Source organism: Brevundimonas sp. AAP58 (genome assembly GCF_001295975.1).
Classification (GTDB): Bacteria; Pseudomonadota; Alphaproteobacteria; order Caulobacterales; family Caulobacteraceae; genus Brevundimonas.
Genome location: NZ_LJHU01000075.1, coordinates 1 through 55,676, shown reverse-complemented (window position 1 = coordinate 55,676; position 55,676 = coordinate 1). Strand labels below are relative to the sequence as shown.

Annotated in this window: 55 protein-coding genes and 1 pseudogene (1 of these 56 running past the window's edge); 22 read left to right on the top strand and 34 right to left on the bottom strand. The window is 67.0% G+C overall.

Annotated elements, in window-relative coordinates; genetic code table 11:
* The 6 genes from IP78_RS10640 to IP78_RS15780 all read left to right on the top strand — a co-directional run.
* Window positions 1-645, top strand: the 3' portion of a protein-coding gene (locus IP78_RS10640; RefSeq protein WP_231680988.1) for a M23 family metallopeptidase. It extends 306 nt beyond the left edge of the window; only the last 645 of its 951 coding nucleotides appear in the window; the start codon falls outside the window, past its left edge; the stop codon is at window positions 643-645.
* Between the two features lie 260 nt (window positions 646-905).
* Window positions 906-1,232 (top strand): preprotein translocase subunit YajC, encoded by a 327-nt coding sequence (gene yajC, locus IP78_RS10635; RefSeq protein WP_054111658.1) that lies wholly within the window; start codon window positions 906-908, stop codon window positions 1,230-1,232.
* A 30-nt stretch (window positions 1,233-1,262) separates the two neighbouring features.
* Window positions 1,263-2,864 carry a protein translocase subunit SecD gene (secD, locus tag IP78_RS10630; protein WP_054111657.1) on the top strand — a complete coding sequence of 534 codons (1,602 nt, stop codon included), beginning with the start codon at window positions 1,263-1,265 and terminating at the stop codon, window positions 2,862-2,864.
* On the top strand, window positions 2,861-3,823 hold the full coding sequence (gene secF / locus IP78_RS10625) for a protein translocase subunit SecF (RefSeq protein WP_054111656.1): 963 nt from the start codon (window positions 2,861-2,863) through the stop codon (window positions 3,821-3,823). The genes secD and secF overlap by 4 nt, the downstream gene beginning before the upstream one ends.
* A 197-nt stretch (window positions 3,824-4,020) precedes the next feature.
* Window positions 4,021-4,641: a hypothetical protein gene (locus tag IP78_RS10620; RefSeq protein WP_054111655.1), complete on the top strand. Its 621-nt coding sequence runs from the start codon at window positions 4,021-4,023 to the stop codon at window positions 4,639-4,641.
* Window positions 4,634-5,257 (top strand): squalene/phytoene synthase family protein, encoded by a 624-nt coding sequence (locus IP78_RS15780; RefSeq protein WP_054111654.1) that lies wholly within the window; start codon window positions 4,634-4,636, stop codon window positions 5,255-5,257. Before IP78_RS10620 ends, IP78_RS15780 begins: the two co-directional genes overlap by 8 nt.
* Here IP78_RS15780 and IP78_RS10610 read toward each other — a convergent pair.
* Both IP78_RS10610 and trmFO read right to left on the bottom strand, forming a co-directional pair.
* Entirely contained in the window at window positions 5,254-6,138 is an 885-nt protein-coding gene (locus IP78_RS10610) for an oxygenase MpaB family protein (RefSeq protein WP_054111653.1), read from the bottom strand. The genes IP78_RS15780 and IP78_RS10610 overlap by 4 nt on opposite strands.
* A 5-nt stretch (window positions 6,139-6,143) precedes the next feature.
* Window positions 6,144-7,529, bottom strand: a complete 1,386-nt coding sequence (gene trmFO, locus IP78_RS10605; protein WP_054111652.1) for a methylenetetrahydrofolate--tRNA-(uracil(54)-C(5))-methyltransferase (FADH(2)-oxidizing) TrmFO — start codon at window positions 7,527-7,529, stop codon at window positions 6,144-6,146.
* Between the two features lie 98 nt (window positions 7,530-7,627).
* Between trmFO and IP78_RS10600 the strand changes: the two genes are divergently transcribed.
* From IP78_RS10600 to IP78_RS10590, 3 genes are read left to right on the top strand one after another with little or no spacing between them, the layout of a single operon-like run.
* Window positions 7,628-8,437 (top strand): hypothetical protein, encoded by an 810-nt coding sequence (locus tag IP78_RS10600; protein WP_054111651.1) that lies wholly within the window; start codon window positions 7,628-7,630, stop codon window positions 8,435-8,437.
* Window positions 8,434-9,408 carry a hypothetical protein gene (locus IP78_RS10595; RefSeq protein WP_054111650.1) on the top strand — a complete coding sequence of 325 codons (975 nt, stop codon included), beginning with the start codon at window positions 8,434-8,436 and terminating at the stop codon, window positions 9,406-9,408. Before IP78_RS10600 ends, IP78_RS10595 begins: the two co-directional genes overlap by 4 nt.
* 29 nt (window positions 9,409-9,437) lie before the next feature.
* Window positions 9,438-10,331 carry a hypothetical protein gene (locus IP78_RS10590; RefSeq protein ID WP_054111649.1) on the top strand — a complete coding sequence of 298 codons (894 nt, stop codon included), beginning with the start codon at window positions 9,438-9,440 and terminating at the stop codon, window positions 10,329-10,331.
* Window positions 10,332-10,394: 63 nt separating this feature from the next.
* Here the strand turns inward: IP78_RS10590 and uvrA are convergent, their stop codons facing one another.
* The 6 genes from uvrA to IP78_RS10560 all read right to left on the bottom strand — a co-directional run bounded on the left by uvrA (window position 10,395) and on the right by IP78_RS10560 (window position 17,446).
* Window positions 10,395-13,328: an excinuclease ABC subunit UvrA gene (uvrA, locus tag IP78_RS10585; RefSeq protein ID WP_054111648.1), complete on the bottom strand. Its 2,934-nt coding sequence runs from the start codon at window positions 13,326-13,328 to the stop codon at window positions 10,395-10,397.
* A gap of 112 nt (window positions 13,329-13,440) precedes the next feature.
* Window positions 13,441-13,878 (bottom strand): hypothetical protein, encoded by a 438-nt coding sequence (locus IP78_RS10580; protein WP_054111647.1) that lies wholly within the window; start codon window positions 13,876-13,878, stop codon window positions 13,441-13,443.
* A gap of 50 nt (window positions 13,879-13,928) precedes the next feature.
* Window positions 13,929-15,518: an EAL domain-containing protein gene (locus tag IP78_RS10575; protein ID WP_231680987.1), complete on the bottom strand. Its 1,590-nt coding sequence runs from the start codon at window positions 15,516-15,518 to the stop codon at window positions 13,929-13,931.
* Between the two features lie 67 nt (window positions 15,519-15,585).
* Window positions 15,586-16,026, bottom strand: a complete 441-nt coding sequence (locus IP78_RS10570; protein ID WP_054111645.1) for a hypothetical protein — start codon at window positions 16,024-16,026, stop codon at window positions 15,586-15,588.
* Window positions 16,023-16,340, bottom strand: coding sequence for a rod-binding protein (locus IP78_RS10565; protein ID WP_054111644.1), 318 nt, complete (start codon window positions 16,338-16,340; stop codon window positions 16,023-16,025). Before IP78_RS10565 ends, IP78_RS10570 begins: the two co-directional genes overlap by 4 nt.
* Window positions 16,340-17,446 (bottom strand): flagellar basal body P-ring protein FlgI, encoded by a 1,107-nt coding sequence (locus IP78_RS10560; RefSeq protein WP_054111643.1) that lies wholly within the window; start codon window positions 17,444-17,446, stop codon window positions 16,340-16,342. Before IP78_RS10560 ends, IP78_RS10565 begins: the two co-directional genes overlap by 1 nt.
* A gap of 182 nt (window positions 17,447-17,628) precedes the next feature.
* Between IP78_RS10560 and IP78_RS10555 the strand changes: the two genes are divergently transcribed.
* Both IP78_RS10555 and dksA read left to right on the top strand, forming a co-directional pair.
* The gene (locus IP78_RS10555; RefSeq protein WP_054111642.1) at window positions 17,629-18,057 is read left to right on the top strand and encodes a flagellar assembly protein FliX; all 429 of its coding nucleotides are present in this window, start codon (window positions 17,629-17,631) and stop codon (window positions 18,055-18,057) included.
* Between the two features lie 179 nt (window positions 18,058-18,236).
* Complete coding sequence (gene dksA, locus IP78_RS10550; RefSeq protein WP_054111641.1) at window positions 18,237-18,671, top strand: RNA polymerase-binding protein DksA; 435 nt, start codon at window positions 18,237-18,239, stop codon at window positions 18,669-18,671.
* Between the two features lie 3 nt (window positions 18,672-18,674).
* Here dksA and IP78_RS10545 read toward each other — a convergent pair whose 3' ends face one another.
* The 13 genes from IP78_RS10545 to flgK all read right to left on the bottom strand — a co-directional run bounded on the left by IP78_RS10545 (window position 18,675) and on the right by flgK (window position 32,874).
* A complete protein-coding gene (locus IP78_RS10545) occupies window positions 18,675-19,433 on the bottom strand; it encodes an SDR family NAD(P)-dependent oxidoreductase (RefSeq protein ID WP_054111640.1) in 759 nt (252 codons plus the stop codon).
* Between the two features lie 39 nt (window positions 19,434-19,472).
* Entirely contained in the window at window positions 19,473-19,823 is a 351-nt protein-coding gene (locus IP78_RS10540) for a VOC family protein (protein ID WP_054111639.1), read from the bottom strand.
* 61 nt (window positions 19,824-19,884) lie between these two features.
* On the bottom strand, window positions 19,885-21,399 hold the full coding sequence (purF, locus tag IP78_RS10535) for an amidophosphoribosyltransferase (protein ID WP_054111638.1): 1,515 nt from the start codon (window positions 21,397-21,399) through the stop codon (window positions 19,885-19,887).
* A 28-nt stretch (window positions 21,400-21,427) separates the two neighbouring features.
* Window positions 21,428-22,024, bottom strand: a complete 597-nt coding sequence (locus IP78_RS10530) for a CvpA family protein (protein ID WP_054111637.1) — start codon at window positions 22,022-22,024, stop codon at window positions 21,428-21,430.
* 26 nt (window positions 22,025-22,050) lie between these two features.
* On the bottom strand, window positions 22,051-23,415 hold the full coding sequence (radA, locus tag IP78_RS10525; RefSeq protein WP_054111636.1) for a DNA repair protein RadA: 1,365 nt from the start codon (window positions 23,413-23,415) through the stop codon (window positions 22,051-22,053).
* Window positions 23,416-23,496: 81 nt separating this feature from the next.
* The gene (locus IP78_RS10520) at window positions 23,497-24,105 is read right to left on the bottom strand and encodes an ABC-type transport auxiliary lipoprotein family protein (RefSeq protein ID WP_231680986.1); all 609 of its coding nucleotides are present in this window, start codon (window positions 24,103-24,105) and stop codon (window positions 23,497-23,499) included.
* Window positions 24,102-25,040, bottom strand: coding sequence for an MlaD family protein (locus IP78_RS10515; RefSeq protein WP_054111635.1), 939 nt, complete (start codon window positions 25,038-25,040; stop codon window positions 24,102-24,104). The genes IP78_RS10520 and IP78_RS10515 overlap by 4 nt, the downstream gene beginning before the upstream one ends.
* A 10-nt stretch (window positions 25,041-25,050) precedes the next feature.
* Window positions 25,051-25,857, bottom strand: a complete 807-nt coding sequence (locus tag IP78_RS10510; protein ID WP_054111634.1) for an ABC transporter ATP-binding protein — start codon at window positions 25,855-25,857, stop codon at window positions 25,051-25,053.
* Complete coding sequence (locus IP78_RS10505; protein WP_054111633.1) at window positions 25,854-26,972, bottom strand: ABC transporter permease; 1,119 nt, start codon at window positions 26,970-26,972, stop codon at window positions 25,854-25,856. Before IP78_RS10505 ends, IP78_RS10510 begins: the two co-directional genes overlap by 4 nt.
* A gap of 106 nt (window positions 26,973-27,078) precedes the next feature.
* A complete protein-coding gene (locus IP78_RS10500; RefSeq protein WP_054111632.1) occupies window positions 27,079-28,524 on the bottom strand; it encodes a UdgX family uracil-DNA binding protein in 1,446 nt (481 codons plus the stop codon).
* Window position 28,525: 1 nt separating this feature from the next.
* On the bottom strand, window positions 28,526-29,767 hold the full coding sequence (locus IP78_RS10495; protein ID WP_054111631.1) for a putative DNA modification/repair radical SAM protein: 1,242 nt from the start codon (window positions 29,765-29,767) through the stop codon (window positions 28,526-28,528).
* A 57-nt stretch (window positions 29,768-29,824) separates the two neighbouring features.
* Window positions 29,825-30,754, bottom strand: a complete 930-nt coding sequence (locus IP78_RS10490) for a flagellin (RefSeq protein ID WP_054111630.1) — start codon at window positions 30,752-30,754, stop codon at window positions 29,825-29,827.
* Window positions 30,751-32,874 carry a flagellar hook-associated protein FlgK gene (gene flgK, locus IP78_RS10485; protein WP_054111629.1) on the bottom strand — a complete coding sequence of 708 codons (2,124 nt, stop codon included), beginning with the start codon at window positions 32,872-32,874 and terminating at the stop codon, window positions 30,751-30,753. The genes IP78_RS10490 and flgK overlap by 4 nt, the downstream gene beginning before the upstream one ends.
* Before the next feature lie 371 nt (window positions 32,875-33,245).
* Here flgK and IP78_RS15670 point away from each other — a divergent pair, with 371 nt between their 5' ends.
* The 5 genes from IP78_RS15670 (at window position 33,246) to IP78_RS10460 (ending at window position 38,239) form a co-directional block, all read left to right on the top strand.
* Window positions 33,246-34,784 carry a flagellar hook-length control protein FliK gene (locus IP78_RS15670; protein ID WP_231680985.1) on the top strand — a complete coding sequence of 513 codons (1,539 nt, stop codon included), beginning with the start codon at window positions 33,246-33,248 and terminating at the stop codon, window positions 34,782-34,784.
* 4 nt (window positions 34,785-34,788) lie between these two features.
* Complete coding sequence (locus tag IP78_RS10475; protein ID WP_054111628.1) at window positions 34,789-35,538, top strand: flagellar hook assembly protein FlgD; 750 nt, start codon at window positions 34,789-34,791, stop codon at window positions 35,536-35,538.
* A gap of 13 nt (window positions 35,539-35,551) precedes the next feature.
* The gene (locus IP78_RS10470) at window positions 35,552-36,991 is read left to right on the top strand and encodes a flagellar hook protein FlgE (RefSeq protein WP_054111627.1); all 1,440 of its coding nucleotides are present in this window, start codon (window positions 35,552-35,554) and stop codon (window positions 36,989-36,991) included.
* A 172-nt stretch (window positions 36,992-37,163) separates the two neighbouring features.
* Window positions 37,164-37,448 carry a DUF1153 domain-containing protein gene (locus IP78_RS10465; RefSeq protein ID WP_054111626.1) on the top strand — a complete coding sequence of 95 codons (285 nt, stop codon included), beginning with the start codon at window positions 37,164-37,166 and terminating at the stop codon, window positions 37,446-37,448.
* A 287-nt stretch (window positions 37,449-37,735) separates the two neighbouring features.
* Entirely contained in the window at window positions 37,736-38,239 is a 504-nt protein-coding gene (locus tag IP78_RS10460; RefSeq protein WP_054111625.1) for a helix-turn-helix domain-containing protein, read from the top strand.
* A 3-nt stretch (window positions 38,240-38,242) separates the two neighbouring features.
* On the opposite strand, the gene IP78_RS10455 is transcribed toward IP78_RS10460, so the two are convergent.
* The 13 genes from IP78_RS10455 to IP78_RS10395 form a co-directional block, all read right to left on the bottom strand.
* A complete protein-coding gene (locus IP78_RS10455) occupies window positions 38,243-38,893 on the bottom strand; it encodes a hypothetical protein (RefSeq protein WP_156320372.1) in 651 nt (216 codons plus the stop codon).
* Entirely contained in the window at window positions 38,890-39,522 is a 633-nt protein-coding gene (locus IP78_RS10450; protein WP_054111623.1) for a hypothetical protein, read from the bottom strand. Before IP78_RS10450 ends, IP78_RS10455 begins: the two co-directional genes overlap by 4 nt.
* Window positions 39,523-40,125: 603 nt before the next feature.
* Window positions 40,126-40,803, bottom strand: a complete 678-nt coding sequence (locus IP78_RS10445) for a hypothetical protein (RefSeq protein WP_156320371.1) — start codon at window positions 40,801-40,803, stop codon at window positions 40,126-40,128.
* On the bottom strand, window positions 40,800-41,360 hold the full coding sequence (locus IP78_RS10440) for a hypothetical protein (RefSeq protein ID WP_156320370.1): 561 nt from the start codon (window positions 41,358-41,360) through the stop codon (window positions 40,800-40,802). The genes IP78_RS10445 and IP78_RS10440 overlap by 4 nt, the downstream gene beginning before the upstream one ends.
* Before the next feature lie 1,372 nt (window positions 41,361-42,732).
* On the bottom strand, window positions 42,733-43,077 hold the full coding sequence (locus IP78_RS15295; RefSeq protein ID WP_156320369.1) for a hypothetical protein: 345 nt from the start codon (window positions 43,075-43,077) through the stop codon (window positions 42,733-42,735).
* A gap of 817 nt (window positions 43,078-43,894) precedes the next feature.
* A complete protein-coding gene (locus IP78_RS10430; RefSeq protein ID WP_054111619.1) occupies window positions 43,895-44,458 on the bottom strand; it encodes a hemerythrin domain-containing protein in 564 nt (187 codons plus the stop codon).
* Window positions 44,451-45,608 carry a tRNA 2-thiouridine(34) synthase MnmA gene (mnmA, locus tag IP78_RS10425; RefSeq protein WP_197272437.1) on the bottom strand — a complete coding sequence of 386 codons (1,158 nt, stop codon included), beginning with the start codon at window positions 45,606-45,608 and terminating at the stop codon, window positions 44,451-44,453. The genes IP78_RS10430 and mnmA overlap by 8 nt, the downstream gene beginning before the upstream one ends.
* Before the next feature lie 112 nt (window positions 45,609-45,720).
* Window positions 45,721-46,830 carry a hypothetical protein gene (locus tag IP78_RS10420; protein WP_156320368.1) on the bottom strand — a complete coding sequence of 370 codons (1,110 nt, stop codon included), beginning with the start codon at window positions 46,828-46,830 and terminating at the stop codon, window positions 45,721-45,723.
* A gap of 48 nt (window positions 46,831-46,878) precedes the next feature.
* The gene (locus IP78_RS10415) at window positions 46,879-47,538 is read right to left on the bottom strand and encodes a 3-oxoacid CoA-transferase subunit B (RefSeq protein WP_054111616.1); all 660 of its coding nucleotides are present in this window, start codon (window positions 47,536-47,538) and stop codon (window positions 46,879-46,881) included.
* Window positions 47,538-47,780: a hypothetical protein gene (locus IP78_RS10410; RefSeq protein WP_054111615.1), complete on the bottom strand. Its 243-nt coding sequence runs from the start codon at window positions 47,778-47,780 to the stop codon at window positions 47,538-47,540. Before IP78_RS10410 ends, IP78_RS10415 begins: the two co-directional genes overlap by 1 nt.
* Window positions 47,780-48,484: a CoA transferase subunit A gene (locus IP78_RS10405; protein ID WP_054111614.1), complete on the bottom strand. Its 705-nt coding sequence runs from the start codon at window positions 48,482-48,484 to the stop codon at window positions 47,780-47,782. Before IP78_RS10405 ends, IP78_RS10410 begins: the two co-directional genes overlap by 1 nt.
* A 191-nt stretch (window positions 48,485-48,675) precedes the next feature.
* Window positions 48,676-49,425, bottom strand: coding sequence for a DUF1365 domain-containing protein (locus tag IP78_RS10400; protein ID WP_054111613.1), 750 nt, complete (start codon window positions 49,423-49,425; stop codon window positions 48,676-48,678).
* Window positions 49,426-49,577: 152 nt separating this feature from the next.
* Complete coding sequence (locus tag IP78_RS10395; RefSeq protein WP_054111612.1) at window positions 49,578-50,942, bottom strand: NAD(P)/FAD-dependent oxidoreductase; 1,365 nt, start codon at window positions 50,940-50,942, stop codon at window positions 49,578-49,580.
* A 175-nt stretch (window positions 50,943-51,117) separates the two neighbouring features.
* Between IP78_RS10395 and IP78_RS10390 the strand changes: the two genes are divergently transcribed.
* From IP78_RS10390 to IP78_RS10365, 6 genes and pseudogenes are all read left to right on the top strand, one after another.
* Complete coding sequence (locus IP78_RS10390) at window positions 51,118-52,152, top strand: cyclopropane-fatty-acyl-phospholipid synthase family protein (protein ID WP_054111611.1); 1,035 nt, start codon at window positions 51,118-51,120, stop codon at window positions 52,150-52,152.
* Window positions 52,153-52,163: 11 nt separating this feature from the next.
* Window positions 52,164-52,577 (top strand): DUF2177 family protein, encoded by a 414-nt coding sequence (locus IP78_RS10385; RefSeq protein ID WP_054111610.1) that lies wholly within the window; start codon window positions 52,164-52,166, stop codon window positions 52,575-52,577.
* Window positions 52,578-52,711: 134 nt separating this feature from the next.
* On the top strand, window positions 52,712-53,563 hold the full coding sequence (locus IP78_RS15515; RefSeq protein WP_231680984.1) for a peptidase: 852 nt from the start codon (window positions 52,712-52,714) through the stop codon (window positions 53,561-53,563).
* A gap of 89 nt (window positions 53,564-53,652) precedes the next feature.
* Window positions 53,653-54,537, top strand: a complete 885-nt coding sequence (locus IP78_RS10375) for a DUF459 domain-containing protein (RefSeq protein ID WP_054111674.1) — start codon at window positions 53,653-53,655, stop codon at window positions 54,535-54,537.
* Window positions 54,534-55,331: a GDSL-type esterase/lipase family protein gene (locus IP78_RS10370; protein ID WP_054111608.1), complete on the top strand. Its 798-nt coding sequence runs from the start codon at window positions 54,534-54,536 to the stop codon at window positions 55,329-55,331. Before IP78_RS10375 ends, IP78_RS10370 begins: the two co-directional genes overlap by 4 nt.
* Window positions 55,332-55,676, top strand: a pseudogene (locus tag IP78_RS10365) (MBOAT family protein); the annotation flags it as partial.

The following is a 55,676-nucleotide window of genomic DNA, read 5'->3' as shown; positions in this document are numbered from 1 at the left end:
GTGCAGATCCTGATCGACTTGAACGGCCTGGGGCCAAGGGGCGCGATCACGGTGGGGCAGTCGATCATCCTGCCCGACAGCGCGGTCGATACAGGGACCGACCCCTACGCCACCGGGCCGACGCCAAGGGGCGTGCTGGTGCCCGAGAACGGGATCGCGCCGCCGCCGCCACCGCCTCCGTCGGGCAATCCGGCCACCCCGCCGCCCCCACGCCAGCCTGCGACGAGCGGACAGACCGGCGTGGCTGCGGCGGGCTCAGTCGCCCTGCAATGGCCGGTGCGCGGCGACATCGTGAGGCGTTTCGGGCCGGTGGGTCTGGGCGAGCGCAACAATGGCATCAATATCGGCGCGCCGGCAGGGGCCGCCGTCGTCGCGGCGGCGGACGGCGTGGTGGGGTATGTCGGGGACGACCTGCCCGGTCAGGGCCTGACGGTCCTGATCACTCATCGTGGCGGCTGGCGGACGGTCTATGGCCATCTTGGCTCGGCCACGGTGGAGGACAACCAGACCGTCCGGGCGGGCCAGCAGATCGGCACGGTCGGGCTCACGGCAGGGGATGGACGCCCTTCGATCCACTTCGAGACCCGGCGCATGCAGGGCGACGAGCCCGTGGCGATTGATCCGCTGACGGTGTTGCCGAGGTGATCGCGGCGTTTCCCTCCCGCTCGGGGGAGAGTGGTCGAAGCGGAGTGGAGAGCGGGTGGGGGCGGCCCGGCGAGCCAATCGCCGACATTGCGCGTGTTCAGCCTTGCCGCCTCCACCTGGCGCTGCGCGCCACCCTCCCCGTGCAGGGGAGGAAGAGTGACGCGCGCGTTGCATCTTCCCGCGCCCGGCCCTAGGTAACGCGCCTTGTTTTCGTGAGGGCGCCCGACTGTGAGGCTGGCCCGACTGTCGGGGAAGACACCATGACCACACCCGCTGATGGCGGCGTTCTCGCGCTGATCGTGCAGTTCCTGCCGTTCATCGCCATTTTCGTGCTGTTCTACTTCCTGCTGATCCGTCCGCAGCAGAAGCGGGCCAAGGAGCACGCGGCGCTGATCGCGGCGGTGAAGCGCGGCGACACCATCGTCCTGTCGTCGGGCCTCATCGGCAAGGTGACCCGCGTCGAGGACGCCGAGGTCAATGTCGAGATCGCGCCCTCGGTCAATGTGCGGGTGGTCAAGGCCATGATCGCCGAGGTCAGGAACCGCACCGCTATCGCCGCCAACGACTCCAAGCCCGCCAAGGGTTGATCGCCGCACGCTGAAACGAAAGCGCCGTCCATGGTTCAGCTGTCGCGCTGGAAGGTCATCATCGTCGTCCTGTCGGTCGTGTTCGGGGTGCTGTTCGCCCTGCCGAACATGCTCACGCCCGCGCAGCGCGAGGCCCTGCCCGGCTTCCTGCCCAAGGGGACACTGAACCTGGGTCTGGATCTGCGCGGCGGCTCGTATCTGCTGCTGGAGGTCGACACGGCCGAGATGCGGACCAAGCGCGTCTCGAACCTCGTGGAGGACGTGCGCGTCACCCTGCGCGAGGAGCGCATCGCCACGACGGCGATCGCGCGCGAAGAGCGCGGCGCCCTGGTCACCCTCGCGAACGCCGCCCAGCAGGACGCGGCCTTTGAGGCCCTGCAACAGGCGGCCGGCGCGCCGGGGGCGAACGGCCAGCCCGAGCGGACGGTGCAGCGCGTGGGGTCAGACCGGCTGCGGTTCGCCTTTACCGACGCGGTCTGGAACAGCATGGCGTCGCAGGCGGTGGACCAGTCCATCGAGGTCGTTCGCCGACGGATCGACTCGCTCGGCACGCGCGAGCCCTCGATCACCCGTCAGGGTGCCGAGCGCATCGTGGTCCAGGCTCCGGGCGAGAGCGATCCGGCCGCGCTGGAACGGGTCATCGGCCAGACCGCCCAGCTGACCTTCCAGATGGTCGATGTCGAGAACCAGACCCAGGCGATCCAGACCGGCCTGATCCCGCCGGATGCGGAGCTGCTGCAGGATGAGTTGGGTACACCCTATTTGGTGAAGCGCCGTATCCTGGTGTCGGGCGAGAACCTCACCCGCGCCAACGTCGGCGCCGACGAGAGTGGCCGGCCCGCCATCGACTTCCGCTTCGACGGCCAGGGCGCGCGGCGCTTCGGCGAGGCGACGGCGCAGAACATCGGACGACCGTTCGCCATCATCCTGGATGGACGGGTCATCTCGGCGCCGACCATCATCAGCCCCATCACCGGAGGGACCGGCCAGATCACGGGCAGCTTCACGATCGAGAGCGCGGCCGAGCTGGTCAATCTGCTCAACGGCGGGGCGCTGCCCGCCCCCCTGACGGTCGAGGAGCGGCGCACGGTGACCGCCGAGCTCGGAGCCGACGCCGTGGCGGCGGGCGCGCTTTCGACGGCGATCGCGTTTGTGATCATTATCGTCTTTATGTTCCTCGCCTATGGCTTCCTGTTTGGGGGCGTGTCGGTCCTGGGCCTGTTGCTGAACGGCCTGCTGATCATCGCGGCCATGTCGATGACCCAGGCGACCCTCACCTTGCCGGGCATCGCCGGTCTGATCCTGACCTTCGCCGTGGCGGTCGACGCCAACGTGCTGATCTATGAGCGGATGAGGGACGAGGCCCGGGCCGGTCGGTCCGTCATCGCCTCGATGGACGCGGGCTTCAACAAGGCCTGGGGCACCATCCTGGACGCCAACATCACGACCCTGGTCGCCGCCCTGATCATGTTCGTGTTCGGGGCCGGCCCCGTGCGCGGCTTCGCATGGACCCTGACCATTGGGGTGTTCACCTCGGTGTTCTCGGCCGTCCTGGTGGCGCAGGTGCTCCTGGCCTGGTGGCTGAAGACGCGCCGACCCAAGACCCTGCCGATCGCGGAGAGCGTGCGATGACCTGGTGGCCCCTCATCAAGATCGTTCCGATCAAGACGAGCCTGAAGTTCGTCAAGTTCGCCAAGTTCTTCGGTGCCCTGTCGGCCGTGCTCTGCATCGCCTCGGTGGTCAGTGTCTTCTACCCCGGCATGAACATGGGCATCGACTTCCGTGGCGGGGCGGCGATGGAGCTGACCACCTCGGATGGCCGGACGCTGGATCTCGAGCAGGTGCGCTCGGCCGTCGATGGTCTGGGCATGGGCGACGTGGGCGTGCAGGGGATCGACGACGACTCCAGCGCCATCCTGCGGTTCCAGATTCCGGACGGTCAGGTCCAGGCGGCGGTGGTCGAGCGGGTGCAGACCGCAGTGACCGCCGAGGTTGGCGACGTGACCTATTCCGGCGTCAGCGTGGTGGGCTCCAAGGTCTCCAGCGAGCTGTTCACCTCGGGCCTGCTGGCGCTGGGCGCGGCGGTCGCCTTGATGTTCGCCTACATCTGGTTCCGCTTCGAGCCGCAGTTCGGCTTCGGGGCCGTGGCGGGTCTGGTGCACGACGTCGTGCTGGTGTTCGGGCTGATCGTGCTGTTCCGGCTGGAGTTCAACCTGAACATGGTGGCCGCCATCCTGACAGTTATCGGCTATTCGATGAACGACACCGTCGTGGTGTTCGACCGCCTTCGCGAGAACCTGCGCAAGTACAAGACCATGCCGCTTCGGGACGTGATCGACCTGTCGATCAACGAGACCCTGAGCCGGACCATCATCACCGGGGTAACGGCGATCATGGTACTGGCGGCGCTGGCGGTGTTCGGCGGGGTGGCCCTGTTCGGTTTCTCGATCGCCCTGATGGCCGGCATCATCATCGGCACCTATTCCTCGGTCTATGTCGCCGCGCCGATCATCCTGCTTTGGGGTGTGAAGCGCGGGGAGTTCGCGGAAGAAGCCAAGGCGATCAAGTTGGGGATGGCGAGCCGGCCGTAGGGGGTGGACGCGGTTTCTCCCTCCCCTTCAGGGGAGGGTGGTCGGAGCGAAGCGGAGACCGGGTGGGGGCGGCCTGATCAACCGGACTCCGATATCGCCTGTGTGTCGCGCGGCCGCCCCCACCCGGCGCTGCGCGCCTGCCCTCCCCGTTCCGGGGAGGGAGATGTAGAGTGCGCCGCGACTCACGGGGGACCCACATGGCCGGACTGCTTTCGAACTTCAGGAACACCCTGATCCTCAGCCTGCTGCTGGCGGGGGTGATGATCTTCGCCTTCGGGCGCGTGTCGCCAGGCGGCTTCGACCTCAGCTTCTGGCAGGCGGTGGCACGCTGGAGCCATGTCGGCTTCGGCATCCTGTGGATCGGGCTGCTCTACTACTTCAACTTCGTGCAGATCCGGGTCATGCCGAGCATCCCTGGCGAGCTCAAGCCGGCGGTGTCGAAGTACATTGCGCCAGAGGCCCTGTTCTGGTTCCGCTGGTCGTCGCTGTTCACCGTGCTGGCGGGCCTGGCGATCCTGGCGCTGCGCGGGCATGGCTATGCGATGGAAGTGATGAGCTTCGGCCTGGCCGGAGGCGTGGTGCAGGGGGATCAGGGATACATGCTGCTGGGCGTCGGGGTGTGGCTGGCCATCGTCATGTTCCTGAACGTCTGGGGCATCATCTGGCCGAACCAGAAGCGGGCGCTGGGCATCGTCGTGGTCGACGACGACAGGAAGGCCAAGGCGGCGCGCGTGGCGATGCTTGGTAGCCGGACCAATCTGCTACTCAGCTTTCCTATGCTGACCAGCATGGCCATGTACCAGACCCTGTTTGGCTGATCTGGACGACCAGGTCCGCGCGGCCGATCCGGACCGCTGGCTGTCCAGCCGGTTCGTCGGCGACGCCGAGGCGCGGGCGGACCTGCTCGCGCTCTACGCCTTCGAGTCCGAGCTCCTGGCCATTCCGACGCGGGTGACCCAACCGCTGTTGGCCGAGATGCGCTACGCCTGGTGGCGCGAGCAGATGGACGGGGTGTTCGCGGGCGAACCGAGGAAGGGGCATCCCGTGCTGGAGGCCCTAACGACGGCGGTCGGGCGACGCGGGTTGAATCGGGGGCCGTTCGATGCCTTGATCGAGGCGCACATCGGACGGGTTCACGGCGAGCCGCACGATCTGGACGCCTTCTACGTCGGGCCGATGCAGGCCGGCGTGCGGGTTCTGGCGGGGCCGGGGCACGAGGCGGCCGTCGTCGAGGCTGGGCGGATGTGGGGGCTGGCGCAGACGGGGCGGCTTGAGGAGGCGCAGGCGATGCGGGCCGAGGCGAACCGGGCGCTGAAGGCGCTTCCGGCCGTGGCGTTTCCGGCGGTGGCGCATGGGGCGTTGATCGCGGTCTCGCCGACGGATCCGACGCGCGCGATGCGGCTGACGTGGGCGGTGGCGCGGGGCCGGGTCTAGCGTCGGGTCTCCGGCCAGACGGTGACCTCGGCCGGCCAGACGCGGCGATTGGGCGAGCCGTCGTAGACCCAGGCGAGGCCGCGGGCGAGCGCGCGGGCGCCGGCGTGGGTCGCGGGCGAGGCGGCGGGGAGACCGTGCATCTCGCGTGCCCAGCGGGGCAGGAGGTCGGCGCCGGCGGCCATGACGAGGGCGGCGGAGGCACGTTCGGCCTGTCCGCCGATCCTCTGTCGCATGACGAGGTCGGCGACCTCCCGCGTACGGGCGTCGGCGCGCAGTTCGCCGCGCATGGCATGGATGAGGGCGTCCGCGGAGAGCCGATCGGTCGGGACGGGATCGGCACCCAGGGCGCGGCCGATGCGGGACATCTCGGCGATGTAGGCGTCCTGGTCGGCGCGGCTCATGGCTGGATCGCCGTAGCGGACCCAGGCGTCGAGGAAGCTCGTGATCTCTGTCACATGGACCCAGGCGAGCAGGCGCGGGTCGCTGACGCGGTAGGGCGTGCCGTCGGGCAGGGTCCCGCCCAGCCTGTGATGGATGCGACGCACGCGATCGATGGCGGCCTGGCCATTATGGGCATGGTCGTAGGTGGTGACGGCGATGAACTTGGCGGTACGGCGCAGGCGGCCGTGCATGTCGGCGCGGAAGTCGGAGTGGTCCCAGACGCCGGCCAGCACCGCGGGATGCAGCATCTGCAGAAGCAGACCCGAGACGCCGCCGATCATCATGGTGACGATGTCGCCGTTGACCCGCCAGGCGACCGAGTCCGGCGGGAACAGGGCGTCGGCGCGTCGCAAGGCCGGGCGCTCGCCCCGTTCGACATCGTTGAACAGTTCGTTGATGCGGCGGCGGATGCGAGCCTTGACGAACTCGGATGGTCGCATGGCGATCAGGCGGCGCCCCGCCAGGCGTTCAGGCCGTCCAGCGCGCGGATGCTCATCAGACGTTTCTTCGCTCGGCCGCGGTCCTTGGGTGGGATGCGTTTGCCCTCGGCATCGACGCGTGGGGCCTCCAGAGGAGGCAGGAGTCCATAGTTGATGTTCATTGGGGAAAACTTCGCGCCCTCGAGGTGGCCGCCGGTGATGTGTTCCACCAGGGCGCCGATGGCGGTGTGCGCGGGCGGGGCGTCCAGCGGCTTGCCCAGGCGTTCGGCGGCGGCGAGACGGCCGGCGAGGAGGCCAGTTGCGGCGCTTTCGACGTAGCCCTCGACGCCGGTGACCTGGCCGGCGAAGCGCAGGCGCGGTTGAGGTTTCAGGCGAAGTTGGCGGTCCAACAGTTTGGGACTGTTGAGGTATGTGTTGCGGTGCAGGCCGCCCAGGCGGGCGAACTGTGCGTTCTGGAGGCCCGGGATCATGCGGAAGACCTCGGCCTGGGCGCCGTGCTTCAGCTTGGTCTGGAAGCCGACCATGTTGAACAGGGTACCGAGCGCATTGTCCTGACGCAGCTGGACGATGGCGTGGGGCTTGACCGTCGGGTCGCGCGGGTTGGTCAGGCCGACGGGCTTCATGGGGCCGTGGCGCAGGGTCTCGCGGCCGCGTTCGGCCATGACCTCGATGGGCAGGCAGCCGTCGAAATAGGGGACGTTCTCCCACTCCTTGAACTCGGCCTTGGGGCCGCTGAGCAGGGCGTCGATGAAGGCGTCGTAGGTGGGCTTGTCCATCGGGCAGTTGACGTAGGCGGCGGCGTCGCCGCCCGGGCCTTCCTTGTCGTAGCGCGACTGGCGCCAGGCGATGTCGAAGTCGATGGAGTCGGCATGGACGATGGGGGCGATGGCGTCGAAGAAGCTCAAGGATTCCTCGCCGGTCAGGGCCAGGATGGCGTCGGCCAGGGCGGGCGAGGTCAGGGGGCCGGTGGCGACGATGACGCTGTCCCAGTCCTCTGGCGGCAGGCCCGCGATCTCCTCGCGCACGACGGTGACGAGGGGGTGGGCGTGCAGGCGCTCGGTGACGGCTTTGGAGAAGCCTTCGCGGTCGACGGCGAGGGCACCGCCCGCGGGCACCTGATGAGCGTCGCCGCAGGCCATGATGATCGAGTCCAGCGCCCGCATCTCGGCATGCAGCAGGCCGACGGCGTTGTACTCCCAGTCGTCCGAGCGGAAGGAGTTGGAGCAGACGAGCTCGGCGAGACCATCCGTATGGTGGGCGTCAGTCGTGACGCCGGGGCGGCGCATCTCGTGCAGGATGACGGGGACGCCGGCCTGGGCGATCTGCCAGGCGGCCTCGGAGCCGGCGAGGCCGCCGCCGACGACGTGGATGGGAGAGGGGGAGGTGGACATGCGGCTTTCTAGCCACGCGCGGCCGGTTCGTCAGCCGCCGTCTGTCGGCGAAGGCGTCGCACGGCTATAAGGGCGGCCGTGCTCAAAGAGGGGGCTTGATGAGCCATCGGGATGTCGGAAGCCGAAGGCTGAAGCTGACGCGCGCGTTGGGCGACGCGGTGGCGGCGTTTCCGCGTCTGTGCCTTGGGGCGGCTGGATCGCTGATCCTGCTGGCGGCGGTCTGTCTGGCCCCGCTGTTCGTGGAGGCTTTGAGCGGCGCGGTCGCGGCGGCGGCGGGTGCGGCGGTGGTTCTGGGTGTCGTGGCGGTCGGTGCGTTGGCTCGTCTGTCGATCACGCGGGACCTGAAGGCGGCGCGTGATCTGGGGCTCGAGCCTGGGGGACTCCAGTTCAAGTGGCCGGAGCTTCGGCTGGTCGGGGCGGCGCTGCTGTGCCTGATCTTCCTGGCGATGATCGTCTCGGTACTGGGCGTGATCGTCCTGGCCATCGCGGGCGGGGCGGAGCTGAACGTCGAGGCGATCCGGGCGCAGGACTGGGCGGCGGTCGGGCCGCCGTGGCGGCTGGCGGTCGTGGGCACCGTGGTGGCGGGGGCGCTGATCATTCCGCTGGTGCTAGCGGTGCGGCTGTCGCTGTTCGCCCATGCGACGCTGGGGCGGCGGCAGATGGTCTCGCTGAACAGCATGGGCATCGCCTACGGCAGCTTCTGGCAGCTGCTGGCGGGGTTGATCGTCACGAGTGCGCCGAAAATCGCGCTGATCGCCCTGATCGGGGGCGGGGCGCTGACCGGGACGGCGGCGACGGTCGCTTGGGTCGTAGGGCTGGTGGGCGTGCAGCTGCCGCTGACCATGGCGTTCCTGGGCGCGGCCTATCGACAGCTTGAATACTGGACGCCGGAGGAGAGATCGGCATGAGACGCGGATTTTCCATCGGGGATGCGGTCGCTGCGCCGTTCCGGCTGGCGTTCGGCAAACCGTTGTCGACGATCGCCTGGGGACTGGTGCTGCTGATCCCGTCGGTCGTGGCGATCGCGGCGGTTGCGCCCCTGTTCGCCGAGGCCATGCAGACGGGCGACGCGGCCGTCTTGGCCTCCGAAGGCGATCTGGAAGACTTCGAGAGCTTCAGCCAGTTCATGGCTTTCCAGGCCTGGAGCGGACTGTCCAACATCCTGGGGCTGCTGGCGACGCTGCTGGTCACCACGGCTGTGATCCGGGCGGCGATGGCCGGCCGGCGGGGCGACGGGGCGGCGTTTCTTAGGTTCAGCCGGGACGAGTTTCATGTGGCCGTGATCGGCATCGCCATCGTCGTCGGGACGGTGATCGTCTGGATCGTGCTGGGGGTTCTGATCGCGGGTTTCGGTATCGCAGGGGGGGTCTCCGGCGGCGAGATGACGTGGTCGGCGTTGACGGCGGTGGCGATCGGTCTGATCGGCCTGTTCGCCACCCTGGTCCTCTGGGGCCGTCTGTCGCTGATCGCGCCTGCTGCGGTGATTACGAAGACCCTGGCCTTCGATGAGGGATGGAGGGCAGGGCGCGGTCAGACCGCCAAGCTGTTCCTGCTCATGCTGACGCTGTTCGCGGTGACCATCCTGATCGGGATGGTCGTGTTCGTTCTGATCCTGATCGCGGCCGTGGCGCTGGGGGCGGGCATGGCGCAGTTCGACGATCCGAGCGCCTGGGACGACGAGGCGATCAATGCCTGGGTTCTGGCGCAGATGGAGAACCCCTGGCCGATGCTGGGGGTTGGGGCGCTGATGCTGCCGGTGCTGGCCTGGATCAGCGGGTTTTCGCAGGCGCTGTGGACCGCGCCGTTCGCAGTGGCCGCGCAAGGCCTGGTTCCGCGACCCGAGCTCGCCGGGGCTGACGTCGAGACGGCGAACCCCTAGGGTCGCCGACAGCAGGGAGAGGATTCGCCATGAGCTTTTCAGCCACCGAGGCCGCGTTCGAGGGCTTTCGCATCGTGCGGCGGAACCCGCTGGCGATCCTGTTCTGGGGTCTGGCCTATGTGATCTTCTTCGTCGCCTTCTTCGCCCTGGTGGGCGGGCAGCTGGCCACGATCATCGCCCAGGCCGAGACCATGCAGGGCGGCGACCCCGATATCGCCGATCTGCAGGCACTGGGCATGAGCTATGCGACCCTGCTCGGTTTCGCTGTGCCTATGGGGCTGATCGTAGGCGCGGTGCTGAGCGCAGGCGTCGCGCGGGGCGTACTGTTCCCGTCGCAGAAGGCGTTCGGATACCTGCGGCTGGGCGGCGACGAGCTGCGGGTGATGGCGGTGAACATCATCCTCGGCATCGTCATGGGAGTGGGCTCCTTCGTGGTCTTCATGGTGGTGGCCTTTGCGGCCGGCGTAGTGGCGCAGGGCGATCAGGGGGCGGGCGTCCTGACCGGGGTGCTCCTGGGGCTCGGCGCGCTGGTCCTGCTGTGCTGGCTGGCGATCCGTCTGAGCCTGGCCGTGCCGATCACGGTGGCGGAGAAGCGGATCGCGCCGTTCGCCTCGTTCGCCGTGACCAAGGGCAAGGTCCTCCCGATCCTGGGCATGGCGATCATCGCCTTCATCATGTCGATCCTGGTCAGCCTGCTGGGGACGATCATCTCCTTGCCGATCATGATGATGACGGGCGGCGGGCTGGAGCAGCTGGCGACGATGGACGGGATGTCGACGGCGCAGATCGTCCAGGCCGCGGGGCCGGGGCTGCTGGCCTGGGGCGTGGTGAATGCGGTGGTGTCGGCGCTGCAGCTGGCGGTGCTGTATGCGCCGTTCTCGGCGGCCTATCGGGACATCAAGGGGTTGCCGCAGGAGGGGTGAGTCCTCGCACCCCTCCGTCATCCTCGGATGACGTCGGAGAGGATGACGGCCGTGGGGTGAGGATCAGGCGCTGACCTTCTTCCGCGCCGCTTTCGGCTTGGCCTCCGGCAAGGCCGCCACACGCGCCCGACGGCGCGCCTCGTGGCGGTCCAGCACCTCCTTGAGGTACTTGCCGGTCCAGCTGTTCTTGTTCTGCGCCACCTCTTCGGGCGTGCCCACGGCGACGATCTCGCCGCCGCCTTCGCCGCCTTCGGGGCCGAAGTCGAGCAGGTAGTCGGCGACCTTGATGACGTCGAGGTTGTGCTCGATGACGACGATGGTGTTGCCGCTCTCGACCAGCTCCTGGAGCACTTCCAGCAGCTTCCTCGTGTCCTCGAAGTGCAGGCCGGTGGTGGGTTCGTCCAGGATGTAGAGCGTCTTGCCGGTCGCCCGCTTGGACAGCTCCTTGGACAGCTTGACCCGCTGGGCCTCGCCGCCCGACAGGGTGGTGGCCGACTGGCCGACCTGGACGTAGCCCAGGCCGACGCGCTCCAGCGTCTTCATCTTGTCGCGGATGGAGGGCACGGCCGAGAAGAAGCGCGCGGCCTCCTCCACCGTCATGTCCAGCACGTCGGAGATCGACTTGCCCTTGAAGACGATCTCCAGCGTCTCGCGGTTGTAGCGCTTGCCCTTGCAGACGTCGCAGGTGACGTAGACGTCGGGCAGGAAGTGCATCTCGATCTTGATGACGCCGTCGCCCTGGCAGGCCTCGCAGCGGCCGCCCTTGACATTGAAGCTGAAGCGGCCGGGGCCGTAGCCGCGCGCCTTGGATTCCGGCAGGCCCGCGTACCAGTCGCGGATGGGGCCGAACGCGCCGGTGTAGGTGGCGGGGTTCGAGCGCGGCGTGCGGCCGATGGGCGACTGGTCGATGTCGATGACCTTGTCGAAATGCTCCAGCCCCTCGATGCGGTCGAAATGGGCCGGGGCGTCGGAGGCATTGTTCAGACGGCGCGCGGCGGCCTTGTACAGGGTCTCGATCGTGAAGGTCGACTTGCCGCCGCCGGACACCCCGGTGATGCAGGTGAACAGGCCGACGGGGATTTCGCCCGTGACGTTCTTCAGGTTGTTGCCGGTGGCGCCCGAGACCTTGAGCATCTTCTTGCGGTTGACCGGGCGGCGGCCCTCGGGCGGGAGCTCGATCTCGCGCTCTCCGGTCAGGTATTTGCCGGTCAGGGAGCGGGGGTTGGCCATGACCTGCTGGGGCGTGCCTTCGGCGCAGATCTCGCCGCCGTGGACGCCGGCGGCGGGGCCCATGTCGATGACGTAGTCGGCCGTCAGGATGGCTTCCTCGTCGTGCTCCACCACCAGAACGGTGTTGCCGAGGTCGCGCAGGCCCGACAGGGATTCCAGCAGGCGGGTGTTGTCGCGCTGGTGCAGGCCGATGGAGGGCTCGTCCAGCACATAGAGGACGCCGGTCAGGCCCGAGCCGATCTGCGACGCCAGGCGGATGCGCTGGCTCTCGCCGCCCGACAGGGTGCCGGAGCTCCGCGACAGATTGAGATAGTCCAGGCCGACGTTGTTGAGGAAGCGCAGGCGGTCGGTGATCTCCTTCAGGATGCGCCGGGCGATCTCCATCTGCTTTTCAGTGAGGCTGTCCTCCAGCGTCGAGAACCAGAGGTAGGCCTTGGAGATCGACAGGTTGGAGATGTCGGCGATGTCCTCGCCGCCGACCTTTACAGCTAGGGCTTCGGGCTTCAGGCGCTTGCCGCCGCAAGCCTCGCACGGGGTCTCGGACTGGAAGCGGCCCAGCTCCTCGCGCACCCAGGCGCTGTCGGTTTCGCGCCAGCGGCGGTCGAGGTTGGGAATGACGCCCTCGAAGGGCTTGGAGACCTCGTACTTCCGGGCGTTGTCGTCATAGACGAACTTGATCTTTTCCGAGCCCGTGCCGTGCAGGATGACCTGATGGGCCTTCTCCGGCAGGTCGCGCCAGGGCTTGTCCATCGAGAAGCCGTAGTGGAGCGCCAGCGCCTGCAGCGTCTGGGTGTAGAGGGGCGAGGGGCCGCGCGACCAGGGGGCGACGGCGCCCTTGTGCAGGGTCTTGTCGCGGTCGGGGATGACCAGGTCGGCGTCGAAGGCCAGCTTGACGCCCAGGCCGTCGCAGACCGGGCAGGCGCCGAACGGGTTGTTGAAGGAGAACAGCCGGGGCTCGATCTCGCTTATCGTGAAGCCGGAGACCGGGCAGGCGAACTTCTCGGAGAAGACGATGCGGCGGGGCTCCTCGCCCTCGGGAGTGGAGGCCCACTCCGCGGTGGCGATGCCGTCGGCCAGGTTCAGGGCGGTCTGGAGGCTGTCGGCGTAGCGGCTCTCTAGCCCCGCCTTGGTGACGAGGCGGTCCACCACGATGTCGATGTCGTGCTTGAACTTCTTGTCGAGCGCCGGCGTGTCCTCGATGGCGTAGAACTGGCCGTCGATCTTGAGCCGCTGGAAGCCCAGCCGCTGCCACTCCGCGATCTCCTTCCTGTACTCGCCCTTTCGGCCCCGGACGACGGGGGCCAGCAGCAGGATGCGTTCGCCGTCGGGAAGCGCCGACAGCTTGTCGACCATCTGGCTGATGGTTTGGCTCTCGATCGGCAGGCCGGTGGCGGGCGAATAGGGCACGCCGACGCGCGCCCAGAGCAGACGCATGTAGTCGTGGATCTCGGTGACCGTGCCGACGGTCGAGCGGGGGTTCTTGGACGTGGTCTTCTGCTCGATGGAGATGGCCGGCGACAGGCCCTCGATCAGGTCCACATCGGGCTTGCCCATCAGCTCCAGGAACTGGCGGGCGTAGGCCGACAGGCTCTCGACATAGCGGCGCTGGCCCTCGGCGTAGATGGTGTCGAAGGCGAGCGAGGATTTGCCCGAGCCGGACAGGCCGGTCATGACCACCAGCTTCTCGCGCGGGATATCGACGTCGACGCCCTTGAGATTGTGCTCGCGCGCGCCGCGCACGCGGATGAAGTTGTGCTTTTCGGTCATGCTGTCCGGAGAACGCGGGAGAGCCGGGCGAGGGGCCCGGCGCGACAACGCTATATGGGGATCAAGACCGGCGATTCAGCAAGAACAATGTGGGAACATTGAGACGCTGCTGTCAGTCTGCGGACTCTCGCAGGAACGGGCCCGCGTTCAGGCTGATGGAGCAACGGAAATCGGCCGTGCCGTCGGTGGAGCAGACGTCGACGCCGAACAGGTCACGCTCGACGCGATTGGTAGAGCGCCAGGTGCGCCCGTCGTGGACGAACTGGGAGCCTACAGCGGCGCTGCGCTCTGCCAGACCCTCGTAGAAGGCGCGGGCGGGGCGACCATCGCAGGTGAAGACGACCATGTCGGTGTCGTGGTTCTGGGCGTGGGCATAGGTCCCGGCGGCTACGGAGGCCGCGACGCAGTCGGCGTAGAGTCGGGCGCGCGGTGAGGGCGGCAGGGTCGCGATCGCCGAGTAGTCGCGCAGCCCGGCGGGTGCGTCGGGGCCTGTGGCGCAGGCCGACAGCGCGCTGAGGACGACAAGCGGAACGCTGATGTTGCGGATCATGGGATGACTCCGGCCCTGCGTGCGCAGCCTGTCACGAAATGGGCTGCCCGTCAGGCCCAGCCGACAACCTCGCCAAGGCGCCGCGTGGGCTCGGCGGAGGGTAGGGTGGTGCGCGGTTCGGCCTCGGCCTTGCCGAACAACCAGCCCTGACCGTGGTCGACGCCGAGGTTCAGCAGGATGTCGGCGACGGTCTGGGTCTCGATCATCTCGGCGATGGTCTCGACCTTGAGGTCGGCGCACATACCGACGAGGTGGGCGATCATCGTCTGACTGCGGGGATTGTCGTCCAGGTTCTGGACGAAGCGGCCGTCGATCTTGACCGCGTCCACCGACAGCGCGCGCAGATAGTCGTAGGAGGCCGCGCCGGCGCCGAAGTCGTCTATGCAGACCTTGATCCCGGCGGCGCGAAGCGCGCTGATGCGGCGGTTGGCGGCGTCGAGCTCGGCCAGCGCGGCGGACTCGGTCACCTCGACCATCAGGCGCTTGCGGTCCTCGGGGCGCGAGGCGGTCATGCGCAACAGGGCCTCGACGTAACGATCGTCGGCGAGAGAGGCGCCCGAGACGTTCACGGCGAACTTCATCAGGCCCGCGCCGGGGCGGCGCAGGCGGCCCAGGGCCTTCTCCGCCACGGCCAGGTCGAAGCCGTCGATGAGGGCCAGTTCCTCGGCCATGCGGATGGTGTTGGCGGGGCCAGAGGTCGCCTTGAAGCGGGCGAGCGCCTCGAAGTGGTGAACCGCGCCAGTGCTCAGGGTGACGATCGGCTGATAATGGAGCTCGAAGTCGCGGGTGCGGACGACGGCGCGGAAGGCGTCGGCTTCTCGCAGTGTGCGGGTAAGCGAGGCCTGAAAGCTCATCTCGGGCTTTTCCAGGCCGCCGTCGGCGAGGCAGCCCTCGACGGCGAAGCGCAGGGCGCGGAGAGCGTTCAATGGCTCGCCCCCGTGCTCGATGGCGGCCTCCGACGCGCGGGGCGACAGCTCTATGCCCTCACTGCGGCCCAGTTCGCGGACCTCGCCGACGAGGTCGGTCTGATCGACGCGGTCTTTCAGCATGGCGAAACGTTCGGCGCCAAGCCGGCCGGCGCTGGCCCCGTCCAGTGACGCGGACTGGATGGCGGCCTCGACGCGGGCGACCAAGCGCTCTCCGGCCTCGCCGGACGCGGCCGCAGCTTCCAGACCCTCCACGTCCACGAAGGCGACGGCAAGGGGCCGGGCGTCAGCGGGGTCGGTCAGGACCTGACGCGCGCGTTCCAGCAGGGCCACCGGTGTCAGAACCGGCGACGAGTCGACGTTCGAAACGCGATAGGGCGCGCCCTCGTACTGGATGGCGCAAGAGATGTTCGGCGCGAGGTCCGGCAACTGGAACAGGCGCGCGGTCGCCCGGCGTACGCGGTGCTCGCCGCAAACAAGGTGAATCTCGAGGGGCGTGGTCCGGCGGCCGGGCGAAAGATCGGCGAGGGCGGCGCGCAGGGCCTCGGCAGATGCATCGGTCAAGATGCCCGGCAGGCTCAGGCCGATCAGTCGCTCGCTTGGAAGATCCGCGTGCGGACCCGAGCCGAGGGCGAAGACGACGCCGCCCTGGGCGTTCAGTTCGATCAGGAGGTCGGCCGAGGCGAAGGCGAGGCCGAGCAGACGGGTACGCATTGGCATGGGCTGAACCTTGCCATCGAACCCTTAAACTTCACCGCAGAGGCGCGGTTAACGCAGGCTGTCAGGCAGTGCGGTTGAGCGTGACCGCGCGGCTGTCGCCGGAATGGGCCTGGCCGGTGGCACCATAGCCAGTGCCGAGCGCGCGGGCGCTTGCGACCTCCTGGGCGATGGCGCGAACCAGGCCCTCGGAGACGCTGCGGGCGGCTTCGACCGTCCGGGCGTGGATGGCCAGCGCGGCCTCGAAGGCCTCGGTGGCGCGGATCAGGGCGGTGCGCTCGGTCGCGGGGGCACAGGCGATGAGGCCGGGGTTAGCCTTCACCTGGGCGGTCTCGCGGCGGTAGGCGTTGGCCAGTTCCTGGGTCTCGGCGAGACCGGCGGCGACCTCCTGGGGGCGGCGCGAGGCGAAGGCGTCGGTTTCCTTTTCCAGCCGGGCGGTCAGGCGGTCGGTCAGATCCGTCAGGCGTCGCAGATAGGCGGTCGCGGTGGTCGGGTCGGCGGTCATGCGGTGGCTCCGGCGGTCTGTTCAGACTGCATGCGGATCATCTCGGCCATGACGGTATCGGCCAGGCCGATGCCGCCGGCACGTACTGTCTGCTGGGCCATGGCGTCGATCAGAAAGCTGCGCCAGGTCGCCTCGGCCTCGCCGCCGCCGAACAGGCCGTTGGTGTCGAGGCCCTCGAACATGGGCTTGAGCATCTGGGACAGGAAGGAAGCCTCGAACTGCTCGGCAGTCTCGCGCATGCGACGGGCGTCGGCGCCGTTCGGCGCTGCCGGAGTGGCCTGGAGCAGGGCGGGGGAGACGGCGAGGTCGCTCATCAGATCACCTCGATGTCGGCCTGCAGCGCACCTGCCGCCTTGATGGCCTGGAGAATGGAGATCATGTCGCGGGGCGAGACGCCCAGCGCATTCAGACCCTCCACCAAGGTGGACAGCGAGGTCGAGCCGTTCACCAGACGGATCTCGCGGCCGAGTTCCTCTTCCACCGTCACGTCGGACTGGGGAACCACGGCAGTCTGGCCCTGGCTGAAGGGGGCGGGCTGGCTGACCTGGGGGCTCTCCTGGACCGAGATGGTCAGGTTGCCCTGGGCGATGGCGACGGTGGAGATGCGTACGTTTTCGCCCATCACGATGACGCCGTTGACCTCGTCGATGATGACGCGGGCGGGGGTGTCGACGGCGACGGGCATGTTCTCCACCCGGCTGATGAAGGCGGCCATTCCGAGCGCGGGGGGCGGGCGCAGGGCTACCACGGAGCCGTTCTCCGCCAAGGCCGTCGAGGGGTAGGTCGCGTTGATGGCGGCGGCGATGCGCTGGGCCGTGGTGAAGTCCGGATTGCGCAGGGTCAACCGGACCTCGGGCATGCTGTCGAGGTTGAAACCCGTCTCGCGCTCGACCGTGGCTCCCGAGGCGATGCGCCCGGCGGTCGGGACGCCGCGCGTGACCGAGGAGCCGGATGCGCCCGAACCCGATACTGAACCCGTCTGGATCGAGCCTTGCGCCACCGCATACACCTCGCCGTCCGCGCCCTGCAGGCTGGTGACCAGGAGGGTGCCGCCAAGCAGGCTTCGGGCGTCGCAAAGGCTGGAGACCGAGACATCGATGCGGGCACCCGGCGTGGCGAAGGGTGGCAACTCGGCCGTCACCATGATGGCGGCCAGGTTCTTGGAATTGGCGTTGGCGCCGCGGATGTTGACGCCCAGGCGCTCGGTCATGCCTTCCAGCGACTGGCGGGTGAAGGGACAGTTGCGAAGGCTGTCCCCCGTACCGTTCAGGCCAACGACAAGGCCGTAGCCAACCAGCTGGTTGGAGCGTACGCCCTCGATCGAGGCGATGTCCTTGATGCGCGACTGGGCCATCACCGGGCCAGCGAGCGCCAGCGATGCGGCGAGCGGGGCAAAGAGGACGGTGAGCAACTTCTGCATGGACGGTCTTTCGACAACGCGTTCGCAAGGCGCGATGCAGAAGGCATGCCGGATGAAATGTGGAGCAAGGACAATGCCTTGAGATATGCGCGCCTTCGCGTGTGGGCAAATCCTGCCGGGGCGTTAACCAAACGGTGACGGTCGCTCGCCGAAGGTGAGGTCATGGCTCGGAGCGCTCCGCGATGAAGATCACCGGCCCCTATGGTCCCGGCCCGACGGCCCCCGGCCGCCCGGCGCGAGCGGCGACGGGCGGGTTCGCCGTCTCCCAAGGGACGGGCACCGGATCAACAGCTCCGGCTCAGTCTGCGGCCACGGCGTCAGGCGTGTCCAACGTCTCCGCCCTGATGGCGCTCCAGGGCGTCGAGAGCGCGACCGAGCGGCGTCGGCGGGCGGTGCGCCGCGGCGGCGGCCTACTGGACCGGCTGGATGAGCTCAAGCTGGCGCTTCTGGCTGGGGAGAGCGGGGAGGCGTCGCTGGAGCGGCTGTCGCGGTCGCTGCGGGAGGAACGCCCGGAAGATCCCGATCCGGCCCTGACCGGCCTGCTGGATCAGATCGACCTGCGCGCCGCTGTCGAGCTGGCCAAGGCCGAGGTTCGCCGCAGCGCAGCATAAGCGCCAGTATTCCCGGAATTATCCCGGATCGACGAACCGGGTGATGAAGAAATGTCACGGTGATCGCGCAACCCAGGCATCGCCGCGATCACGGAATCGAGAACCGTGTTGCCGGGAATCTCGGACCTGCCTATACGCCGAACAACGCCACGGGGGGCGTTGTTCTGAGTGTGAGTGCGATGACCGCTTTAGCTTCGGTCCCATCGGACGAACCGGCCGGTTATCGGCCCACCGAGGACGAGCCGTTCATGAACGAACGGCAGCTGGCCTACTTCAAGTCCAAGCTGCTGGCGTGGAAGGACGAGATCCTTCGTGAGTCCAAAGGCACTGTCGTCAATCTGAAGGCTGAGACCGAGAACCATCCGGACCTGGTGGACCGGGCCTCATCCGAATCGGATCGAGCGCTTGAGCTGCGCACGCGCGACCGGCAGCGCAAGCTGATCTCCAAGATCGACGACGCGCTTCGCCGCATCGAGGACGGATCGTACGGTTACTGTGAGGACACCGGTGAGCCGATTGGCCTGGGCCGTCTGGAGGCCCGCCCGACCGCGACCCTGTCGGTCGAGGCCCAGGAGCGGCATGAACGCCGCGAGCGTGTCCACCGCGACGACTGATCGTCAGATAAGCGCTTCCGGCGGCAGCGCGGCCTTCCATTCCTTGAACGAGACGCGCTGCGGCGGCGTGCGGTCGCCGCGCGCCAGCTCGACGATCAGCGGGCCGATCTCGGACGGATGGGTCAGGGTTTCGGGGTCTTCGCCCGGGAAGGCCTGGGCGCGCATCTGGGTGCGCATCCGCCCTGGGTCCAGGACTGAGATGCGGATGTTGGTGGTCTCGATCTCGTCGGCCCAGGACAGCATCATGGCCTCGGCCCCCGCCTTGGTCGCGGCATAAAGGCCCCAGAAGGCCTTGGGCTCGCGCGCGAGGCTGGTGGTCAGGTGGATGACGCGGGCGGCGTCGGACTGGCGCAGCAGAGGCTCAAGCGAGCGGATCAGGCGATAGGTGGCCGTGAAGTTGGTCTTTTCGATCTTGGCAAAGCCGCGTGGGTCGATGTGGCTGACAGGGGTCAGGCCCTGTGCGCCCAGGGTCGCGGCCGCGTGGACCCAGATGTCGAGCTTGCCGAAGCGGCCGAAGATCGCGCCGCCCAGCCGGTCGATGCTGCCGCCGTCGACCAGATCAAAGGGCACCAGCGTCGCGTGCCGGCCGGTGGCGGCATAGACGGCGTCGTCCAGTTCCTCCAGAGCGCCTTGCGTGCGGCCCGTAGCGACGACGTGTGCACCGGCCAGCGCCAGCGCCAGCGCACTCTGGTACCCGATACCGCGCGAGGCACCGGTCACAAGCGCGATGCGGTCGTCGAGGGGGAGGGCGTCGTCGGTCATTCCGCCTGATAGCGCGTGCTGATCCGCTTCGCCATGCGGTCAGACGTAACTCGGCGCGGGCTGCCACAGGCTGAACGCCAGGCCCTGGTCATCCTGGACGGTGGCGGAGCGGCCCGACGGGCTGTCGGACGGCACGGCGCTGCGACCGCCGAGTTCGGTCACCCGAGCGCAGGCGGCGTCGATGTCGTTGACCTGGAAATAGAGGTTGGCGTGGCCGTGGGTTCGCTCGACCTTGGTGAAACCGAAGGCGGGGCTGGAGCCGGCGACGTGGGCGTAGGTCGCCGTGGAGGCCTCGGCGTCGAAGGTCCAGCGGAACAGCGCACCATAGAAGGCCTTTGCCTTGGCGACGTCGAGGGTTTCGAGGCTGAAGTAGCCGAGTTGGGTCTGCATCAGGTTCCTGTGGGCCGCGAGCTTGCCCGAAAACCGGCGACCACTTCTCGGGCTCGCGGCCTTAAGCGCTGACCAGCAGGGATAGTTGCTTGCTGGTCAGGTCGCGGCCGCCTTCCTCGATCTCGCGGTCGAGCAGGCGGGTGGGGTAATCGCCGGTGAAGTAGTGATCGGTGAACTGAGGGCTGGCGGGATCGCGGCGCTCCTCGCCCATCGCGCGATATAGGCCCTCCACCGAGAGGAAGCCGAGGCTGTCGACCTCGAGATACTCGCGCATCTCCTCCATGGACTTGTTGGCAGCGATTAGTTGCTCGCGCTCGGGCATGTCGATGCCATAGAAGTCGGGCCAGAGGATCGGCGGGCTGGCCGAGCGGAGATGGACTTCCTTGGCCCCCGTCGCGCGAACGGCGCGGACCAGTTTCACCGAGGTGGTGCCGCGTACGATGGAGTCGTCGATCAGCACGACGCGCTTGCCTTCGATGACCGAGCGATTGGGGCTGTGCTTCATGGCCACGCCCTTCTGGCGGGCACCCTGGCTGGGCTGGATGAAGGTGCGCCCCAGGTAATGGCTGCGGATGATGCCCATCTCATAGGGGATCCCGCTCTCCTGCGCATAACCCAGCGCGGCGGGTACGCCGGAGTCGGGCACCGGCACCACGACGTCGGCGTCGACCGCGTGTTCCTGGGCCAGGCCCTGGCCCATGCGTTTGCGCACCCCATAGACGGACTTGCCGTTCACGACGCTGTCGGGACGCGAGAAGTAGACGTATTCGAACAGGCAGGGGCGGGCGGCGCGGGCTGGGAAGGGCTTGAGCGAGCGGACGCCCTCATGGTCGATCACCACGACCTCACCATGCTCGACGTCACGCACGAAGGTGGCGCCAATGGTGTCGAGCGCGCAGGTCTCGGACGCGAAGATGTAGGCGTCGCCGAGCTGGCCCAGCACGAGCGGCCGGATGCCGAGCGGATCGCGCGCGCCGATCATCTTGGTGCGGGTCTGGGCGACGAGGGCGTATCCGCCCTCAATACGGGCAAGGGCGTCGATGAAGCGATCGACGATCTTGGCCTTCCGGCTGCGGGCGATCAGGTGGAGGATGACCTCGCTGTCCGATGTCGACTGGAAGATCGAGCCCTCGCCGACCAGCTGGTTCCGCAGAAAGTGGAAGTTGGTCAGGTTGCCATTGTGAGCGATGGCAATGCCGCCCTGGTCCAGATCTGCGAACATCGGCTGGATGTTGCGTAGGAACGACCCGCCGGCAGTCGAATAGCGGGTGTGGCCCACGGCTGCTGGTCCGGGCATGCGGGTCGGCAGGTCCGAGCCGCCGAAGGCTTCGCCCACATGGCCCATGTGGCGTTCGGTGTGGAAGCGGGCCGCCTTGACCGAGGCGATGCCGCAGGCTTCCTGCCCCCGGTGCTGAAGCGCATGCAGGCCCAGAGCGACGATGGAGGAGGCTTCGTCGTTGGGCGCGCCCCAGACGCCGCAGACGCCGCACTCCAGACGCGGGCGGTCGTCGTCGGCGTCGCGATGGTGCTCGCGGTGCACGACGGGAGAGGCGATGGCGTGGTCAAGGCTGATCATCGTGGGGGCTCCGATGACAGGCGAAACTCTATTGGGCGGCGGCAGGCGGCGACGTAGGCTCGGATTGCGGTTCAGGCAAGGCGGGATCGTCCGAAAAGCCTCTGCGAACGGACGAATCCACCACAGGGCTGATGGCGTCGGCACCCCGGCCGATGCCCGGGAGGATGATCTGGATGGCGCGGGCGGCCCCGGCGCTGATCGGCCGCAAGGCCGCTTCCGACAGCCAGCGCGGCGTGCGCTCGCCGGGCAAGGCGGCGACGATGACCAGATGGATGGCCCCCAGCAGCACGAGGGCCCGACCGGAGCCGACCAGAATGCCGAGGAACCGGTCGACGCCGCCCAGTGTAGGGTGGGCCTGAGCCTTCTTGGACAGGACCGAGCCGAAGAGGCGGATGCCGAAGTAGATCAGCAGGAACGACACGATGGCCGCGAAGATGGAGCCAGCCCAGTCGGGATCGATCATCGCTCTACCGATCGGCGCGGTCAGCGGCAGGGCGACCAGGGCGATGAAGGCCGCCAGAACGAAGCTGAGCAGGGTGATGATCTCGCGCGTGCCGCCGCGCACCCAGCCGGCCGCGGCCGAGGCGAGGATCACGAGCAAGGCGAAGGCGTCGAACCCGGTCATGCGTCAGCGGCTAAGGCCATGCCGCCCTAATACCTGTTCTGCGAGATTCGTTCGACGGCCTCGGTCAGACGGCTGACGGGTGTGACCGAAACACCGCCGCCCTTGACGGTCAGGGGCGGCGACAGGGCGCGGTCGAAGCCGAGCTTCTGCGCCTCGCGCAGGCGGGCCTCGGCGCGGCCGACGGCGCGGACCTCTCCGGACAAGCTGATCTCGCCGAAGACGATGCAGCCCTGGGGCAGGGGGGTGTCCGTGACGGAGGATATCAGCGCGGCGGCGGCGGCGAGGTCGGCGGCGGGCTCGTTGATGCGCAAGCCACCGGCGACGTTCAGATAGACGTCCTGATTGCCGAAGCCGACGCCGCAGCGGGCCTCCAGCACCGCCAGAACCATGGCGAGGCGCCCGGTGTCCCAGCCGATGACGGCGCGGCGGGGCGTGCCGTAGGCGGAGGGCGCGACCAGGGCCTGGACCTCGACCAGCACAGGGCGGCTGCCCTCGATGCCGGCGAAGACGGCCGAGCCGGGCGCGCGCTCCTTGGATTCGCCCAGGAACAGGGCCGAGGGGTTGGAGACCTCCGAGAGCCCTGCGTCACCCATCTCGAAGACGCCGATCTCGTCGGTGGCGCCGAAGCGGTTCTTGCCGGCGCGCAGGATGCGAAAGGGGTAGCCGCGCTCGCCCTCAAAGCTGAGGACGGCGTCGACCATGTGCTCGACCACGCGGGGGCCGGCGACCTGGCCGTCCTTGGTGACATGGCCGACCAGCACCAGCGCGGGGCCGCCGGCCTTGGCCAGCCGCACCAGTTCTCCGGCGCAGGCGCGGACCTGGGTGACCGAGCCCGGCCCGGCCTCGTGCGCGTCGGACCACAGGGTCTGGATGGAATCGATGATGACGATGTCGAACGTCTCGCGCTTCAGTGTGCCGAGGATTTCGCGCAGAGCCGTAGCGCTAGCCAGTTCAACGGGTGCGGAGGACAGGCCCATACGCTTGGCCCGGCTTCGGATCTGCTCGATCGCTTCCTCGCCGGAAATGTAGGCGACACGCTTGCCCGCGAGCGCCGCGCGGCCGGCCACGTCGAGCAGCAGGGTGGACTTGCCCACGCCGGGGTCGCCGCTGAGCAGGATCGCCGAGCCCGGCACCACGCCGCCGCCGCAGACGCGGTCGAACTCGGTCACGCCGGTGACGATCCGTGGTGGCTCCGGCGTTTCTGATTGCAGCGACTCGAAGGCTAGGCCCCGGCTGCGAGCCGTAGCAGCAGGCTTCAGCGCACCCGGTGGGGCTGACCGGCTCTCCTCGACGATGGTGTTCCACTGGCCGCATGCGCCGCACTGGCCGGACCACTTGCCGTGGACTGCCCCGCAGGACTGACAGACATAGATCGCGCCGTCTCGAGCCATGACGTGGGCTTAGCGCAGTCGCGCGGGCGAGGGCAGAGGGCGTGTGGAGCCCTACGTCCGGGATTGACGTAGGCTTCGACGTTACGCTCCTCCGGCGTTGGCCTCGGTCCAGGTGACCAGGCGGGTGTTGAACTCGCGCGACGCAAGGTCGAAGGCCTGGGCGATGGCGGAGACGCGGTTCTCGCCGGCGGACTCGCTGACCGAGATCACCTCCTCGGCTACGACCGTCCGATCGGGGAAGCGCAGAAGGCGGGCGCGGGCGCTGATCGTCACCACGGGCACGGCACCTTCGTAGTCGTAGCGCGCCTCGAAGGTGCGGACGTCGATGTCCAGCACCCGGGTGGCGGGCGTCAGTTCGCGCTGGCCGATCAGGCGCACCGCGCGGGCCTGGTCGCCAAAGGCGCTCTCGATGCTCTGGGACATCAGTTGCTGGGCCGGCGAGACCCACCGAGCTCGTGCGATATAGGCGGCTTCCAGTCCCGTGACGCCCAGAATGCGGTCGCCACGCGAAGCCGAGGGGAACTCGACGTTCCTGAGGCGCACCTGCACCGGGTTGGCGACAGTGACCGCCGAGGCCGTCGAGCCGCCACTCTCGCCGAAGCGATACAGCTGGACCGGATCGGGGCTGGACAGCAGGGCGCAACCCGAGAGGCCGAGGGCTGTTGCCGCGAGAACGAGCGAACGGATCACGGCTGGACCTCCAGTTCCTGGGACGCCGGGCGGCTGATGAAGTCTCTGGGGCTGGCCCGGACGTCGTCGACCAGACCGCGCAGTGACTGCGTCGCCTCCTCGAGCCCCTGGATAGCCTCTAGAAGCTGAGGAACGCCCGTAGTGGCAACTTCGCCAACCGGACCCTCCAGCGCATTGGCGGTGCGATTGATCGAGGCCATTGCAGCGCGGGCGTCGGCGGTCGCGGCGTTGATGTTGGTGATGGCTTCCGCGCCATCCTCATTGATCAGCCGACGCGCGTCGGCCCCAAGGGCCTGATACTCGGCGATGGCGGCGTTGGCCGACTCCAGCGCCTTCTCCAGATCCTCGAGCATGCCCTTGCGCGCTTCCAGCTCGGTGGTCAGGGCCTCGATGTTTCTCAGGCTGGTCGAGAAGCTGCGGACGTTATCGTCCGACAGCACACGGTTGATGCGGTTCAGCGCATCCACCGTCTGGGCCAGCACCGTCCCGGAGCCGCTCAGCAGCTCGGCGATCGGCGATGGCTGGGACTGGATAACCGGCACAACGTTTTCAGCATACTGGCTCTTCAGCAGCGCTGAACTGTCGGTGCCCGCGGTGATCTGGATGTAGTTCAGACCGGTGATGCCCTGCGGCTCCAGCTGGGCCCGGCTGGTGACGCGCACCGGCGTGGTCGAGTCCAGCCGCACCCGCGCGATGACCTGGTCGCCCTGTTCAGGATCGAGGTTCAGATCAGTCACTTCGCCCACGCGGATACCGTTGAAGTGGACCTCCCCGCCCTCCGACAGGCCACGAACCGGGCCGTAGAAGACGATGTCGTAGAGGTCGTACTCGTCATTGAACTGCAGCCGGGCCAGCCAGATGGTGAACACCGCGAGCGCCGCCAGAAGGGCGACGGTGGCGATGCCGACGGCGGCGTAATGTGCATCTCGTTCCACGGCGCTCCCCTTATGCGGCCTTGGTGGCGGCGCGACCGCGCGGCCCCAGGAAGTATTCCTTGATCCACGGGTGGTCGGATGTCTCCAGCTCCTGCACCGTGGCCTTCTCGATCACTCGCTTGTCGGCCAGCACCGCGACCTTGTCGCAGATGGCATACAGGCTATCGAGGTCGTGGGTGATCATGAAGACGGTCAGGCCCAGATCGTCCGACAGCTTACGGATCAGCTCGTCGAACGCCGCCGCGCCGATGGGGTCGAGACCCGCCGTCGGCTCGTCGAGGAAGATCAGTTCCGGATCCAGCGACAGAGCGCGGGCCAGCCCGACACGCTTCTTCATCCCGCCGGACAGTTCGGCCGGCTTCTGGTGGTGGCTCTCGGGCTTCAGGCCGACCATGGCGATCTTCATTTCCGCCAGTTCGCGGATGGTGTCAGACGGAAGCCTGGTGTGCTCGACCATCGGTGCGGAAACGTTCTCCAGCACGGTTAGTGAACTGAACAGGGCACCTTGCTGGAACAACACGCCGGTGCGGCGCTCAATGTCGGCGGCCTGGGCTTCGGTCAGGTCGCCCCGGTCATGACCGAAGATGCGCACCGTCCCGCCTTCGGGCTCCTTCAGGCCGATGATCGAGTTGAGCAAGACGGTCTTGCCGGTGCCTGAGCCGCCGACAACGCCCAGAATCTCACCGCGCTTGACGTCAAGATCCAGGTCCCGGTGGATGACGTGTTCGCCAAACTGGCTCAGCAGGCCGCGAACCTCGATCAGGTTTTCCAGAGCGACGTCATTCGCGGCGGTCGCCGGGACGCGCGGCGTACTCACAGGTCCAACTCCAGGAAGATCAGGGCGAAGACGGCGTCCAGGGCGATGATGGCGAAGATGGCCTGAACCACGGCGGCGGTGACACGCTGGCCCAGGCTTTCGACATCGCCGGCGACCGCCATGCCCTGGCGGCATCCGATGGCGGCGATGACGATGGCGAACACCGGGGCTTTGATCATGCCGACCATCAGGTGCTGGCCCATCAGCGGGTCCTCGCTGACTCGCTGGATGAAAAAGGCCGGGCCGTAGTCCAGTTGGCTCCAGGTCACCAGCGCGCCGCCCAGGAACCCCGCCAGCATGCCAACGAAGGTCAGCAGCGGCATCATGACGAGCAACGCCGCCAGCCGCGGGATTACCAGTGCCTGAAATGGATTGACGCCCATGACCTGCATGGCGTCGACCTCCTGGTTCATCCGCATCGACCCGATTTCGGCGGCGAAAGAGGAGGCCGAGCGGCCCGCCAGCAGGATGGCGGTGATCAAGACCGCAAGTTCGCGCAGCACCGCCACGGCCACCAACTGAACTGTGAAGACGCCGGCCCCGAACTGCGTCAGGAGGTTGGCACCCAGGAAGGCGATCACCGCTCCGATGAAGAAGTTGGTCACGGCGATGATCGGCAGGGCGTCCAGACCCGCACGGTCTGCCTGGCTGACCCAGGCCGGCCAGCGGATCTCGCCCGGCCGACGCAAGGCATGGCCCGATGCGGCCATCAGCCGGCCGAGGAAAGCCATCGACAGCAGGAACTCGGCCGCCGCGTCATGAACGCCATGGCCGATCTTGGCGAAGAAGCGGGTCAGGGACTGCTTGGCCGGGGGAGGAGCGCCGGCCTGACGCTCCAGGGTCTCGACCATGGCGTAGATGCGCCCGGCTTCCGGTCGGGCGGCGAATGCGTCCTTCGGGATGGCGCAACCCGAGGCCTGAACCAGGGCAAGGGCACCCGCAGTGTCGAATCTTCCGAGATCGCTGACATCGAGCCGATCGACGGTGCGGCCCTCCAGCCCGTCGCCCAGACGGACGGCGGCCTTGCCCAGGGTCATGGTGGTCCAGTCACCGGATAGCCGCAGCACGGTTTCGCCGCCGCTCGCCTCCTCGATCTGGAATTCCGCCGTTCTCATCAGCCACCCTTAGCCGAGCGAATGCGAATCGCGAACGCCGCAGGTCGCGCTCGTCTCGCATGAAAGCGGGCGCGTCGTTCACCTGCAACAGGTGATGACTTACGGGTCAGAGGCTGGCCCGGACGCGCTTCAGGTCGGCGACGAACCGCTCCCTCTCTCGCGCTTTCGTCGCTTCGTCCGGCAGGCGCAGCAAATAAGACGGGTGAACCGTGATCGTGACGAGCGACCCGTCCGGTTGGGTCAGGGGCTGGCCGCGTTCTTGCGTTACGGCGACCGTACGGCCGAGGACGGCCAGCGACGCCGTCGCGCCCAGCGCCAGCGTCAGAACGGGCTTCACCAGCCGACGCTCCTGATCAAGCCACCAGCGGCAGGCGCTGATCTCACTTCCGACCGGCGTCTTGTGCAGGCGTCGCTTACCGCGCGGCTCGTGCTTGAAGTGCTTGACGGCGTTGGTGATGAAGACGTCGCCGCGGTCGATGCCTGCTTCCGCCAGCGCCGCGTCCAGCACCTGCCCCGCCGGTCCTACGAAGGGCCTGCCGGCCAGATCCTCCTGATCGCCGGGTTGCTCGCCCACGATCATCAGTTTGGCCTGCCTCGGACCTTCTCCGCAGACGCCCTGTGTCGCGTCGCGCCACAGCGGACAGCGGCGGCAGGCCTGAACGGCATGCTTAAGTTCGTCCAGGGTCGAGGCGACGAAGCCTTCCTCGAACGATCCGTCGCGCGCCGACCTGGCGATCGCCTTGGACAGACGTGCGTTGGGTTCCGTCGGGGTGGCCTGGATCATGGTCTCGGTGCGAGCGCGCGAGGCGGCCACCAGTTCCGGGATCAACTGGGCCTCGGGCAGGTTCTTCCAGTACCGCTTGGGCATTTCGCCCTGCATGGTTCTGGTCTTCAGCCGGGCCGGGTTGAAGGTGGAGGCGTAGTAGGTCTTCCAGAACTCCTCGACCTCGTCGTCCTGCGGGGCGTCCTCCAGTCGGGCACCCGGTCCGAACGTCAGGGCCTCACCGTCCCAGAAGCACGACCCGTCCGGCGTCAGGATCGACCAGCGCATGGTCGTGAAGCGCCGCACGAAGAAGCCGGACGTCTTCTCCAGAACCCGGTGGGCCGGCTCGAACCAGGCGACGTAGAGTTCTCCGTCCTCGTCGCCAATCAGGCGGAAGCGGACGAAGGCCTTCATCTTGTGCGAGGCGCGGCTGACGTTCCTGGCGCGCTCCAGGGCGTCGGCCACATCGCGGTCGGACACGACCTTCATCAGGTCCGGCTGGTCCCGCAGCCGCCACAGCAGGCGGTAGAGCAGGTCGAAGCGGTCCGCCGAGCGATGGAGGATCACCTCTTGGGCAACCTCGACGAAGGCCTTGGGGACGGTGAACGCCGTCTCCCGGCGGGGTGCGGTCTCTTCGAAGGCTTCGGTCGAAAACAGGTCGCCCGACGCTTCAGAACCCCGCACCACGAACCGCGCCTGCGCCGGCTCCACCCCTGCCAGCCGGAATCGCCGCGCCGCCGCGCGCCAGCCGTCGAAGTCAGTCTCGTGGTCCAGGACGGCGGTCGCCATCTCACAACAGCGTCAGCTGTTCCGGTCGCGGTTCCGGCGCGATGCGCGCGCGCAGATCGACCGCGTCGGTCAGGCTGCCCGGCGTCCAGTCCAGCGCGGTGATGAACGGCCGCACCTTGTCGATGCCCCGGCACAGGCGCGCCACATCCTCGAGCCGGAGGGTGCGGTAGCGCCGGACCGAGATCATGCGATCCACCGACTTCACGCCCAGCCCCGGCACGCGCAGCAGCCGCTCGCGCGGGGCGGTGTTGACGTCCACCGGAAACTCTTCGCGGCGATTGAGCGCCCAGGCCAGCTTGGGATCGATGGCCAGGTCCAGCATCCCGCCCGTCGTCGCCTCTCCGATTTCCGGCGACGAAAAGCCGTAGAACCGCATCAGCCAGTCGGCTTGATACAGCCGATGCTCGCGCATCAGCGGCGGCTTCGTCACTGGCAGGGCCGAACTCGCGTCCGGGATCGGGCTAAAGGCGGAGTAGTAGACACGCCGCAATCCGTACCCGCCATACAGCGACGCCGACCGGTCTAGGATCTCTGTATCCGGCGCGCCGTCCGCGCCAACGATCAATTGGGTCGACTGGCCGGCCGGGGCGAACTTCGGCGGCCGGGTCTTGGCCTTCCTGTCAGGCTTGGCCGCCTGCACCTTCAGCCGCACGTCGGCCATGGCCTTCTTGATGACGCCGACGTCCTTCTGCGGGGCCAGCCGTCCCATCGCCTCGTCGCGCGGCAGCTCGATGTTGGCCGACAGGCGGTCGGCGTAAAGTCCCGCTTCCTCCACCAGCTTCGGATCGGCCTCTGGGATCAGCTTGAGGTGGATATAGCCCCGGAAGTGATGCTCCTCCCGCAGCTTCTTGGCCACGAGCACCAGCTGCTCCATCGTGTAGTCGCCGTTCCGGATGATGCCCGACGACAGAAACAGGCCCTCGATATAGTTCCGCTTGTAGAAGTTCAGCGTCAGCTCGACGACCTCGTCGACCGTGAACCGCGCCCGCTGCACGTTCGAGGACACGCGGTTGATGCAGTAGACGCAGTCGTAGATGCAGAAGTTGGTCAGCAGGATCTTGAGCAGGCTGACGCAACGCCCGTCGGGCGTATAGGCGTGACAGATGCCCATGCCCTCGGTCGAGCCGATCCCCTTGCCGCCCCGGCTGTCACGCTTGGACGTGCCCGACGAGGCGCATGAGGCGTCATACTTCGCCGCATCCGCCAGCACGGCGAGTTTTCGTCTGAGGTCTAGCTGAGCCATTTGTTGCCATTATGTTCTCGTTTAAGAACCGTGGCTAGGGGCGGCGTGTCGCAGCGATTAGCGCAGATAGTTCAGCAGCGTCACGTCCCTCAGCTGGCTGACCACCTGGGCCGAGGCCTGGACCGCCACCTGAGCCAGCTGCAGGTCCGTCACGGCTTGCGCCAGGTCCGCATCGGTCCGATCCGACACAAGTTCGTTCAGCGAAGTGATCTGGGCGGTATGGCTGACCGCCATCTGGTCGATGCGCTTCTGCAGCGAGCCGTTCCTTGACGCGACGTCGACGGTCGCGTTCCTTGCCGCGTCCAGCCGCGACAGCTGCGCGGTCAGGAAGGTCTTCTGCGCCTCGGTCGGCTTGCCCGTCAGGGGGCCGGTCGCCGGGTTGTCGTGGTACTCCTTGATGTCGCGGAAAACCTGGAAAATGTCCGTGCCCAGCTCATTGGCCAGATAGCCGGTCTCGACCGACGTATTCTCCGCCACGCGCGACACTGGCTTGATGGTGTCGTTGCCGAATACCGAGGCGACGCTGGCGGCGGCCGCCAGATCGCTCAAAGTTCCTACAGACACCGGCGGATTGGCCGTGTCGGCGCCGGCGAACAGGTATCCACCCTGGTGCCGGGCGTTCAGCCCATTCGACACCGACATGAAGTAGCCTTCCAGCTCCAGCATCAGGGTTCCGGCTGAGTCCGACGACAGGACGTTGCCCACCGCCTCGCGGGCCCCGCCGATACCGTCGATCATCTGGTTGAGCGCCAGATCCTGAGCACCCAGTCGAGCGGCCACGACCTCGCCTGTGTCGAGAAAGCCCTGCACCCGGCTGACCGCACTCTTGAGCGCCGTCAGGGTCTCGGCACCGCGGCCGAAGCCCGTCATGTCGGTGGCGACCTTCTGGGTCGATACGCGCTGAGACGCCTCGGCCTGACGCTGTTGCGAGGCCATTAGGTCCAGCAGGGCCGACTGATAGTTTCCCGTGGTCGAAACGCGGCTCATCGGACCATCCCCAGAAGCGTGTCGTACATTTCGCTGGCCGCCTGGATCAGCCGGGCCGATGCGTTGAAGGCCTGCTGATAGGTGGTCATCAGCACCAATTCCTCATCCAGATTGACACCCTCGTAGTTCGACTGGCGGGCGTTGGCCTCGGTGGACAGGGCGACGGCGCTGTCGCGACGGGTCTTCGCCGACTGGGCCCTTCCGCCGATCTCGCCGGACAACTCGGACGCATAGCGCGACACCGACAGATTGCCGCCCGGGCTATCGCCGGCGGCCGAGAACCTGGCCGTCACCTGACCGGCATCCGCCAGGATCAGCGCACCTCGACCGTCGCCAGTCGACAGCGACGTCGTGCCTGGAGCCGCCGACAGGTTCAGCTGGGCCAGCGCCAGCCTGGACGGGCTCTGCTGGATGTCGGTCCGCACCTTGAAGCCGTCGGCGCGCGACGCGCGAACGCCGCCGCCGAGGCCGAACAGCTCGGTCGCCGAAACACCCGAGGGAACCTGCGTGGTCGTGTCCGCCAGCACGGTCAGACGGGGTGCCGGATCGCCAATACCCGTGAACTTCAGCTCGCCGGTCGTCGCATCGAGGGCATAGGCGCCGTAGCGGCCAACCCCGGTCGTGGGGCTGTTCAGGGCCGTGACCAGGTCCCCGACGGTACCCCCTGCCGGGATCGCCACCTGGATGTCGCGCAGCCGCGCGCCGTCGGCGTCGGTGAAGCGGAACGTCAGGGTCTCGCCCGCCGTGAAGCCGTGCGCCGATGCCGCCGTCAGGCCCATGTCATAGAGCGCCGGGCGGTCGCTGGAGATCAGGTCGTTCAGGCCGAAATAGTGCGAGAAGCCGCGCCCGGCCTTGGCGCTCGGGTTGGCCGGGTCATCCGCCACCGCCACGCCGTTGCCGCCCGCCGCCGTGATCGACAGCCGCCCGCCGGTGAAGCTCGCCGTCGCCGCTCCCCCCAGCGCCGCGTTCAGGTCGGTCAGGAAGTTGGCGGGCGTGGAGGCCGCGCCATTGATCGTGAGCGTTCCGCCCGAGAAGACGATGTCCGCCCGCGTCGTGATCGCCCCCGTCGTCGGGTTGACCACGGCGATGGTCGTTCCGCCGGTGAAGCCCGTCAGCGCCGTCTCCAGCGCTTGGCCCACATTCTTGCCGGTCAGGGTCGTCGGTGCGGGCACCGAGGAGTTGGCGTTGTGCGCGCGGTTCAGCTCGTCGGCGATGCGGGTGACTAGTTCGGCCAGCCGCTCCGCCGTTTGTGGCGCGTCGACGTCGCGCAACTCCAGCAAGCCCTTGATCTCGCCGGATTTCAGCCCCTCGGCCAGCGGCCGCTTGGTCGCGCCGGGCTCGGTGACCCAGATTTCGTTGAAGGCGGTCTCGGCGTTGACGGTGCCCGCGCGGTTGTATTCCAGCGTCGCCGCGCCGTTTCCGGCCAGTAGCACGCCCGCGCTGGTGCGGATCGAGACCCCGCCGACCGATCGCTGTGTCACCTGGACATCGAGGATGGAGGACAGCTCGCTGACCAGTCGCGCCTGCTGGGTCTGTGCACCCGAGGCGTCGCCGTCCAGCACCACAGCCCGGGCGATGTCGAGGTTCAGGGTCTCGATCTGCTGCAGCAGACTGTTGGCTTTTTCGATTGCGCTCTGGATGCGGCCATCGGCGTCCTCGCGCACGGCCTGGATCTGGCCGGAGATACGGGTCGCCTCGTCGAAGACGCTCTGGGCCTTGAAAAGGGCATCCTGTCGACGCGGTGCCGACGTAGGATCCTCGGCCGCGACGGCGAAGGCTGAGAAGATGTCGTCGATCTGGGAGAAGAAACCTGTATCTCCACCCGGATCGCCGAACAGCGACTGGATGCGGTCATAGAGCTCATAGCGCACGCCCTGGCGGCTGGCCTCGGCCCCGGCCGACAGGCTGGCGGCCTGCAGGAAGCGGTCGGTCGCCAGGCGGATGCGCGCGATCTCGACGCCCGTGCCGACGCCCTGGGTCGACAGCGACTGCTGGTCGGCGATCTTGCGGACGTACCCGGGCGTGTTGACGTTGGAGACGTTGTCCGAGACCACCCGCAGCTGGGTCTGGGCGGTTTGCAGGCCCGAGTTGGCGATGTTCAGGATGGTGCTCAGGCTCATCGGATTAACCCTCCACCCGGCAAGCCCTGCCCGCAGCCTTGCGAAGTTTGCCCAGCCGCGCACGAGGGGCCGGATACGACACCGCTGATTTCATTCAGGAAATGAACCGACGATCGTTTCATGCCTGTCAAGGCGCGCAAGCCGCGGGCCAAGGTTTGGACCGTTGGCCAAGCCGGGCAAAAAGCGTCGGCCGCACGGCAAGAATGGTCGGCGGCAGGTCTAGACCTACGCGATCATAGGATCAGAAAAGTTGTTATATTCCCGCGGGATGAGCGAGGCTTCGCAGTCTGGCCCGCCCTTTGCGACGGGCGAACCGAATGTTCCGGCGCAGCAGGCGCCACGCTCCTCCAGACCAAAGCCGCCTGCGCTTCATGTCCGCCGCCGTCCTCCTGTCCGTCGTCGCCCCGTCCGCCCCCGTGAAGGGCGCGAAGGTCGATGCGCGCGCGTCCGCCGACGCCGACGGCTTCGGCGCCGCCCTGGACGAGGCTGTTCCGGCCGAGACCGCCCCCGAGCCCGCTCCAAAGGCAAAGGCGGAAACCGTCCCGCAGCCCGCCGGAGAGCCGACGTCTGCGTCCAAACCCGGCCTGCCAGCGAACGACACCGCGACGCCCCTCCCGGCTCTCGCAGTGGTCCTTCCTCCCCCGCCGGCCGTCCCGATCACGTTCCTCCCAGAGAACGGCGTGGCCTCGGAAACGGCCGCCTCTCCTGTGGTGCCCGCCGTCTCGCCGCCCCTTGGTGCCGAGCCGGCTCCGCTTGACGACGCGAACCCTGCTCCCGCGCCCTCTGACGCGACCGAAGCGGCTGATCAGTTACTGGCTCAGGCGGCTCAGCCGTCCCGCTCGACCGAGACCACCCCGCGCGGAAAGTCTGCCGAGACCCCTTCGGCCGCCGTCGACGCTGGACCGGCCGACGAGGCTCTGCCCAAGCCCGACCCCGCCGCTGCGGAACAGACGAAACCCGTGACGCCGGTCGCCTCGGACCGCGCCCGAGAGGTCGCCAACATCCGCTCCGCCGTGATCACGCCGCTGCGTCCGGCCAAGCCCATCGAGCCTTCCACCGCTGCCTCGACCGCTGAAACTCTCCCCGCCGCCGACGGCACTGAGGCCGAAGGTGCGGGCGAAGCCCTTGCGTCCGCCACCGCAATGACTACGCCCCCTGGGACGACCCGCGTCCGCGACGTCATCGACCGCGCGCTGGCCCGGCCGTCGGCGCAAAGCGTTGGCTCCGCCGAAACCGAGGGTGCTCGCGCCGAAATCAAGGTCTCGGCTGACGCCGCGTCGGCGACGGCGACCACGCCCAGTGGGTCCGGATCATCCATCGCCAGGTCGCCGATCGAGATCCCTGCGGCGGTGCTGCCGCTCGCTTTGGTCGACGATGCGCTCGCCGCGCCCCTGTCCGCCGCACCGACCGCCCCCGAGGCGCGCGCGACGGATGCCGCCTCCACTCCGCTCCTGTCCACCCTGTCGCGCGCCGCCGTCGAGACGACGGCCCAGATCGCCGCTCAGATCGTCAGGAAGCTGGAAAGCCGCTCGACCCGCTTCGAGATGGCCCTGACGCCCGACCACCTCGGACGTGTCGATGTCAGCCTCGACATCGACGCTGGCGGGGCCCTGCACGCCACGCTCGCCTTCGACAACCCCGTCGCCGCCACCGAGTTGCGCGCCCGGGCCGACGAGTTGCGTCGTCAGCTGATCGAGGCGGGCTTCACCGTTGCTGATGATGCCCTGTCCTTCTCCGAGCGCGACCCCTCGGCCGGTCAGGGTGGCGCTTTCGATCGTGAGAGCGATCCCAGGAACGCCCGTGCCTTCGGGGCCGCCTCGCGCTTGAACGCCGAGGCCGATCTTTCGCTCCAGGTGCCCGCCTGGGTTTCCCTCAGCCTGACGCCCGCCGGCGTCGATGTGAAGGTCTGACCTCATGGTCGATGCGATCACCACAACCGAAGCGGCCAGTCGCACAAACGCCAGCCGCACCAGCCTCGTCTCCAACTTCGAGACCTTCCTCAGCCTGCTGACCGCCCAGCTGAAGAATCAGGATCCCCTGTCGCCCCTCGATTCCAACGAGTTCACGGCCCAGCTGACCCAGATGACCGGGGTCGAGCAGCAGCTGCTGACCAATGACCTCTTGACCAGTCTGCTCGCGGCCCAGCAGGGCGGCGGCCTGTCAGGCGCGACCTCCTACATCGGCAAGGACGCCACGGCCGCCTGGTCCGCGACCCGACTGGAGAACGGAGAGGCGAACTGGTCCTACGAACTCGCCGCCTCGGCCTCGTCGGTCGAGCTTCAGGTGCTGGATTCCACGGGCAAGGTTGTCTGGACCGGGCCGGCGTCCGGTCGCACCGAAGGGACCCACGACTTCGTCTGGGACGGCAAGACCTCCGCCGGCGGACAGCTGTCGGACGGCGGCGTCTACACCTTGAAGGTCGTGGCCAAGAACGGCACGGCCGATGTGGACTCCCAGGTCCTGACCCGCGGTCGCGTCACCGGCGTCGAGCTCTACGACGGCCAACCCTACCTGACGATTGGCGCGTCGATCGTGCCGCTCAACGCCGTGATCGGCGTGGAGGAAGCGGTCTCGAACGCCGCGACGACACCCGACGCCTCCGAGGACGAAGGCCTGATGGCCTCCATCGCCTCGGCCCTCAATCCCATGAAGTTGCTTTCGTAAGGAGCCCCAAGCCATGAGCATCAACTCCGCCCTTCTCGCCGGCGTCTCGGGCCTGACGGCCAACTCCGCCGCGCTGGCCGCCATCTCCCAGAACATCGCCAACGTGAACACGGTCGGCTACAAGCGCACCGCCGCCGAGTTCTCGACCGTGGTCAACTCCCAGAGCGCGGGGACCGGTTATTCCGCCGGCGGCGTTCTGGCCAACCAGCGCCACTTCATCAGCCAGGGCGGCCAGCTGCAGCGCACCAACACCTCGACCGATCTCGGCATCGCGGGGCAGGGCTTCTTCGTCGTGACTGAGAAGGCCGAGAACCTGGACGCTGGCGACGCCCGCCTGTTCACCCGCGCGGGGGCCTTCCGGGTCGACAGCTTCGGCTATCTGAAGAACACTGCCGGCCTGTATCTGCAAGGGTGGCCGGTCGACGCTGAGGGGTTGATCGAGACGGATCCGTCCGACCTCAACAGGCTGCGCTCCATCAACGTAGGCTCGGTCGGCGGCACGGCCCAGGCCACCACGCGCGCCCAGCTGAACGCCAACCTGCAATCCAGCCAGCCGGTCTCGCCCGACATCGCCACCTACAACGTCGCGACGAACAATATGGCGACCTATGACGCGGAGACGGGCACGGGCTTCAAGCCGGACTTCCGGATCACGGTTCCGGTGTCGGATTCCAAGGGTGGCCAGCGCACCCTGGCCTACTCCTTCCTCAAGACCGCGAACCCCAATGAATGGCGAGCCGAGGTCCACGTCATTCCCGCGACTGATATCGATAATGGTTCCGTCCCGGCCAACGGCATCCTGAGGTCGGGCCTGGTCCTCTTCACTCAGGATGGTCGTCTGGACGTCGATGGAATGGTAGCCGCCGAAACCGCGACACCCGGCTCCATGCTGTTCGCCGATCCCGCGACGGCGGTCGTCACCCTGAACGCTTCGGACTCGGCCGTGGCGCCCAGCGCGACCGCGCCCAAGTGGACCACGGCGCTCGGCATCGACGACCAGACCGTCAGCTTCGACCTGACCGCCTCGGCCGGGGGCCTGACGCAGTACGATTCCGACTCCATCGTCCAGGCTGTAGTCACCAACGGCACCGCTTTCGGCAATCTGTCGAACATCGAGATCGACGACGAGGGCTATGTCACCGCCATCTTCGACAACGGCGTGACGCGCCGCATCGCCCAGGTGGCCCTGGCCACCTTCACCAGCGCCGACAGCCTGACGACCGCCAACGGCAACGCCTACCGTGTCAGCCAGGGGTCCGGCACCTATAACCTGAAAGCCCCCGGCACTGGCGGCGCGGGCCTGATCGGGGCCAGCCAGCTGGAGGCCTCGACCGTCGACCTGTCGGCCGAGTTCACGGGCCTGATCACCACCCAGCGGGCCTATTCCGCCTCGTCCAAGATCATCACCACGGCCGATGAAATGCTGGCCGAACTGATCAGCATCAAACGCTGATCTTCAGGTAACGGCTCGTTAGACTGAATGAACCCTTACTCAAAGATCAGTGAAACGGACGTTGGAGCCCGCCGGGGTTGTTATCCCTTGGTTCACCACGCCGCTAAACTCGGCCTTAGCGGGCACGGGCTACATTCACGCTCATTGGTGGTGGTGAATGAGGCATAAGCCCATGTTGCAAGAGCGTCGCGTCAACAAGGACGGCGAACAGTACGTGGTCGGTCCGACGGGCACGCCCCTGACCATGCGCGATCTGCCGCCGCCCAACACGGACCGCTGGGTCATTCGGCGCAAGGCCGAGGTGGTCGCCGCCGTGCGCGGCGGCCTGATCACCCTGGACGAGGCCCTGACCCGCTATCGCCTGACGGCCGAAGAGTTCCTGGCCTGGCAGAAGGCGATCGACAAATGGGGCATGCAGGGCCTGCGCACCACGCGGATCCAAAACTACCGCAGCTAAGGTTTCCCCCGAACGAAACAGGCGGCCGCTCCCGGTGACGGTGGCGGCCGTTTCCGTTTCTGGCGTCCCGCAAAAAGACGGGCGAAGACCTCTGTCTCCGCCCGCCAGTCGAGGGAATGCAGGAAACGCCGCAAGCAGGACGCGGTGTTCGTTGCCAATAAAGACTGACTCACCGCGTCGTTTTTGGCAACCCTCTTGCCAAACCGCTGACGCAGGGTCACCTTCGCCTTCCTAGTGAGGCGTAATCTCAACGGAAAACCGCCCCACACTTTTCCGGATTACGCCTGATGGGACGCACCGCCGACTATTCTCGCCAGAGCTGCTCGATCGCCGCCACGCTGGAAGTGATTGGCGACCCCTGGACCCTGCTGGTCATCCGCGACGCCTTTCAGGGCGTGAAGCGCTTCGAGCAATGGCAGGAACGTCTGGGCGTGGCCCGCAACGTTCTCGCCGCCCGGCTGAAATCCCTGGTCCAGCACGGCATCCTGGAACCGCAGCTCTATTCCGAGCGGCCGCCACGGAACGAGTACGTCCTGACCGCCAAGGGCCGGGCCTTGTCCGACGTCCTGATCGTCATGCACGGCTGGGGCTCCCAGCACCTGTACGGCGAGGTCGATTCCGGCGTGACCTTCACCCACACCACCTGCGGCCACGAGCTCAAGCCCCGCGTCGCCTGCTCTTGCTGCGGCGAGATCGTGAAGCGGCGCGACACCGAGATCCATTTCCACGCCAACCGCCCGACCGTCGGCGAGGTCCTGCCCAAGGAACCCGTGTCCGAAGAGGCCGCCTGAGGGTCAGTAGCACCACCCTTCACAGTCCTCCGTGGCCTTCATGTAGGTTGCGGCGACCATGCCCTGGCGATCATTGGACAGGAGCATTCGCATGCCGTCTTCCCTTGCGATTGCATGGAAGCGACGTTGAAACTCTCTCGACCCAACAATACGGCGACCGCCGTTTGGCAGAGGCACCCAAGCGTAGACCCGCGCGCCTTCCTGTCGGAATCCCGGGATGGCGAGTTGGGATCGTATCTCCTCGTCCAGTTCCTGCCGGTCGAAGGGCTCCGCGCTCACCCAGCACAGATTGAAATAGGTGATCCCAGCGTTCCAACCGCGGAAACGGTTGTTTGCGGTCAAGATGCGAAGCCGAACCCCATCTCGCACCGTCTCATAACCTCGGAGCTGGCGCGCGCCGGGCAGGCTTAATCCCTCGAACTGCGATGGATCAAGCACGACCCAGCCATCGCTTTCGGCCAATGCCCAGGTCAGCGGATGATCGCCATCGGGTCGGATGCAGTAGCGGTCGGCCATGGCGTAGAAGTCGCCCGCGCCTATTTCCGAGCGCGCGGCTGCAGCTGAAACGGCAGACAAGGCGATGAGTGTCGAACCGATAGCTGCTGCCGTGACGGGCCGCCGTCTTGTTTGCTTCTGACCGGCTTCGTTGGTCATGGTCTCGGCATCGGCTCCGGCCCGGACCAGTCGAAGCCGAGATAGGTCGCTTCGTCCCGTGGGCTGGCATAGCCGAGGAACACCTGGCCCTCGTGGTCCCGGATCGTCACCATGCGAAGTCCCTGTTCCCGTGCGAGACGCTGCCCGGAGCGGAAGTATTCGCGTCGGGACACCGGTTCATTGACGTCTCCGGGCCGGGGTATCCATGCGAAGAGGCGGGTGCCTCGGACCACACGGAAACTGGCGATGTTCAAGGTATTGCGGAGTCGCCGATCCGCAGCCTCAGCGTCGCCGGGGGCGGAGACCCAGCACATGCGATAGTGAGCCCGTCCCTGATCCGGTGAGGTGATCCAGGTCGCGCCCGTCATCACCCTGGTGTCGTGGTCCGCGCCATTGGGGGCATAGATGCGAAGTGTCGCGTCCAGCACGCCGAACAGCGACTCGCCGGGTCGATCCCGCTCAATCCGCTCGAAGCCGTCTTCCTCAAGGCGCTGCCACGTCGCCCGGTGATCACCATCCCACGCGAGGCAGTATCGTTCGAGAAGCTCGGTTGCTTCATCACCGGCGGTTGGAGCCTCCTGAACCCCAACGAACAAGGCGGACCAGACTAAAGCGATTCGAAGCAGCATTCCTGATCCGCCCTGCTCCCAATAGATACACTTAGCTCAGTTAAGGCGTATCATCCTGACAGGGAGTTCCGTATTCATCGACGCAATGGCTGTAGCATTGTGTAAAGAGATACAAGTCGTCACCGTAGTTTTGCAGACAACTGTTGTAACATACTTGACAAGCGCCACTCGAAGCGCAGGACGCTTGGGGTGCCATCGAAACGAGGCCCAGAGACATCATCGCCGCAGCCGTCACCTTCAGCCATTTCATGTCCAATCCTCCTTGCGGAAAAGCCCGCGCGCAACCCTCGCTCGAAAGGGGGGGGGGCTTGTCAATGGAGCGGCGCGACGGGCATTCACCCGGCGAGACCAGGGACAGACCGGCATTGTGGTCGGGAAATCGCTGTCGGATCAGATCGGTCCCGCACTGCGAAATGACCGCCGGCTGACAATCTGGAGTTAATGCGTCCACGAGCAGGTCGCGCAGATGTGATCGCCCGATGTCCGCCTCAGCGCGCGAAAGCGTCGGCATGGCGCTGGATCAGGGGGATGACGACCGGGGGCGAGCCCATCGCTGTGGCGATGAATCGCCGCGCTCGTCTGCGCTGCCGGTTCTCCCCCCGGTCACGGCCTCGGCACGGGCTCGGGGCCGGACCAGTCGAAGCCCTCCCAGGTCTCCTCGGTGCGCGGGCTGGCGTAGCCGACAAAGACGCCGCCCTCATGAGATGTCAGCGTCAGCTGGCGCAAGCCTTGTTCACGCGCGAGGGTCCAGCCCTCTCTCATGAAGACGCGCCGCGAGATGGCTTCGTTCGATCCGTCCGGACGCGGAATCCACGCGAACAGGCGCGTGGGACCCTCCACCCGGAAACTTCTGACGCCCACCAGCTCCCGCATGTCGCCGTCGACCCGACGAACGTCGTCGACCGATGACGAGACCCAGCACCATCGCAAATAGGTAATCCCCTGACCGGGCGCGCGCATCCGGTTGGCCGCCGTGATCACGCGCAACTCGCGTGAGCCTTCGAACTTGCGAAAGGCCCGGATGTGTCGCTCGAACGACCCGGGCAGATGCAGGTTCGGAAAGTCCTCGGCCGTCAGCGGAGTGAAGCCGTCCTCGGCGATGTACTGCCACGTCGCGCGATGGTCGCCGTCGGGGCCGATGCAGTAACGGTCGGCCAGTCCGACCAGATCGCTGCCGTTGAAAGAGCCAGAAGTCTGCGGGAGCGCCGGTGTTGGGGTCGTCGCCAACAGACAGAGGCAGCATAACAATGCGACGACAAAGCCCTGTGCGCCGAGGTTCACGGTCGCGGCACCGGCTCGGGCCCGGACCAGTCTGCGCCCTCATATGTTTCCTCGGTGCGTGGACTTGCATACCCAACAAAGACACCCGCGTCGTAGGGACGGATCGTGACCTGTCTCAGTCCTTGTTCCCGAGCGAGAACCCATCCCGACAGCATGTAGAGGCGTCTGGACACCCGCTCGACTTCGCCTCCCGGTCTGGGAATCCACGCGAAGAGGCGTGTTCGACCCTCGACCCTGAAGCTCGCGGTGCCAGTCAACGCTTCGAGGTCACGATCGACATTTTGAACGTCCTCCTGGGTCGAAGAAACCCAGCAGTACCGGTAGTATGTTCTGCCTTGACCGGCCCCGCCGATATAGCCGGCCGAAGTCAGGACTCTCAGCTCCCTGTCCGCTTCAAGCTTCCTGAAAGCGCGCAATCGGGAGGTGAAACCGGGAAGGCGCAGGCCGACGAACTCGTCAGGATTGAGGGGAGAAAATCCGTCCTCGGTGGCGTACTGCCACGTCGCGCGATGATCGCCGTCAGGGCCGATGCAGTAGCGGTCGGCCAAGACAGCCAAGGGAGGCTCAGATTCCCTTGGCTGTAGCGTGCCAGTGCCCAGCAGTGTAGCGATGAGTAAGTCACTGATCATGTGGTGATATCGGTCCGAATAGCCCGATCAGCCCCCAGCATCGCTTTGGCAGGGAATACCATTCTCATCCACGCAATGGTCCAAGCATTGCGTAAAGAGATACAGGTCGTCGCCGTAAGTCTGCAGACATCAATTGTAGCAGCCTTGGCAAGCACCGTTCGCTGCGCAGGACGCCTGGGGTGCCATCGAAACGAGGCCCAGAGACATCATCGCCGCAGCCGTCACCTTTAGCCATTTCATGTCCAACCCTCCTCGCGGAAAAGCCCGCCCACAACCCTCGCTCGCAATGGGGGGGGCATGTCAATAGAGCGGCGTGTCGGGCGTTCACCCTGCGGGACAGGTGACAAGACAGCATTACGGTCGGGAATTCGCTTTTAGATCAGGGCGGTCCCGTACTGCGAAATGACCGCCCGCTGACAATCTGGAGTTAACGCTCCGACGCGCTGGTCGCGCATATGTGATCGCCCGGGTGCCGCCTCAGGACGCGAAGGCATCGGCGTGGCGCTGGATCAGGGGGATGACGATGTCCTCCCGCACCTTGAGATGAAGCAAAGCCGTTCGCAACTTCAGTTTCCCTCACGGGCGGGGCACCGGCTCCGGCCCGGACCAGTCGAAGCCAAGATAGGTGGCTTCGTCCCGTGGGCTGGCATAGCCAAGGAACACTTGGCCCTCATGGTCCCGGATCGTCACCATGCGAAGTCCCTGATCCCGTGCGAGACGCTGCCCGGAGCGGAAGTATTCGCGTCGGGACACCGGTTCATTGACGTCTCCCGGCCGGGGTATCCATGCGAAGAGGCGGATGCCTCGAACCACACGGAAACTGTCGATGCTCAAGGTATCGCGGAGCCGCCGATCGGCGACCTCTGGGTCGCCCGGGGCAGAGACCCAGCACATGCGATAGTGGGTGCGACCCTGATCCGGTACAGTTATCCAAGTCGCGCCAGTCATCACCTTCGCACCGTGCCCGTCGTCACCTCCGGCATAAAGACGAAGTGATGCGTCCACCACGCCTAGGAGGCTCTCCTCGGGTCGATCTCGCTCCCTCTGCTCGAAACCATCTTCCTCGAGTCGCTGCCACGTTACCCGGTGATCGCCGCCCCACGCCAGGCAGTATCGTTCGAGCAGCTCTGTCGCCTCTGCATCGGCGGTAGAGGAGGCCTGAGACCCGGCGAGCAAGGTAGACAATATCAGAACTATTCCAAGAAAAACTCTTGATCTACCCTGATAACGATATGATCAAATGTAGGTTTCGACGCCAGTTATCATTTCAAAAAATAGACCATCCGGAACATGCTGATGATCAATAGCACCAGTCTTCGCAGCTCTCCACCGGGCGCATATAGGTGATCGACACTTGGTCGAGATACTGATTGGTTAAAACCAGACGCATGCCCTGGTCACGAGACAAAGCGAAGCCCTGGAGCTCAAATGCCTTGCGACGTACGGTTCGTCTTGTGCCATCCGGTTGGGGTAGCCATGCATAGACAAACGCGCCTTCCTGTCTGAACCGTTCGATGTCCAGAAAGCGGCGGACTTCACTATCGACGTCGCGCCGGGATGCGGGATCGGCTGCGACCCAGCAAACATGGAAGTATGTTGTGACGCCGCCGTACCGAATGCGGTTCTTGGCGGTAAGAATGCGCACCTCAGATCCGTCAATGATTCTGCTGACACCTCGAAGTTGCCTTGCGCCGGGCAGGCGCAAATTCTCGAAAAGGTCTGGCGTGAGTGGCTGATATCCGTTGTGTATCGCTAAATCGAGAGTCCACGAATGGTCGCCGTCGGGCGAAATGCAATATCGGTCTGCTATTTCGACGAGCTCTCTAGCCGTAAATCGACCAACTGTGTCTTGTATCGGCAAAAGCAGGCCAAAGACTGCAAGAAGAGCATCTAGGCGTAGCTGCATTATTGTCTAACCCAACTGCGATACATGTGTGGACGACGGCGCGGGTTGATGTGCCCGAAAAGATGTGTTTGGCTGCATCTGCAGCTGCGCCAAACCCTATTTTCATTCAGATCAGAGATCGGCTTGGCAGAAAGTACCGTCAGAGTCCAAGCAGTTGGCCGTGCACTGTGACAGCAGATACTCGTCGCCACTGTAGGACTCGAGGCATCCCAAGAAGCACGCACGACAGGTCGGCGAACCCGCAAACGCCTGAAGCGGGGTAAGCGCGAAAATGGTCAGGGACGCGACGGATGCGGCGATAAGCTTGGTCTTCGGCATATCCTATCCTCCTGGCGGAAAAGCCCGCACGCAACCCTCGCTCGAAACGGGGGGGGGGCTGTCAATGGAGCTGTGCGTCGGGCGTTCACCCTGCGCGACCGGCGACAGGACGGTATCGCAGATGAGAATTTGCTGTCGGATCAGGTTGGTCCCGTACTGCGAAATGACCGTCGGCTGACAATCTGGAGTTAATGCGTCCACGAGCAGGTCGCGCAGATGTGATCGGCCGATGTCCGCCTCAGTGCGCGAACGCGTCCGCGTGGCGCTGGATCAGGGGGATGACGATGTCCTCCTCGTCCTCCAGGTGGCGGCAGGCGGCGGGCGTGACGCGATCCAGCACCTCGGCCAGTCGCGCGGCCCGGTCCGCGGCGTCCAGGGCTCCGCCCGCCAGCGCCTGGTGAAACGCCAGTCCCGCCTTGAACAGCGTCTCGAGATGGCCGTGGATGGCCTCGTGGTCGGCGTCCAGCAGGTCAATCCCCGTCGTGATCCGGGGCTCCACACGGCGCATGACCGGAAAATAGTGGCCGGTCTCGACCCGGTGATGCCCGTCCAGATGCTGAAGATAGGCCTGAAGCGTCGGGATCAGTCCACGATGCAGGGCGACCAGGTCGCCCCCGGTTCGCCACACCGTGACGTGGCGCTCCATCTCCGCCTGCTTGTGGCGAAAGCCCGCGTGCATCTGCAGCCAGAACCGCGCGACCTCGCCCAGTTCCGCGTCGTGCCAGCGCAGGCGCGGATAGGTCTCCAGCAGCCAGCGATGGGCCTCGGGCAGGCCAGTACGAACCTCGAGCGCGTCAGACAATGAGGACGGCCGTGGTCGAGGCGATGAAGCCGCCGCCCAGCAGTCGGTCGGGGTCGGCGGGATCGTAGAGGGCGCAGGCCTGGCCGGGGGCGACGCCTTCCTCGCCCGCGTCGAAAACCACCGAGACCGCGCCGTCGGCGAGCGCCAGCAGGGCGGGGGAGGGGGGGCGGGTCGAGCGGACCCGGGCCAGCACCCGCGCGCCGGCATCAGCGGCTGCCTCGATGGTCCCCTGGTCACCCAGCCAGTTGGTCTCGTCCAGTGTCAGCGACGCGGTCAGCAGCGCCTCGCGTGGACCCACGACCACGCGCCGCGTCTCAGGCTCCAGCTTCACCACGAACAGCGGCTCGCCGACGGCCACGTTCAGCCCGCGCCTCTGACCGATCGTGTAGTCGGTGATGCCGCCGTGGCTGCCCAGCACCCGGCCGTCCATGTGCACGATCTCGCCGGCCTCACGCCCCTGCGGACGCAGCCGGTCGATCAGGGTGCGATAGTCGCCCGACGGCACGAAGCAGATGTCCTGGCTGTCCGGCTTGGCGGCGATCCTCAGGCCCAGCTCCGCCGCCACGCCCCGCACGGCCGGCTTCTCCAGCCCGGCCAGGGGAAACCGCAGATAGTCCAGCTGGTCGCGCGTCGTGGCGAACAGGAAGTAGGACTGGTCGCGTGACGGGTCGATGGCCTTCCTCATCTGCGTGCGACCATCAGCGCCGACGGCACGGCCGACGTAGTGGCCCGTCGCCATGGCGTCGGCCCCCAGGTCGCGCGCCACGTCCAGCAGGTCGCGGAACTTGACCGTCTGGTTGCAGCGGATGCACGGCACGGGCGTGCGGCCTGCCAGATAGTCGTCGGCGAACTGGTCGATGACCGAGTCCCGGAAGCGGCTCTCGTAATCCAGGACGTAGTGGGGGATGCCGATGGTCTCGGCGGCCAGACGCGCGTCGTGGATGTCCTGCCCCGCGCAGCAGGCCCCCTTCTTCTTCAGCGCCGCGCCGTGGTCATAGAGCTGCAGCGTCACGCCGACGACGTCATAGCCCGCCTTGTGCAGCAGGGCCGCCACGACGGTGGAGTCCACCCCGCCGGACATGGCCGCCACGATGCGGCTGCCCAGCGGCAGGCCGACGGCCGCGCGCGCGGCCTCGACCGCCTCATCCATGTCGGGGGCGGCGATGTCGGGCAGGGGGCACGCGGGCGCGGCCAGTTCGTCCAGAACGACGGTCATGGCGCGCATATAGAGGCACCTTCGACCGAATTCGAGGCGCGTGGCCTCAGGCGGCGGCGCGATCCTCGGCAGCAGGCGGTGGCGAGCGGGGCGTCAGCTCGGCTAGACGAGCCTGGGCGGACGCCAGGGCGCGCTCGGCGGCGGACAGGCGGGCGACCAGTGTATCGCGGCTCTCGACCAGACGGGCGGTGTCTGGGCGGACCTTCTTCGGCTTGCGGCCGGACAGGCCAAGCGCGTCGCGCCAGTCCGCGCTCCAGGCCTCGAGGCCCTCGCGGGCCGAGGCGACGGCGGCGGGGACGGCGTGATCGGCGTTCTGGAGCGCGCGAATGCGGGGCAGTGCGGCGACAGTCCGGGATCGCAGGGCCGCAAGCGCTTCCAGCCGCGCTTCCAGAGGGTGGGGCAGGGTGGTGATCGCGGCAGGCGGCTCCTCGACCGATCCGGCCTCGGTCTGTGTCTCGTCCACCGACGGTGCCGGCGAGGGCTCTGGAGCGGTTTCGATGTCCGGGAGAGCCGGCGCGCTGTCATCCTCGGCCGCACTGGCGAGGACCTCGGCGCTCGCTTCGGCGTCGGCTTGGGCCTCGACAGGACCGGGATCCTCCTCGCCCGGCGCCGTTTCCGCGGCGGCCTCTGGCGCATCCTCGAAGGCGGCGGCGGCTTCCGGCGGGACGGGGTTGGGAGCCGGGGCGGCGCGGTCGGCGAGCCAGGCGCGGCCCGCACCGATGTGGTCATCGAGGTCCGTGACGCCCGTGCGAAGTTGGCTCCATAGCGCCTCCAGATCGTCGCCTCGTCGCGCGATCGCACCGCTGCGATCGGCCAGATCCGCCGCGCCCGAGGCTGACGCATCAGCCGCCGAAAGGTAGGCGGAGCGGAAGGCCTTCAGCCGCTTGCCCCGGCTGTCGAACAGACCGCCCAGGCCTCGCCGGGGCTCCAGCCGGGCGGGGTCGAGGCCGGAGACGCGGTCGCGCAGATGCGCCAGCAGGGTGGCGGCTTCGGCATGGGGCCCGGATGCGCCAATGGCGTTGAGGCGCTCAAGAGCCGCTTCGACGGAGGCGCGGACGGGCTCGGCGAAGGTCGCGCCGGCCTCGGCGTCGTCGGTCATGGCGGCGCGGATCGCGGCGATGCGATCCGAGGCGGTCGGCGGCGAGCCGTCGGTCATGTCACCCTCCATCGTCCGGCCCTCTGACGGGGCCGCTGTCGGAGTTAACTATGCCGCAGCCTTGAGGCTTTGGGAAACCGTGAAGGTGGCCTCGGTCTTAGCCGCGACCTCGTCCAGCGTCACGCCCTCGGCCAGTTCGATCAGATCCAGCCCTGCATCGCCTGGCTTGACGTCGAAGACGCACAGGTCGGTGATGATGCGGCTGACCACGCCGGTGCCGGTCAGCGGCAGGGTGCAGGCCTTCAGCACCTTGGACTGGCCGTGCTTGTTGGCGTGTTCCATGACGACGACTACGCGCTTGACGCCGGCGACCAGGTCCATGGCCCCGCCCATGCCCTTCACCAGCTTGCCCGGGATCATCCAGTTGGCAATGTCGCCGTTCTCGGCCACTTCCATCGCGCCCAGGATCGACAGGTTGATGTGGCCGCCCCGGATCATGGCGAAGCTGTCCGCAGAGCTGAAATAGCTGCTCTCCGGGATCTCGGTGATCGTCTGCTTTCCGGCGTTGATCAGGTCCGGATCGACCTCGTCGTCATGGGGGAAGGGCCCCATGCCGAGCATGCCGTTCTCGGACTGCAGCGTGACCTCCATCCCGGCGGGGATGTAGTTGGCCACCAGCGTCGGGATGCCGATGCCGAGATTCACATAGAAGCCGTCCTGCAGTTCCTTGGCGGCGCGTTCGGCGAGCTGTTCGCGGGTGCGGGGCATCAGTTGGACTCCTCGGCGGTGCCAGCGGCTGATTCAGCGGCGCGTCCGGCGTCTGCGGCGTTTGCAGCCGCCGCCGCGTCGGCATCAGCTGAATCGCTGTTGCGGATTTCGCGGAGTGCGTCGCCCACGGTGTCGTCTAGCGAGCAGGTGTTAAGGGTGATCAGGACCAGAAAGAAGATGATCCAACCGAGCTTGGAGTTGATCTTCTTCAGCAGGTCGTCGCGGTCGATGGGGGCGGACATCACGCGGCCTCCCTCTGGCGGACGGTGCGCTGTTCGATGCGCTTCTCGAATGTGCCCTGGATCAGGCGATCGACATAAACGCCCGGCGTATGGATGTGGTCGGGATTGAGCGAACCCACAGGCACGATCTCCTCGACCTCGACGACGGTCACCTTGCCAGCCGTGGCCATCATCGGGTTGAAGTTCCGAGCCGTCTTGCGGAAGACGAGGTTGCCGCGCTCGTCGGCCTTCCAGGCCTTGACGATCGACAGGTCGGCGACGAGGCCAGTCTCCATGACGTACTGTCGGCCGTCAAACTCGCGCACCTCCTTGCCCTCGGCGACCAGGGTGCCGACGCCGGTGGCGGTGAAGAAGGCGGGGATGCCGGCCCCACCCGCGCGGATGCGTTCGGCGAGCGTGCCCTGAGGGTTGAACTCCAGCTGGAGCTCACCGGCCAGGTATTGCCGTTCGAACTCCTTGTTCTCGCCGACGTAGGACGAGATCATCTTGGCGATCTGGCGCGTCTCCAGAAGCTGGCCCAGGCCGAAGCCGTCGACGCCCGCGTTGTTGGAGATGACGGTCAGGCCTTTGACCCCGCTGTCGCGCAGGGCGGCGATCAGGTTCTCGGGGATGCCGCACAAGCCAAAGCCGCCGGACATGACGGTCATGCCATCGAACGTCAGCCCCTCCAGCGCGGACCTGGCGTCAGCGTAGATCTTGCGCATCGCTCTCCCCGTTTTTCACGGCACGATGAATATGTGCCGCTCCCCCGTGGATAGGGCCATCGCCGGATCGCCGCAACCACCGTGCATTTCAGACTCGAGAAACGGAGTCTGAAACGTCTGAAACGTCTGAAATCCGGTTCGCTCTCTCCCCGTCCCGCCATCTGGGGAGCCGATCCCGGGCCGACAAGACGCTAGTGCCCGATCGTGATCGGGGGCGTAGGCGGAGAGCCACGATGCCGATAACGCGCGCCCTTCAGCATCATCTTCAGCGCCTCCCAGTGGATGCCGGCGGTGACCTTCCACGTCAGGAGCGGGTGGGTGATGAAGGCGCGCAAGAGCTGACCGTCGGTCAGGGACCGGCGGTGACCGGCGAAGGAGGCGGTCAGGATCGGCGTGTCGCCCCGGCGCACGGCGACGACCACGGACACCGCCTCGCCGGGCGGCCGGACGGTGAAGTCATAGGTCAGGGCCTGGTCCATGTAGGGCGAGACGAAGAAGCGCTTCTCGGTGGTCTGGCGGATCGGGCCCGGAGGCGGTGATTCAGGAACCGCGACCAGGTAGCTGTGACGCTCGTGGAAGGTATTGGTGACCTCATAAACCAGGGCGGCGAGCGTCCCATCCGAGCGATGGCAGAAGTAAACGCTGATCGGATTGAAGCCGTAGCCGAGGATGCGCGGCATGGTGAGCAGGCGGATCGGGCCGCCCCTCAGGTCGATTCCGGCGGCCGACAGATGGGTCTCGATCTGGGCGCGGAGCGGAGTTGTGGAGCGATCGCCGTGGTCGCGAGCGCGAAAACGCATCAAGCCGGAACGGAGCAGGCGAGGGCGGCTCGCCTCGTCCGCGTCGATGTCCAACAGGACCATGTAGAGGCGATAGCGCAGGCGGTGCTCGAAGTTGGCCGTCCGGTGATGGACCACCTCGCCGACGTAGAGGGCGTCCAAATCCTCCCCCGGAGCGTAGCGAACGGGGGAGGGGGACCGCGAAGCGGTGGAGGGGGCGGCTCCAGACAAGGTGTGCGCGTCTGCCCCCTCCACCACCCTCCGGGCGGTCGCCCTCGCCCGTCGAGCGGGAGAGGACTGCTGGAGTGTCGACGTCACGCCGCCTCGGCCACGGGCGTCGGCGCGCCGCCCAGCACGATCCGCCCGCTCTCGTTCGCCACGGTCCATGGCCGACGCACGCCGCCCAGTTGCTCGGCCGCGGCCAGACCGGCCTGCAAGCCATCCTCGTGGAAGCCCGAGCCAAACCAGGCACCGGCGAACCACACGCCGCCCTGACCCTGGAGCGACCAAAGCTCGCTTTGCGCGGCCACGGCCGCCTGATCGAAGACCGGGTGCTCATAGTCCCATTCGCCGATGACCAGGGCCGGGTCCGGCTCCTTGGCCGGGTTCAGGCTGACGAACAGCGGCGGGCCGGGCAGGGACTGGAGCTCGTTCATCCAGTAGGTCACACCGCCCTCGCCCGAGCGGTCTGAATAGCCCTTGTGCGTCCACGCGGCCCAGGCCTTGCGGCGCTTGGGCATGGCCGAGACGTCTCGGTGCAGGATGGCGCGGTTGGGTCGATAGGCGATGGCTCCCAGCAGGCGTCGCTCGTCGGCCGTCGGCTGATCCAGCAGACGCAGCGCCTGATCCGAGTGCGTGGCCAGCAGGACAGCGTCGAACCGCTCGGTCCGGCCGTCGTCGAACCGTAGCGTCGCGCCGGCACCGTCGCGCGCCACGCCGACGACGCCGGCATTCAAGACCGTGCGGCCCTCGAAGGCGGTGTGCAGGCGGCTGACATACTCTCGGCTCCCGCCGTCGACCGTGCGCCAGGTCGGCTTGAGGTCATAGGTCAGAAGGTTGTGGTTCATGTAGAACCGCACGAACGACGCCGCCGGATAGGCCGACATCTGGCCCATGGAGCACGACCAGATCGCCGCCGCCTGGGGCAGCAGATGCGCCTCCTTGAAAAGGTCGCCGTAGCCGTTGCGGTTCAGATAGGCGTCCAGCGTCTCGCCCGACCGTTCCATCTCGGCCAGATCTTTCGGGGCCTGCTTCTGGAAGCGCAGCAGGTCCGAGATCATGCGCCAGAACTTGGGGCTGACCCAGTTCCGCTTCTGGGCGAACAGGGCCGGGATGCCGTGGCTGGAGTATTCGAACGCCCCGTCATCTATCGACACGGCGAAGGACATGTGGGCCGGCTTGGTCGGCACCGACAGGTGCTCGAACATCGCCACCAGGTTCGGATAGTTGTCGGCGTTGTAGACGATGAAGCCGGTGTCGACGGCGACCGGGGCCGAGGGGCTGGGGGCCTCCACTGTGTTGGAATGGCCGCCGATCCGGTCTTTGGCCTCGAACAGGGTCACGTCGTGACGCTGTCCCAGCAGCCAGGCTGCCGAAAGACCCGATATGCCCGAGCCGACCACGGCGATCCTCTGGCGCTTGCCGGGCGTCGGGTTCGAGGTGGCGAGGTGCGGGCTCATGCGGTCTCCAGGGCGTCGAGGGCTGACCGGTGAACTACGGGCCGTCTCTGGCAATGGATGAGCCTCATCCGGCCAGGAGGGTCGTGCGTAACTGCCGGGTCGCCCCCGAGCGCGGCCGTTGCGTGCGTCAACGGTTAGGCTTCGCACAGGCGCGCTGCAATGTCAGGATCGTCGCATGAATCTCGCCAACGTCGCCATTCGCCAGCTCCAGGACGCCCCTTTCCCGGATTTCGTCACTCGCCCCGCCATCCGGAGCTTGGTGACCGAGGCCAGAAAGAAGCTGGACCGCGAGGGCCCGCACGACGCCGGCGCCTTCGCCCGCGAGATGGCCGCGCGGGCCATCGCCGAGCACACCGAGGCGGCGAATGACCAGCATTACGAGCTGCCGCCGGAGTTCTTCCGCCTGTGCCTCGGCAAGCGGCTGAAATACTCCTGCTGTCTTTACCCGACCGGCGCCGAGACGCTGGACGAGGCGGAAGAGGCGGCGCTGGCCGAGACTTGCGCCCACGCCGAGCTGAAGGACGGCCAGACAGTGCTGGAGATGGGCTGCGGCTGGGGCTCGCTATCGCTGTGGATGGCCGAGCACTATCCAAACAGCCGGATCACGGCAGTGTCCAACAGTCACGGCCAGCGCGGCCACATCGAGGCCGAGGCCAGGGCGCGCGGCCTGACCAACCTGACGGTCATCACCCAGGACATGAACGTGTTCGAGCCGCCGTCGCCCGGCGCCTACGACCGCATCGTCTCGGTGGAGATGTTCGAGCACATGGCGAACTGGCGCGCGCTCCTGACCCGGGCGCGAGGCTGGCTGAAGTCGGACGGACGGATGTTCATCCATGTGTTCACGCATCGGAACGCGCCCTACCGGTTCGATCATACCGACAGCGGGGACTTCATCGCCCAGCACTTCTTCACCGGCGGCGTCATGCCCAGCCACGACCTGATCCGTCAGTTCCCCGATCTGTTTCAGGTCGAGCAGGAATGGACGTGGAACGGTGTCAACTATGCGCGGACAGCCGAGGACTGGCTGGCGAACATGGATCTGAACAAGGATAGGGTCTTCGAGTTGATGAGCGAGACCTATGGCCCGGCGAACGCGAAGCTGTGGACCCGACGCTGGCGTCGCTTCTACCTGGCGACAGCGGGTCTGTTCGGAAACGATGGTGGCCGCACCTGGGCTGTCAGCCACTATCGCCTCAAGCCTGCCTGAAGGACCCAAACATGCTGAAATGGATCGCCGCTTATGTGGGCACGGCCGTGGCCTTCGCCGCCATCGACTTCGTCTGGCTGACGAACATGACGGATCGGCTGTACAAGCCCGTGATAGGCCCGATCCTGGCGGCCAAGCCCGACATGGTCGCAGCGGTGGCCTTCTATGTGATCTACATCGGCGGGATCGTGTTCCTGGCCATCGCGCCCGCACTGAAGGAGGGGGCCTGGACGCGGGCGGCGCTGAACGGCGCTGTTCTGGGGTTCGTCGCCTATGCGACCTACGACCTGACCAACCAGGCGACGCTGGCGACGTGGTCGGTGCGGCTGACGATCATCGATATCGCCTGGGGCACGACTCTGACGCTGCTCGCGGCGACGGCCGGCTATTTCGCGGCGGCGTTCGCTTCGGGTCGTCCGGCCTGACGATTTCCGACCGCCGATTGTCATTGGCCAGCCAATGCTATCTCATCTCCCCAGAACGATTTCCTGGGGGAGTTTTCATGTTGAGAACGACGTCGGCGGCCCTTTCGGCCCTGATCATCACTGCGGCACCAGCCTTGGCCACGGCGCAGAACAAAACACTGCAACAGGTGGACCCTTCCGCACGCGCGACCTACGGCGAGTATCGCCTTTACGCTGGCTTCCCGGACGATCCGTACATCATCTACGTGACAGCAGGCGGAGATGTGAACGCCGCCGACGTCGGCAATGGATGCGTCGGCATGGTCGCATTTGCGCCAAGCGCTCAGTTGACCTACCGGGCGGGCAGCTACCCTCTGATAATCCGCACGGACGCGGATGAGGATACTACGCTGCTGATCAACGGGCCGGACGGCAACTGGTACTGCGACGACGACTCGGGGGGCAATCAGAATGCCGAGCTGCGCTGGGGCAGCCCGCCGTCGGGCGTTTACGACATCTGGGTGGGTACGTTTGGCGGCGGCACGGCACCAGCCGAACTTCACATCAGCGAGTTGGACGAAGGACCAGGACCAGACAACGGATATCCCGACACCTCGCTGCCGGCGACCTATGGATCGATCACGCTGAGAGGCGGCTTCACGCCCGATCCCCATCGCGTCAGACTGATCGCGGGCGGTAACCTGGACGCCACGCAGCTTGGGTCCGGCTGCGTCGGCCGGATCGCCGGGGCACCCGACTATGAGCTGACCTATCGCCCGACCAGCTACGACCTGACCTTCGGGGTCAACAGCCAGGCGGACACCACCCTGGTCATCAACGGCCCGGACGGCCGTTGGTACTGTGACGACGACGGCGCGGACGCGGCGTTGAACCCGTTGATCCGCTTTGACAATCCTCAGAGCGGAACCTACGACATCTGGGTCGGAACCTTCGGTGAGGACACCGCCGAGGCGGAACTCTACATCAGCGAGCTTGGCGAGGATTAACCTTTTTGCTCGTGCGTGGCGCGTGCGCCATGGCGGGAGGCCTTGCGACCCGGCTATGCTGGCCGGGTCGTTTGCGTTGGGGGCCTCGCGTGCGCGCAGGAGTGAATGCTGTCACCGCCGCCCTGGTGGTCGGCGTCGGGATCGGCCTGGCCCTGACGCCTGACGGGCGCTCCTGGTTGGCGCGACCAACACTGATGTTCGGAGCCGCTGCCAACGCCTCGGCCCCTTCGCGGGTCGCCGCCGAAGCGCCGGCGCTTGCCAGCACCGCGACAGCCCCGATGATCCGGGCCACCAGCCCGCTGCGGGACAAGGCCGCTCAGGGGCGTCTACGGATCGGGGTCTTCGGCGACTCCATGGCCGACGGCGTCTGGACGGCGCTGTATCGCGACCTGCGCGACCAGCCCGGTGTGACGGTCACGAAGTTCAGCGAGGTATCGACGGGCCTGTCCCGTTACGACTACGTCGACATCCACGCCAAGACTGCGCGCCAGATCGCCGATGACCCTGTCGACGCCGCCGTCATCCTGTTCGGCACCAATGACGCCCAGGCGATCGAGATCAATGGCGTCATCCACGACTTCGGCAGCGACGGCTGGAAGGCCGCCTATGCCCGGCGCGTCGACGACCTGGTGGCGCTGCTCCGGGGGCAAGGGATCGCCGTCTACTGGATCGGCCTGCCGGAAATGAAGCGGGCCGGGTTCGACGCCAGGATGAACCTGATCAACGCGGTCGTCTCCGCCCGCATGGCGGCACTGGGCGTCCCCTTCATCGAGACCGAGACCCTGACCCGCGACGAGGCTGGCGAGTATAACGCCTATCTGGCCGAGACCGGTACGGGGCGCCGTCGCCTGATGCGCGCCAACGACGGAATCCACATGACCATGGCCGGCTATATGCGTATCGCGGAGCCCGTGGCGGAGCGTATCCGCCACGACGCGGGGCTGGCACCGCCGTCGGAGCCGACCGGGGGATGATTCGGCCGCTGGTGCTGATGACCGTTCTGGCAGGGGGCGGAGCGGTCTCGGCCCAGGAACGCCCCTGGACCCCCTTGCCCGATCCGGTCAGCGCCACCTGCCCGGGCGGCTTGTGCCAGGCGCAGGCCCTGTCGAGTTTCTTTGAGGCTCTTCGCGGTTCTCGCGTCGTCCACATTCTTCAGTTGGGAGACAGCCACACGGCGGGCGGAGACATCACCGCCGCGCTCTTGTCGCGATTGCAGTCGCGCTTTCCGGGACGGGACATCCAGCTGGACGCCTTCGGGACCGTCGGAGAGACGCTGCGCGGGCTGGAGATCCGACGCCCGCTGTTCGATGGCGCGGTGCCGCAACTGGTGATCCTTGCCTACGGAACCAATGACGGCTTCGACGATCTGCTGGACCCGGCCGCTTTCGAGCGTCTGCTAAGGGAGCAGATCGGGCGAGTGCGTCGGGAGGCACCCGAGGCCTCGATCCTTTTGCTCGGAGCTCCCGAGGCGATGCGCGGCGAGGGTGGCGGCACCTGCCCGGACGATCCCCACAGCCGCTGGCGCGAGCCCGCAACGCTTGCCGTGGTGCGAGATGTGCAGCACCGGGTCGCCGCTGAGATGGGCGTCGCGTTCTGGGACTGGAAGGGCCGCATGGGAGGAAACTGTTCGGCGCACACGCTCACGCTCGGACCTGAGCCCCTGATGCGTCGGGACCACGTCCATTTCACCAGCGCGGGCGGGGACTGGATCGGGTCCCTGCTTTTCGATGACCTGATGGCGGCCCATGACCGGCGGGGAGGCCGCTAGGTGCTGTTCCCGACGCTCGCCTTCGGCGTCTTCTTCCTGTTCGTCTACTTCACGGCCTGGTCGCTGGACCGGGAGAACGGACGCAGGAAACTGTTCCTGTTGCTGGCCAGCTGGGTCTTCTACGCCCAATGGGACTGGCGCTTCGTCGCGCTCTTGATCGCCTCCGCCGTGCTGAATTGGGGCATCGCGGTCCTCATCGCGCGCTCGGATGAAGCGGGCCGACGAAAGTTGCTCGTGGGTCTCGGCGTCGCCGCCAATCTGCTGATCCTCGGCTTCTTCAAATACTATGGCTTCTTCGTCGAACAGGCGGGTGAACTGCTGGCCCGCTTCGGCTGGGAACGCGAC

What these genes read in the sequence shown, in the direction of transcription:
- mnmA (WP_197272437.1), bottom strand. Translation starts at nt 45,608, where the DNA reads ATGGATGAGGCGGTCGAGGCCGCGCGCGCGGCCGTCGGCCTGCCGCTG.
- secD (WP_054111657.1), top strand. Translation starts at nt 1,263, where the DNA reads ATGGTTCAGCTGTCGCGCTGGAAGGTCATCATCGTCGTCCTGTCGGTC.
- IP78_RS10455 (WP_156320372.1), bottom strand. Translation starts at nt 38,893, where the DNA reads ATGACCAACGAAGCCGGTCAGAAGCAAACAAGACGGCGGCCCGTCACG.
- IP78_RS10465 (WP_054111626.1), top strand. Translation starts at nt 37,164, where the DNA reads ATGTTGCAAGAGCGTCGCGTCAACAAGGACGGCGAACAGTACGTGGTC.
- IP78_RS10600 (WP_054111651.1), top strand. Translation starts at nt 7,628, where the DNA reads ATGAGCCATCGGGATGTCGGAAGCCGAAGGCTGAAGCTGACGCGCGCG.
- IP78_RS10620 (WP_054111655.1), top strand. Translation starts at nt 4,021, where the DNA reads ATGGCCGGACTGCTTTCGAACTTCAGGAACACCCTGATCCTCAGCCTG.
- yajC (WP_054111658.1), top strand. Translation starts at nt 906, where the DNA reads ATGACCACACCCGCTGATGGCGGCGTTCTCGCGCTGATCGTGCAGTTC.
- IP78_RS10570 (WP_054111645.1), bottom strand. Translation starts at nt 16,026, where the DNA reads ATGACCGCCGACCCGACCACCGCGACCGCCTATCTGCGACGCCTGACG.
- IP78_RS10390 (WP_054111611.1), top strand. Translation starts at nt 51,118, where the DNA reads ATGAATCTCGCCAACGTCGCCATTCGCCAGCTCCAGGACGCCCCTTTC.
- IP78_RS10560 (WP_054111643.1), bottom strand. Translation starts at nt 17,446, where the DNA reads ATGCAGAAGTTGCTCACCGTCCTCTTTGCCCCGCTCGCCGCATCGCTG.
- IP78_RS10405 (WP_054111614.1), bottom strand. Translation starts at nt 48,484, where the DNA reads ATGCGCAAGATCTACGCTGACGCCAGGTCCGCGCTGGAGGGGCTGACG.
- IP78_RS10370 (WP_054111608.1), top strand. Translation starts at nt 54,534, where the DNA reads ATGATTCGGCCGCTGGTGCTGATGACCGTTCTGGCAGGGGGCGGAGCG.
- IP78_RS10595 (WP_054111650.1), top strand. Translation starts at nt 8,434, where the DNA reads ATGAGACGCGGATTTTCCATCGGGGATGCGGTCGCTGCGCCGTTCCGG.
- IP78_RS10540 (WP_054111639.1), bottom strand. Translation starts at nt 19,823, where the DNA reads ATGCAGACCCAACTCGGCTACTTCAGCCTCGAAACCCTCGACGTCGCC.
- purF (WP_054111638.1), bottom strand. Translation starts at nt 21,399, where the DNA reads ATGATCAGCCTTGACCACGCCATCGCCTCTCCCGTCGTGCACCGCGAG.
- IP78_RS10490 (WP_054111630.1), bottom strand. Translation starts at nt 30,754, where the DNA reads ATGAGCCGCGTTTCGACCACGGGAAACTATCAGTCGGCCCTGCTGGAC.
- IP78_RS10580 (WP_054111647.1), bottom strand. Translation starts at nt 13,878, where the DNA reads ATGATCCGCAACATCAGCGTTCCGCTTGTCGTCCTCAGCGCGCTGTCG.
- IP78_RS10415 (WP_054111616.1), bottom strand. Translation starts at nt 47,538, where the DNA reads ATGCCCCGCACCCGCGAACAGCTCGCCGAACGCGCCGCCAAGGAACTG.
- IP78_RS10450 (WP_054111623.1), bottom strand. Translation starts at nt 39,522, where the DNA reads ATGCTGCTTCGAATCGCTTTAGTCTGGTCCGCCTTGTTCGTTGGGGTT.
- IP78_RS10575 (WP_231680987.1), bottom strand. Translation starts at nt 15,518, where the DNA reads ATGCGTACCCGTCTGCTCGGCCTCGCCTTCGCCTCGGCCGACCTCCTG.
- IP78_RS10475 (WP_054111628.1), top strand. Translation starts at nt 34,789, where the DNA reads ATGGTCGATGCGATCACCACAACCGAAGCGGCCAGTCGCACAAACGCC.
- IP78_RS10420 (WP_156320368.1), bottom strand. Translation starts at nt 46,830, where the DNA reads ATGACCGACGGCTCGCCGCCGACCGCCTCGGATCGCATCGCCGCGATC.
- IP78_RS10555 (WP_054111642.1), top strand. Translation starts at nt 17,629, where the DNA reads ATGAAGATCACCGGCCCCTATGGTCCCGGCCCGACGGCCCCCGGCCGC.
- IP78_RS10565 (WP_054111644.1), bottom strand. Translation starts at nt 16,340, where the DNA reads ATGAGCGACCTCGCCGTCTCCCCCGCCCTGCTCCAGGCCACTCCGGCA.
- IP78_RS10500 (WP_054111632.1), bottom strand. Translation starts at nt 28,524, where the DNA reads ATGGCGACCGCCGTCCTGGACCACGAGACTGACTTCGACGGCTGGCGC.
- uvrA (WP_054111648.1), bottom strand. Translation starts at nt 13,328, where the DNA reads ATGACCGAAAAGCACAACTTCATCCGCGTGCGCGGCGCGCGCGAGCAC.
- IP78_RS10395 (WP_054111612.1), bottom strand. Translation starts at nt 50,942, where the DNA reads ATGAGCCCGCACCTCGCCACCTCGAACCCGACGCCCGGCAAGCGCCAG.
- IP78_RS10470 (WP_054111627.1), top strand. Translation starts at nt 35,552, where the DNA reads ATGAGCATCAACTCCGCCCTTCTCGCCGGCGTCTCGGGCCTGACGGCC.
- IP78_RS10505 (WP_054111633.1), bottom strand. Translation starts at nt 26,972, where the DNA reads ATGAGAACGGCGGAATTCCAGATCGAGGAGGCGAGCGGCGGCGAAACC.
- trmFO (WP_054111652.1), bottom strand. Translation starts at nt 7,529, where the DNA reads ATGTCCACCTCCCCCTCTCCCATCCACGTCGTCGGCGGCGGCCTCGCC.
- IP78_RS15670 (WP_231680985.1), top strand. Translation starts at nt 33,246, where the DNA reads ATGTCCGCCGCCGTCCTCCTGTCCGTCGTCGCCCCGTCCGCCCCCGTG.
- IP78_RS10530 (WP_054111637.1), bottom strand. Translation starts at nt 22,024, where the DNA reads ATGACCGGGTTCGACGCCTTCGCCTTGCTCGTGATCCTCGCCTCGGCC.
- IP78_RS10545 (WP_054111640.1), bottom strand. Translation starts at nt 19,433, where the DNA reads ATGACCGACGACGCCCTCCCCCTCGACGACCGCATCGCGCTTGTGACC.
- IP78_RS10610 (WP_054111653.1), bottom strand. Translation starts at nt 6,138, where the DNA reads ATGCGACCATCCGAGTTCGTCAAGGCTCGCATCCGCCGCCGCATCAAC.
- secF (WP_054111656.1), top strand. Translation starts at nt 2,861, where the DNA reads ATGACCTGGTGGCCCCTCATCAAGATCGTTCCGATCAAGACGAGCCTG.
- IP78_RS10460 (WP_054111625.1), top strand. Translation starts at nt 37,736, where the DNA reads ATGGGACGCACCGCCGACTATTCTCGCCAGAGCTGCTCGATCGCCGCC.
- IP78_RS10385 (WP_054111610.1), top strand. Translation starts at nt 52,164, where the DNA reads ATGCTGAAATGGATCGCCGCTTATGTGGGCACGGCCGTGGCCTTCGCC.
- flgK (WP_054111629.1), bottom strand. Translation starts at nt 32,874, where the DNA reads ATGAGCCTGAGCACCATCCTGAACATCGCCAACTCGGGCCTGCAAACC.
- dksA (WP_054111641.1), top strand. Translation starts at nt 18,237, where the DNA reads ATGACCGCTTTAGCTTCGGTCCCATCGGACGAACCGGCCGGTTATCGG.
- radA (WP_054111636.1), bottom strand. Translation starts at nt 23,415, where the DNA reads ATGGCTCGAGACGGCGCGATCTATGTCTGTCAGTCCTGCGGGGCAGTC.
- IP78_RS10410 (WP_054111615.1), bottom strand. Translation starts at nt 47,780, where the DNA reads ATGTCCGCCCCCATCGACCGCGACGACCTGCTGAAGAAGATCAACTCC.
- IP78_RS10495 (WP_054111631.1), bottom strand. Translation starts at nt 29,767, where the DNA reads ATGGCTCAGCTAGACCTCAGACGAAAACTCGCCGTGCTGGCGGATGCG.
- IP78_RS10590 (WP_054111649.1), top strand. Translation starts at nt 9,438, where the DNA reads ATGAGCTTTTCAGCCACCGAGGCCGCGTTCGAGGGCTTTCGCATCGTG.